Origin of the sequence: Ramlibacter ginsenosidimutans (genome assembly GCF_016654015.1) — a bacterium.
Lineage (GTDB): Bacteria > Pseudomonadota > Gammaproteobacteria > Burkholderiales > Burkholderiaceae_C > Ramlibacter > Ramlibacter ginsenosidimutans.
This window is the reverse complement of record NZ_JAEPWM010000018.1, coordinates 1-52490: the sequence shown is the minus strand read 5'-3', so window position 1 is coordinate 52490 and position 52490 is coordinate 1. Positions and strand designations below refer to the sequence as shown.

Genomic DNA, 52490 nt, shown 5'->3' with positions numbered 1-52490 from the left:
AGGAGCGGGTGCCGCTAGATCTACGGCACAGGTTCCAAGCCCAAAGGCTGGCGACGGCGTGCACCCGCTCCGCCCGGGTTGCCCCGAACTCTTAGAGTCTAGGAAAGAAACATACAAGGCTGGCGGTGAGCGCAGCGAACCCCAGCAAACGACGTCAATCCGCCGTGATGTGCTGTTCCCTGATCGTCTTGCCCCAGAACGCCGTCTCGCGCGTCACCATCTCGCCCAGTTGCGCAGGCGGCAGGTAGCGGATCTCGATGCCCGCCGCATCGGCGCGCGCCTTGGCTTCGGGGGTGGCCAGCGCCTTCTGGATGCCGGCCGTGAGCTTCTGCACGACATCGGGCGGCGTGCCGGCCGGCGCGAAGATCGCGACCCACGATTCCAGCTCGAAGCCCTTGAGGCCCGCTTCCGCCGTCGTCGGCACGTTGGGAAGGCCGGGATGGCGCGTCTTGCCCGTGACCGCGAAGGCCTTGAGCTTGCCGGTCTGCACGTGCTGCATCACCGACGGCGGCGTGCTCATGAACACCTGCACGTTGCCGCCCAGCACGTCCTTGATCGCATCGCCGGACCCCTTGTACGGGATGTGGACCATGCTGGTGCCGGTCTGCGCCTTGAACATCTCGGTGCCGATGTGCGAGACCGAGCCGTTGCCCTGCGAGGCGTAACTGAGCTTGCCGGGGTTCTTCTTCAGGTAGGCGATGAACTCCTGCAGGTTGTTCGCCGGCACGGAGGGATGCGCCGTGATCACGTTGGTGGCCACCGTCACCAGTGCCACCGGCGTGAAGTCCTTCTGCGCCCACGGCAGCTTGGACATCAGCCAGGGGTTGCCCACGTGGTATGCGGAGTACGAGGTCAGCAGCGTGTAGCCGTCCGGCTGCGCGCGCGCGACCAGCCCGTAGGCGACGTTGCCGCTGCCGCCCCCGCGGTTGTCGACCACGATCGTCTGCCCGAGCACCTTGGCGAGCGTGTCGCCGACGATGCGCGCCGATGTGTCCACCAGCCCGCCGGGCGGATTCGGCACGATCAGCGTGATCGGCTTGCTCGGATAGTTGCCCTGCGCCAGCGCGAGGCCGGAGCACAGGAAGGCGGCAGCGACGGTGGCGCGGCGCAGGAAGGGGCGGCGTTGCATGGGATGTCTCCTCGGGGTTGGCCGCTCAGTCGGCCTTGATCTGCGCGACCTTGATGACGCGGTCCCAGGTCGCGCGCTCGTTGGCAGCGAGCGTCGCGAGTTCGGCCGGCGTCATGGCGATGGCTTTCGCGCCCTGCTCCTCGGCACGGCGCTTGAAGTCCGCGGTCTCCACGACCTGGCGGATGGAGGCCGACAGCTTGTTCTGCACGTCGGCGGTCAGCGCGTTGGGTCCGTACACCGCGAACCACGACGACGCGACGAGGGGCACGCCCAGCTCGGTGGCCGTCGGCACGTCGGGCAGCACGGCCAGGCGCGTCTTTCCGGTGACCATCAGCGCCTTGAGCTTGCCGGCCTTGATGTGCGCCAGCAGCGGCGGCGGCGTGGTGATGGTGAGGTCCACGTTGCCCGCGAGCAGGTCGGTCAGCGCCGGCCCCGTGCCACGGTACGGGATGTGCGTCATGTGGGTCTTGGTGAGCTCCTTGAGCAGCTCGGTGGTCACGTGCTGCAGCGCGCCGTTGCCGCTGGAGGCATAGTTCACCTTGCCCGGGTTCGCCTTCACGTACGCGAGGAACTCCTTGAAGTTGTTCGCGGGGAAGCCGGGACGCACGACGAGCACCTGCGGCGCGTCGATCAGGTGGCCGACGGGCTTGAGGTCCCGGCCCGGATCGAAGCCGGCCACGGGCTGCAGCAGCGGCGTGATGCACTGGTAGCCGGAGTACTGCACCAGCAGCGTCGTGCCGTCGGCGGGCCCGCGCGCCACCAATTGGCCGGCGATGTTGCCGTTGCCGCCGGCGCGGTTGTCGACGACGACGGACACACCGAGCAGCTTGCTCAGGGGCTCCGCCAGCATGCGCGCGGAGATGTCGGTCGTGCCGCCCGGCGCGGAGCCGACGATCAGGTTGATGGTCTTGCCTTGGGCGAACACCGGCAGCGCGCAGGAAGCGGCGGCAGCGGCGACGAAGGTTCTGCGGGAAAGGGTCATGTCGTTGTAAGGAGAATCAGGAGAAAGCGAGGGCCGCGCGCAGTTCGGTCACGGCGGCGGGAACGGGGTGCAGTTGCATGCTGGGGCCGGCCTTGGCGACCTGTCCCGGCACTTCGTGGCCGACGATGCCGGGCAGCGCGCGCGCGATGGCCAGCAGCTTGCCCAGGTCTACGCCCGTGTCGTAGCCCATGGCCTGCAGCATGTGGATCGCGTCCTCGCTGCAGATGTTGCCGCTGGCGCCCGGTGCGTAAGGACAGCCGCCCAGGCCGCCGAGCGAGCCGTCGAACCGGACGATGCCCTGTTGCACGGCGGCGAGCACGTTGGCGAGGCCCATGCCGCGCGTGTTGTGGAAGTGCAGCGTGAGCTGCAGGCCAGCGAAGCGGTCCTGCAGTGCGTCGCACATGCGCGCAACCTGCGCGGGATGCGCCATGCCGGTCGTGTCGCAGATGGTCAGTCCGCGCACGCCGAGGTCGGCGAAGCGCTGCGCCCAGGCGAGCACCTCGGCCTGCGGCACGTCGCCTTCCATGGGGCAGCCGAAGGCGGTGGACAGTGAGACGTTGATCGGCGTGCGGCCGGCGACGAAGCGAATCACCTCGGCCAGCGCGGCGAAGCTCTTCTCGCGCGGCATGCGCAGGTTGGCGAGGTTGTGCGTCTCCGACGTCGACATGACGAGGTTCAGCTCGTCGGCACGCGACTCCATCGCGCGCTCGGCGCCGCGCAGGTTCGGCACGAGCACCGTGTACTCGACGCCGGGCACGCGCTTGATGCGGCCCATCACCTCCTCGGCGTCGCGCAGCATCGGAATCGCCTTGGGCGAGGTGAAGGACGTGACCTCGATCTTGGCGTAGCCGCATGCGCTAAGCGCATCGACCAGCGCCACCTTGGCGTCGGTCGCGATGAACTCGGGTTCGATCTGGAAGCCGTCGCGCGTGACGACTTCGTTGAAGAAGATGCGCTTCATGCCTTCGCCTGGATCACGCCGCGCTCTTTCAGGGCGGCGATCTGTTGTTCGGAGAGTCCCACTTCGCGCAGCACCGCATCGGTGTCCTGCCCGAGCGCGGGTGCGTTGCGGTGCTGGCCGCCGGGCGTGCGCGAGAGCTTGGGCACGATGCCAGGCACCGTGAGCATCTCGCCGTCTTCCAGGCGCATCTGCTGCAACATGCCGCGCGCGGCATAGTGCGGATCGGCCGCGATGTCGGCCACGGTGTAGATGCGGCCGGCGGGGACGCCGACGCGAGCTAGCACTTCCAGCACCTCCGTGACCGTGCGCGCCTTCGTCCAGGCGCCGATCGCCGCGTCGATCTCGTCGACCCGCACGACGCGGCCCGCGTTGTTCGCGAGCGCGGGATCGTTGCCCAGGTCCTCGCGGCCGATCGCTGCCATCAGGCGCTTGTAGATGCTGTCGCCGTTGCCCGCGATCAGCGCATAGCCGCCGTCGCTGCACAGGTACGCATTGCTCGGCGCGATGCCGGGCAGCGCACTGCCGCCCGGGCCGCGCACGGCGCCGAAGGCGCTGTACTCGGGCAGCAGGCTTTCCATGCAGTTGAACACCGCCTCGTACAGCGCGACGTCGATCACCTGGCCCTTCCCGGAGCGCTGGCGCTCGTGCAGCGCCATGAGGATGCCGATCACGCCATGCAGCGCCGCCAGCGTATCGCCGATGCTCACGCCCACGCGCACGGGCACACGGCCCGGCTCGGCCGTGAGGTGACGCAGCCCGCCCATCGCCTCGCCGACCACGCCGAAGCCGGGACGGTCGCGGTAGGGGCCGGTCTGGCCGTAGCCGCTGATGCGCAGCACGACCAGGCGCGGATTCGCCTCGACCAGCTTCTGCGGGTCCAGCCCCCAGCCTTCCAGCGCGCCTGGGCGGAAGTTCTCGATCAGCACGTCGGCCTCGGCCGCGAGCTTGCGCACGATTTCCTGCGCCTCCGCCTTCCGCAGGTCCAGCGCCACCGAGCGCTTGTTGCGCGACTGCACCTGCCACCACACGGAGGTGCCGTTCTTCAGCAGCCGCCAGTTGCGCAGCGGGTCGCCCGCGCCGGGCGGCTCGATCTTCACCACGTCGGCGCCGAAGTCCGCCAGCGTCTTGGCGGCGAACGGGCCGGCGATGAGCTGGCCCATCTCGATGACCTTGAGGCCCGCGAGCGGGCCGGTGCCTTGACTTGTCTCCATGGGCGCGCAGTGTGCGCGCGGGGCCCGCGGGCGTCTATTGTTCTTTGCGGCCGCGAGCTTTCGCGTTTTGCGAAGGCTCGGCGAGGAAGTCCGCCAGCGCAGCCACGGCGGGATCCTGCGCGCCGGCCCGGGTGGCCAGCAGCAGCCGCCGCTGCGCCCAGGGGTCGGCGAGCGCGCGCCAGCGCAGCTTCATCGCCCCGACCATGGGCAGCGCCGCCGTCTTGGGCAGCAGCGCGATGCCGAGGCCCGAGGCGACCAGATGGCAGACCGCATCGAAGCTGCGCACCTGCATGCGCAGCTTGAGCGGCTTGCCCGCGGCGTGCGCGGCCTCGTGCTGCTTCTGCAGCAAGGCAGCGCCGTCGCTCAGGCTGATCCAGTCCTCTTCCAGCGCCGCGGCGAAAGGCACCGCGCCGCGGCCGACGAGCGCATGCCGCGCCGGCAGGACCAGCACCAGCTCGTCGTGGCGGAAGACGCGCCAGTCCAGCCCCTGCGTCTCCACGCCTTCCACGAACACGCCGAGGTCGGCACTGCCCTCGCGCAGGGCGGCGACCACGTTGGAGGAAACCTGCTCCTCGAGCTCGACCCGCACGCCCTGCTGCAGCTTCGCGTAGCGCGCGAGCAGCGGCGGCAGGAACTCGTTGATGGCCGCCGTGCTGGCGCACAGGCGCACGTGCTTCACCACGCCCGAGCGCAGGTCCGCCAGCTCGCTGCCCAACTGCTCCAGGTTCTGGAGCAATCCCAGCGCGTGGCGCGCGAACACGCGGCCGGCCGCGGTGGGCAGCACGCCGCGGCCGTGGCGCTCGAACAGCGGTTCGCCCACGGCGTCTTCCAGCTCCCGGATGCGGCGGCTGGCGGCGGCGAGCGCGAGGTGCGCCTCGCGCGCCGCGGCGCTGAGGCTGCCCTGCTGCACGCAGTCCACGACCAGCCGGATCGACACCAGGTCGAAGCGGGCGAGGTTGTAGCGGGGCGCGCCTGGGCTCATGGGAGGATGGTAAGGCCGGGTCCCGAGGTCGCTGTCCCGGGTGGCAAAGTTTGGGGACGACTGACGGCTGCGCGCGCGGGCGCGAACGGCGGCCGATTCATGTCAACATCGCTGCAAAGCAAGAACAATGTCCGACACCTCCCAGCCCGTCGCCCTCCTCGTGGAGGACGACGAATCGATCGCCTTCCTGCTGCGCTTCCTGCTGGAGCGCCTGGGCTGCCGCGTGCTCGCTGCCAGGGACGGCGTCGAGGCGATGCAGGCCATCGAGTCCGGCGAGGTCGCCAAGCTGGTGCTGCTCGACATGATGTTGCCCGTCCACGACGGGCTCACGCTGCTGGCGCGCCTGCGCTCCCTGCCCCAATGGGACGGCGTCCCCGTGGTGATGCTCACGGCCAAGGGCGAGCAGGGCTTCGTCGACAAGGCTTTCGCCGCCGGCGCGACCGCCTTCGTGCAGAAGCCGTTCAATCCGACCGAGTTGATGGAGCGGCTCAAGCCGCTGCTGCGCACGGCCTAGCGGCAGGCCGGCCGTTCGTGCAATGCAGCAGGTCGTCCAGTTGCAGTTCGATCGCGCGGCAGGCCTCGCCGAGCGCGGGCAGGCCGAAGGTGCCGGCCGAACCGGCGAGCCGGTGCAGCACGCCATGCAGCCCGCGCAGGGCATCGTCGCTGGCCGGGTCCGCACGCCAAGCCCCAACGCGCTCGTGCGCCTACGCCAGCCGCGTGGGCAGCTGCTCGGCGAATTGGGCGCGGAACCGGACCAGGACCTGCTGGATGTCGGCGGGGGCAGCCGGGGACGACGTCATGGGGGGGAATGCTGCTACATCCCACCGCGCCGGCGCGTGCGTCGGCACGCGACCAGGCAAGGCGCTCAGCGCCGCGGGGGTCAGTCCTCGCCGATGTGCAGCCAGTCCTCCTCGGACATGGCCTGCATGAACGCCAACACGTTTTCCAGCAGGCCGGCACCTTCGGCCCACTCGATCTGCTCGCGAAAGCACAGTCGCTTGCTGAGCGGCGGCGTCACGTCCCAGGCGGGGCCCGTGGGCGGCACCGGCGGCTGCAAGGTGCCGCGCGACGTCTTGCGTGCGGGCAGCATGCGGGTGAACGCGTCCCAGCGCTCCGGGCGCGGGCACACGCGGTTGTTGCGGCGCGCCACCAGCATCGCGGCTTCGAGCGTGAAGAGCGGCTGCGACTCGGCCGCCTTGCGCGCGGGCGGCGCGAGGGGCGCCGCACCGGACGGCTGCGTCGCGGCCCATCCGGGTTCGTCGTGACGCATGCCCGGGGGCAGCGTCATCGGTGCGGTGTCGGCGAAGCGGCGCTCGTGCTGCTGCGAGACCTCGTTCCACAGGGCCCAGGCGGAGTCGCCGTCGCCATGGATCGCCTCGGGCGCCGGAATGGAGTCACCGGCCTCCCAGGGACGATCGAGGCTACTCGCGTCGCGTGCGGGTTTCTTGGGTGCGGGAAAGGCCATGGCGTCGCGGAATTTACTCCCACTCCTTGCAGGCTCGCAAGCATGCGTCAGCCAACTTAAGCAGGCTTGCTGACGCGGGTCAAGCAAGCTTCGCCACGGGCCGGCTCGCCCCCGACGAAGGGCCCTCTGCACCGTGACATAAGCCCGGAACGCGCCCACTACACTGCGCCGATGCCCGTGTCCCCTGCCCGCACCCCCCAGTCGCTCACCGGCCTGCTGCCCTTGCTGCGACCCTACCGCGGGCGCATGGCGCTGGCGGTGCTGTTCCTGCTCGGGGCAGCCGCGGCCACGCTGTTCTTCCCGATCGCGCTGCGCACGCTGATCGACCGTGGCATGGCCGCCGGCCCCGGCGAACGCCTGGTGGCCCTGCGCGAGCACTTCCTGCTGCTGTTCGCCGTCGCGGTGGCGCTCGGCCTGTTCTCCGCCTGCCGCTTCTACCTCGTGAGCTGGCTGGGCGAGCGCGTCACGGCGGACCTGCGCAATGCGGTTTATGCGCACGTGCTGGAACAGAGCCCCGCCTTCTTCGAGGCCACGCAGACCGGCGAGGTGCTCTCGCGGCTCACCACCGACACGACGCTGGTGCAGACCGTGGTCGGCTCGTCGTTCTCGCTGGGGCTGCGCAACCTGGTGATGGGACTCGGCGCGCTGGGCATGCTGGTCGTCACGCATCCCTACGTCATGACGCAGGTGCTGCTGGTGGTGGTGCTGGTCATCCTGCCCGCGATGCTGTTCGGCCGGCGCGTGCGCCGTCTCTCGCGCGCGAGCCAGGACCGCGTGGCCGATTCCAGCGCCATCGCGGCCGAAGTGCTCAACGCGATCCCAGTGGTGCAAAGCTATGCGGCCGAACAGCGCGAAGCCACGCGCTTCGAGCGCGCGACGGAGAGCGCCTTCCGCACCGGTGTGCGGCGCACGCGCGCCCGCGCCGCGCTGGTCGCGTTCGTCATCATCGCCAACGCGGGACTCATGCTGTGGGGGCTGTACGAAGGAACGCAGGCGGTGCTGCGTGGCACGCTCACCGCGGGCCAGCTCGGGCAGGCGGCACTGTACGTCGGCATCTTCGCGGGCGCGGTCGCCGTGCTGGGCGAGGTGTACGGCGACCTGCTGCGCGCCGCCGGCGCCACCGAGCGGCTGATGGAGCTCCTGTCCGCGCGCTCCCCCGTCACGTCGCCGGCCGAGCCGATCGCACCGCCCGCCCCGCTGGCCGGCAGCAGCGTGCGCTTCGAATCCGTGCGCTTCCACTATCCCTCGCGTCCCCTCACGGCGGCGCTCGACGACTTCAGCCTGGCGATTGCCCCCGGCGAAACGGTGGCGCTGGTCGGTCCCAGCGGCGCGGGCAAGACCACGGTGTTCCAGCTGATGCTGCGCTTCTACGACCCGCAGCAGGGCCGCATCGTGATCGACGGCGCGCCGGTGCAGTCGCTGCAGCTGCAGGCGCTGCGCGGCCGCATCGGGCTGGTGCCGCAGGAGCCCGTCATCTTCTCGGCGTCGGCGCTGGAGAACATCCGCTACGGCCGCCCGGATGCCAGCGAGGAGGAGGTCCATGCGGCCGCGCGGGGCGCCTTCGCGGATGCCTTCATCCGGGCGCTGCCGGAGGGCTACGGCACCTTCCTCGGCGAGCGCGGCGTGCGCCTGTCCGGTGGCCAGCGCCAGCGCATCGCCATCGCCCGCGCGATGCTGAAGAACCCGCCGCTGCTGCTGCTGGACGAAGCCACCAGCGCACTCGACGCCGAGAGCGAGCGCATGGTGCAGGCCGCGCTGGAATCAGCGATGCGCGATCGCACGACCCTGGTCATCGCCCACCGCCTCGCGACCGTGCAGAAGGCCGACCGCATCGTGGTCCTGGACCACGGCAAGATCGTGGAAGTGGGGCGGCACGAGGAGCTGATGTCGGCGGGCGGGGTTTATGCGCGGCTGGCGGGGTTGCAGTTCATGTCGTGAATTGCGGGAAGGCGGGAAGGCGGACAACCGGACGCAGAGGTCGCAAAGGTTACGCAGAGGACGCAAAAGGGAAACCCTTAAGGTTTTCTTTGGGGCTTGAGCAGCGTGGCCGAAGAACGCCTGAAGCTTCCTTTCTGGACGTGGCCGTCGTTGGCCAAGGCAGACCTTCAATGTCTTCCTTTTGCGTCCTCTGCGTAACTTCTGCGGCCTCTGCGTCCGGTTGTCCGCTCCCGGTTTCCGCTCCCGCCTTCCCGCTACTGCAGCGGCCCCTTCATCCCCTTCGGGATCGGCAGCGGCAGCACATTGATGCCCTCTTCCAGCAGCGCGCGGGTTTCCTCCTTCGAGGCCTGGCCGCGGATGCCGCGTTCTTCGGATTCGCCGTAGTGGATCTTGCGGGCTTCTTCGGCGAAGTTCTCGCCGACGTCCTCGGTGTGCGTCATCACCTGCTTCACCAGCTGCATCCAGGCGGCCTGCAGCTCCGGCGTCGGCGACGACATGACCTCCTGCTTGCCTTGCGGCGCTGCCGCCGGCGCAGCGGGCTCGCTGGCACCGAGGTTCAGGCGCGGGGCGCTGGGCAGCTTGGTCACACCCGTGTCGCCGCACAAGGGACATTCCACCAGCCCGCGCGCGAGCTGGTCCTGGAAGTCGTCTTCGGAGCCGAACCAGCCCTCGAAGCCGTGGGCGTGGCTGCACTGGAGGTTGAGGACCTTCATGGTTGCGAAGATGGAGCCTGCCAGTCGAGTTTCCAAGAGCCGGACAGCACATTCTGGATCCAGAGGCCCGCGGCGATCGACTTCGAATCCACGATCGTGCCGTCGCGGCACCACCCCAGGTACTCCTCCGGGGTGGCCGTGATGACCTCCAGGAACTCACCCTGGTCGAGTTGCGCGCCCCGGTGCTCGAGTCCGCGCGCGAACCAGATGTGGATGACCTCGTCGGCATAGGCGACCGTGGGGTACATGCTGAAAGCATAGGCCCATTCGCGCGCCACGTAACCCGTCTCTTCCAGCAGCTCGCGCTGGCCGCACACCAAGGCGCCCTCGCCCGCGTCCAGCTTGCCGGCGGGGATCTCGATCATGACCCGACCGGTGGCATGCCGGTACTGGCGCTCCAGCACGATGCGGCCATCGTCCAGCAGCGGCACGACCGCCACCGCGCCCGGGTGCAGCACGAATTCGCGCGTCGCCGAGCCGCCATCGGGCAGGCGCACGGTCTCGCGCACCACGTGCAGGAAGTGGCCCTTGAGCAGCTCCTCGCGCCCGATCGTGTGCTCGGTCAGGTGGCTGTCGTCTTTCTGCTGGGCCATGCTGGACTTCCTAGTGCCTGCGTTGATAGAGGTAGCGCCACACGAAGCCCGGGAAGGCGAACGTGAGGAACAGCGCGCCGGTGACGGCGTAGAACTCCCAGCCCTGCGGCGCGATCTGGCCGGCATGCTGCTCCAGCAGCAGGCCGATGCCGCCGACCACGAAGTACAGCAGCACCAGCTCGCCGAAGCGCACCGCGAGGGTCTTGCCGCCGGCGAGCGGCACGATGCCCAGCACCCGGTCGGTGAGGAAGGGCAGGTTCGCCGCGCTAAAGGCCAGCGCCAGCACGAGCCAGATGGAGGCCGTCTGCGTCACGGGCCGAACGCAGTGAGGGCCTTGGGGGCCAACATCAGGTGGTGAGCATGCGCAGGATGGCCTGCGCGCACAGCGTCATGAGGCCGCCGGGCAGGATGCCCAGCAGCAGCACCAGTGCACCGTTGATGGTGAGCACCACGCGCACGTCCGCCGGCGCCACCACGGTGGTGGCGGTGATCGGCTCGTCGAAGTACATCACCTTCACCACGCGGATGTAGTAGAAGGCGGCGACCAGCGACATCATCACGGCGAAGATCGCCACGCCGATGTAGACGGGCTTGCCCGAAACGATCAGCGCCTGCAGCACGGCCAGCTTGGCGTAGAAGCCCACCATCGGCGGGATGCCCGCCAGCGAGAACAGGCAGATCGACATGATCGCGGCGTACAGCGGGCTGCGCTGGTTGAGGCCGGCGAGGTCGGCGATCTCCTCGCTCTCGAAGCCTTCGCGGGCCAGCAGCAGGACGACCCCGAAGCTCGCCAGCGCCGTGATCACGTAGGTCACGATGTAGAACATCGAGGAGCTGTACGCGTTGCGCGCGAACACGGGGTCGCCGCTCACCACGCCCGCGATCAGGCCCAGCAGCACGAAGCCCATCTGGCCGATGGTCGAATAGGCCAGCATGCGCTTCAGGTTGTTCTGCGCGATGGCCGCGAGGTTGCCGATGAACAGCGAGCTCACCGCCAGCACCAGCAGCATCTGTTGCCAGTCGATGGCCAGCGGCAGCAGTCCTTCCACCAGCAGGCGCACGGCGATGCCGAAGGCGGCCAGCTCCGGGGCGGAACCGATGATGATGGTGATCGCCGTCGGCGCGCCCTGGTAGACGTCCGGGATCCACATGTGGAAGGGTGCGGCCCCCAGCTTGAACGCGAGCCCGGCGACGATGAACACCAGCCCGAACACGAGCACGCTGTGCTTCACCTGGCCGGAGGCGATGATCTTGAACACCGTGCCCACGTCGAGGGAGCCGGTCGCGCCGTAGATCATGGACAGGCCGTAGAGCAGGAAGCCCGAAGCCATCGCGCCCAGCACGAAGTACTTCATCGCTGCTTCGGTGGAAACCGTGTGGTCCCGGCGCAGCGCGACCAGCGCGTAGCTGGAGAGCGTGAGCAGTTCCAGGCCCAGGTACAGCACCAGGAAGTTGTTGCCCGACACCATCACGAAGATGCCCAGCAGCGCGAACATGGCCAGCGTGAACAGCTCGCCGCCGCGCAGCATGTCGCGGTCGCCCGCATAAGGCCGGCCGTACACCAGGCAGACCATCATGGCGATGGACGAGAAGCACTTCAGCCAGTTGCCCATGGCGTCGCTCACCACCATGCGGCCGAAGCCGTAGGCGGTCTCGCCGCTGGCGGCCAGGTCGCCGGTGAACCATGCGATGACGGCGAGCGTCAGCATGGTAAGCGCGTACGTGAGGGTGCGCAGCCGGCTCTTCACGCCCAGGTCGACCAGGGCGACGATGCACGCCATCACGAGGAGCAGGATCTCCGGTGCGACGACGGCGAAACTCGAGTTGTCCATCATTGTTCGTTTCTCCCGGCCGTCACAGCTTGGACACCGCGACCTGCTTCAGGAAGTTGGCCACGGAGACGTTCATCACGTCCGTGAACGGCTTGGGGTACACGCCCATCCACAGCACCGCGACCGCCAGCACGCCCAGCATGAGGAACTCGCGGGCGTTGATGTCGGTGAGCGCGCGGACGTTGTCGTTGCCCACCGGGCCCAGGTACACGCGCTTGACCATCCACAGGGTGTACGACGCGCCGAGGATCAGGGCGGTGGCGGCCAACAGGCCCAGGGTGAAGTGGTACTTCACGGCGCCGAGGATCACCAGCCATTCGCCGACGAAACCCGCGGTCGCAGGCAGGCCGCAATTGGCCATCGCGAACAGGATGGCGAACGCCGCGAAGGTGGGCATCGTGTTCACGACACCGCCGTAGTCGGCGATCTGGCGCGAGTGCACGCGGTCGTACAGCACGCCGATGCACAGGAACATGGCGCCCGAGACGAAGCCGTGCGCGATCATCTGCACCAGGCCCCCGGAGACGCCCAGGTCGTTGAAGATGAAGAAGCCCAGGGTCACGAAGCCCATGTGCGCGACCGACGAATAGGCCACCAGCTTCTTCATGTCCTGCTGCACCATCGCCACCAGGCCGACGTAGATCACCGCGATCAGCGACAGCGCGATGATCAGCCACGCCCATTCGCGCGCTGCATCGGGCGCGATCGGGATGGAGAAGCGCAGGAAGCCGTAGGCGCCCAGCTTCAGCATGATGGCCGCCAGCACCGCGGAGCCGCCCGTGGGCGCCTCGACGTGCACGTCGGGCAGCCAGGTGTGCACCGGCCACATCGGCACCTTCACCGCGAAGGCCGCGAAGAAGCCGAAGAACAGCAGCGTCTGCGCCAGCGACGACAGCGGCAGCTTGTGCCAGGTGAGGATGTCGAAGCTGCCGCCGGACTTGGTGTACAGGTACACCAGCGCGATCAACATCAGCAGCGAGCCGAGCAGCGTGTACAGGAAGAACTTGAAGGCCGCGTAGATGCGGTTCGGTCCGCCCCAGATGCCGATGATCAGGTACATCGGGATCAGCGTCGCCTCGAAGAACGTGTAGAACAGCACGCCATCCAGCGCGCAGAACACGCCGATCATGAGGCCCGACAGGATCAGGAACGCGCCCATGTACTGGTTCACGCGCTCGGTGATCACCTCCCAAGCGGAGATCACCACGATCAGCGTGATGAAGGCCGTGAGCAGCACGAACCAGAACGAGATGCCGTCCAGGCCCAGGTGGTAGTTGACGTTGAAGCGCTCGAACCAGGGCACGTTCTCGACGAACTGCATGTTCGCCGTGGTCGTGTCGAACCGGCTCCACAGCGGCAGCGTCACGAGGAAGCTCAGTGAAGCGCCGATCAGTGCGACCCAGCGCACGGTGCGCGCCTGGTCGTCGCGGCCCAGGACCAGCAGGATGACGCCGAACAGGATCGGCAGCCAGATGGCCAGAGAGAGGAGTCCCATCTTCATTGTTCTTGTTCCCCTACCTCTTCATCCAGTCGCTGATCATCGGCCAGCTCACGAAATACGACATCAGCACCACGATGCCGAGCAGCATGGCGAAGGCGTAGTGGTAGATGTAGCCCGATTGCACCCAGCGGATCAGCCCGGCGAAGCGGCCGACCAGGCGCGCGCTGCCGTTGACGAACACGCCTTCGATGAGGCCCTGGTCGCCGCCCTTCCACAGGCCGACGCCCAGCAGGCGCGCGCCGCGCGCGATGACGTGCTCGTTGAACCAGTCCATGTAGTACTTGTTGTCCAGCAGCGTGTAGACCGGCTGGAAGCGCTTCTGGATGGCTGCGGGCAGCGCCGTGTTCTTCATGTACAGGTACCAGGCCGCGACCACGCCGGCGATGGCGAGCCACAGCACCGGGGACGTGATGGAGTGCAGCGCGAGCTGCAGCGGGCCCTGGAACTCCTTGGCCATTTCCTCCAGAGCCGGATGCTTCTCGGCGTCGATGAAGATGGAGTCCTTGAAGAAGTCGCCGTACAGCATCGGGCCGATCGTCAGGTAGCCGATCACGACCGAGGGAATCGCCAGCAGCACCAGCGGCGCCGTCACCACCCATGGCGTCTCGTGCGGCTCGTGCGCGCCATGTCCGTGGTCGTCGTGGTGCACGTCGTGGCCCTGCACGTCCGGCTCCTCGTCGGAGTAGTGGTGGTGCGCTTCCGGGTTCTGGTCGAAGCGCTCCTTGCCGTGGAACACCAGGAAGTACAGGCGGAAGGAATAGAAGGCCGTGACGAACACGCCCGCCAGCACCGCGAAGTACGCGAAGCCCGCGCCCGGCAGCTTCGACAGGTGCACGGCCTCGATGATCGAGTCCTTGGAGTAGAAGCCCGCGAACAGCGGCGTGCCGATCAGAGCCAGCGACCCGAGCAGGAAGGTGATCCAGGTGATGGGCATGTACTTGCGCACGTTGCCCATCCAGCGGATGTCCTGGTTGTGGTGCATGCCGATGATCACCGAGCCGGCGGCGAGGAACAGCAGCGCCTTGAAGAAGGCGTGCGTCATCAGGTGGAACACCGCCACGTTGTACGCGGAGGCGCCCAGGGCGACCGTCATGTACCCGAGCTGCGAGAGCGTGGAGTACGCGACGACGCGCTTGATGTCGTTCTGGATGATGCCCAGGAAGCCCATGAAGAGCGCCGTGATGCCGCCGATCACGAGGATGAACGAGAGCGCCGCGTCGGACAGCTCGAACAGCGGCGACATGCGAGCCACCATGAAGATGCCGGCCGTCACCATGGTCGCCGCGTGGATCAGCGCGGAGATCGGCGTCGGGCCTTCCATCGAGTCGGGCAGCCACACGTGCAGCGGGAACTGCGCGCTCTTGCCCATCGCGCCGACGAACAGGCAGATGCAGATCACGCTGATCAGCATCCAGTCGGTGCCGTAGCCGAAGGCCAGCTTCGCGATTTCCGGCGCCTTGGCGAACACCTCGGCGTAGTTCATCGAATTGCCGTAGTCGGCGATCAGGCCGATGCCGAGGATGAAGCCGAAGTCACCCACGCGGTTGACCAGGAAGGCCTTGAGGTTCGCGAAGATCGCCGTGGGCCTGGTGAACCAGAAGCCGATCAGCAGGTAGGACACGAGGCCCACCGCCTCCCAGCCGAAGAACAGCTGCAGGAAGTTGTTGCTCATCACCAGCATCAGCATGGAGAAGGTGAAGAGCGAGATGTAGGCGAAGAAGCGGTCGTAGCCCGGGTCTTCCTCCATGTAGCCGATGGTGTAGATGTGCACCATCAGCGACACGAAGGTCACGACGCACATCATCATCGCCGTGAGCCCGTCGACCAGGAAGCCGACCTCCATCTTCAGGTTGCCCACCACCAGCCAGTTGTAGATGGTCTCGTTGAAGCGCGCGCCGTCGATGGCGACGCTCTTGAGCGTCAGCGCCGACAGCACGAAGGCGATGAAGACGCCCAGGATGGTGACGGTGTGCGACAGGCGCCGGCCGATCAGGTTGCCGCCGAGCGAGGTGCCGAAGATGCCCGCGATCACCGCGCCCGCGAGGGGCGCGAGCGGGACGGCGAGCAGCGTAGCTGCGTTGAGGGTTGTAGCCATCGTTTTTCTTCCTAGAGCGCGGACCGCCGCCGGGCCGCCCCAAGGCGGGCCCGGCCCCCTCGGGGGGCAGCGACGAAGGCGAAGCCGGCGAGCGTGGGGGTCAACATTCCTTCAGCCCTTCAGCGCGTTCAGTTCTTCGACGTTGATGTTGTTCTTGTTGCGGAACAGCAGCACCAGGATCGCCAGGCCGATCGCGGACTCGGCCGCGGCGACCGTCAGGATGAAGAAGACGAACACCTGGCCGTGCATGTCGCCCAGGTAGTAGGAGAACGCCACGAAGTTCATGTTGACCGCCAGCAGCATCAGCTCGATGGCCATCAGCAGCACGATCAGGTTGCGGCGGTTCAGGAAGATCCCGATCACCGACAGCGCGAACAGGATCGCGCCCAAAGTGAGAAAGTGTCCGAGAGTAAGGGTCATGCCTTGTTCTCCCCGGAGGCGGCAGCCGCCGCGGTGGCGGGATCGGGTGCGAGCGTCGGGCGCGACGGCGGCACCTTCACGATCTGCAGGCGGTCGCGGGCGCGCACGCGCACCTGCTCGGACGCGTCGATGTGCTTGGTGTCCTTGCGCGTGCGCAGCGTCAGCGCGATGGCGGCGACGATGGCCACGACCAGGATCACGGCGGCGATCTCCAGCGGATAGATGTACTCGGAATACAGCAGCCGGCCCAGCTCCTTGGTGTTGGAGAACTGCAGGCCGGCCTGCGCCGCGGTCGCCACGCCGGGGAAGGCACGCGGCTCCTCGGCGGGACGGAAGCCGCCCATCAGCACCGCGGCCATTTCCAGCGCGATCAGCGCGCCCACGCTGGCCGCGAGCGGGAAGTGCTTCCAGAAGCCGGCGCGCAGGTTGGCGACGTCGATGTCCAGCATCATCACCACGAACAGGAACAGCACCATCACCGCGCCGACGTACACCAGCACCAGCGAGATGGCCAGGAATTCCGCCTTCAGCAGCATCCAGATGCCGGCGGCCTGGAAGAAGGTGAGCACGAGGAACAGCGCCGCATACACGGGGTTGCGCGCCGTGATGACGCGGAACGCCGCGAACAGCAGCACGAGCGAGAAGAGGTAGAAGAGACCGGTCCGGACGTCCATGGAGTTTCTTTCGTGCCCGGAATCAGCGGTACTTCGCGTCGGCCGCGCGATTGGCCGCGATCTCGGCTTCGTAGCGGTCGCCGACGGCCAGCAGCATGTCCTTGGTGAAGTACAGGTCGCCGCGCTTTTCGCCGTGGTATTCCAGGATGTGCGTCTCGACGATCGAGTCCACCGGGCAGCTCTCCTCGCAGAAGCCGCAGAAGATGCACTTGGTCAGGTCGATGTCGTAGCGCGTGGTGCGGCGCGTGCCGTCGTCGCGCTGCTCGCTCTCGATGGTGATGGCGAGCGCGGGACACACGGCCTCGCACAGCTTGCAGGCGATGCAGCGCTCCTCGCCGTTCTCGTAGCGGCGCAGCGCGTGCAGGCCGCGGAAGCGCGGCGACAGCGGTGTCTTCTCTTCCGGGAACTGCACGGTGATCTTGCGGGCGAAGAAGTACTTGCCCGTGATGCGCAGGCCCTTGAACAGCTCCACCAGCATGAAGCTGCGGAGGAAGTCGCCCAGGGAGAAGGCGGACTTGTGCGGTGCCAGGGTAGCGGTGGCCATGGCTGTGCTCTTACTTGAAAATGTTGTACGGGGTCTGCATCCAGGCGCCGATGACGACCAGCCACACGAGCGTGACCGGGATGAAGATCTTCCAGCCCAGGCGCATGATCTGGTCGTAGCGGTAGCGCGGGAAGGTCGAGCGGATCCACAGGAACATCGTGACCATCACGAAGGTCTTGAGGCCCAGCCAGATCCAGCCGGGGATCCAGTTGAGGATGGGCGCGTCGATGGGAGGCAGCCAGCCGCCCAGGAACATGACGACCGCGAGGATCGACACGAGCCACATGTTGGCGTACTCCGCCAGGAAGAACATGGCGAAGGACATGCCCGAGTACTCGATCATGTGGCCGGCCACGATCTCCGACTCGCCTTCCACCACGTCGAACGGGTGGCGGTTCGTCTCGGCGAGGCCCGAGATGAAGTAGACGAAGAAGATCGGCAGCAGCGGCAGCCAGTTCCAGGACAGGAAGTTGATGTTGCGCGAGGCGAAGTAGCCGCGGTCCTGCTGCAGCACGATGTCGGTCAGGTTCAGCGAGCCCGACACCATCAGCACCACCACCAGGCAGAAGCCCATGGCGATCTCGTAGCTCACCATCTGCGCGGACGCGCGCAGCGCGCCCAGGAAGGCGTACTTGGAGTTGGACGCCCAGCCCGCGATGATCACGCCGTAGACCTCCAGCGAGGTGATCGCCATCAGGAACAGCAGGCCCGCGTTGATGTTGGACAGCGCCACTTCGGGACCGAAGGGGATCACCGCCCACGCCGCCAGGGCCGGCATGATCGTCATGATCGGGCCCAGGTAGAACAGGCCCTTGTTGGCGACCGTCGGGAGGATGATCTCCTTGGTCAGCAGCTTGAGCGCGTCCGCGATCGGCGTGAGCAGGCCGAACGGGCCGACGCGGTTGGGACCGGGGCGGATCTGCGTGAAGCCGATCGCCTTGCGCTCCCACAGCGTGAGGTAGGCGACCGCGCCCATCAGCGGCAGCACCACGCAGACGATCTTGATCAGGTTCCACACGACGGGCCAGCCCGCGCCGGTCCACCAGGGCGCGGCGATCAGGCCGTTCCCGAAGCCGTAGAGCGTGTCGATCATGCCGCCACCTCCTGCGCCAGCCGGCGCGCGACGATCGCGTCGGCGGTGAGCTGCAGCGACTCGGCGCGGCGCACGATGCCATCGAGCTGGTAGATCGAGGCCGTCACCGGGCGCGCATCGGAGCCGCCCGCTTGCGCGGACCTGCTGGTCTTGTTGGACAGCAGGTTGCCTTGCACCAGCGACTGGTCCACGTCGGTGGCGCCGCGCGCATCGGCCAGCACATCGGCCGAGGTTTCGTACTCGAAGCCGGGCACGCCCAGCATGTTGCCCAGCACGCGCAGCACCTTCCAGCCCGGACGCGTGTCGGCCAGCGGCTTCACGACGGCGTGGAAGCTTTGCACGCGGCCTTCGGCGTTCACGAAGGTGCCGGGCGTCTCGGTCCAGGGGGCGATGGGCAGCAGCACGTCGCTGATGTCCAGGTTCGCCTTGAAGGGACTGAGCGTCACGACCATGCCACCGCCCTGCCCCAGCTTGCGCGCGGCGGCGCCGGCGGCGGAGTCGAACTCCGGCTCCGTGTTGAACAGGAACAGCGCCTTCAGGCCGCCCGCCAGCATCTGGCCGGCATTCAGCCCGCCTGCGCCCGGCATGGCTTTCACCAGCTGCGCACCCACGGTGTTGGCGGCTTCGGTGAGGTAGCCCACGGTGGCGCCGGTCTGCTCGGCGATCCAGCCGGCGAGCGACAGCAGTGAGCTCGCGGCCGGATGGTGCGCGGCGGCGTTGCCCAGCAGGATCGCCTTGCGTTCGCCGGAGAGCAGCACGGCGGCGAGGGCCTTGGCCTCGTCGCTGGCGTTCCCCTGCAGGGGTGCCTGGCTGCCCTTCTCCTTCGCGATCGCGGCGGCCACGTCGGCGAGCGCCTGGACCCAGCGGCCGGCGGGGACGACGGACTTGCCGGCGATGGTCATCGCCCAGTCGTCGTCACGGTCGTGGAGCACGGACACGCGCGCACCGGTGCGCACGGCCGCCCGCAGGCGCAGCGCGAACAGCGGATGGTCCTTGCGCAGGTTGGAGCCGATCACCAGCGCGCCCTGCAGCGTCGACAGCGATGCGATGCTCGTGCCCAGCCAGCGGACGCCCTCGGGGGGCGCGAATTCGGCATGGCGCAGGCGGTGGTCGATGTTCTCGCTGCCCAGCGCGCGCACCAGCTTCTGCGCGAGGAACAGTTCCTCCACCGTGCTGTGCGGGCTCACCAGCGCGCCGATGCTCTTCGCACCGTGGTCACGCTGGATGTCCTTCACGCCGCGGGCGACGTATTCGAGTGCGGTCTGCCAGTCCACCGGCTTCCACTCGCCGCCCTGCTTGAGCATGGGCGTGGTGAGGCGGTCGCTCGAGTTGAGCGCTTCGTAGGAGAAGCGGTCGCGGTCCGCCAGCCAGCACTCGTTGACGTCGTTGTTCTCGTACGGGAGGACGCGCAGCACCTTGTTGTTCTTGACCTGGACGATCAGGTTCGCGCCGGTGGAGTCGTGCGGGCTGATCGACTTGCGGCGCGACAGCTCCCAGGGGCGCGCGCTGTAGCGGAACGGCTTGCTGGTGAGCGCGCCGACCGGGCACAGGTCGATCATGTTGCCGGAGACTTCGGAGTCCACCGTGTCGTTCAGCACCGTGGTGATCTCGCTGTGTTCGCCGCGGTGGATCATGCCCAGCTCCATCACGCCGGCGATTTCCTGGCCGAAGCGCACGCAGCGGGTGCAGTGGATGCAGCGGCTCATCTCCTCCATGGAGATCAGCGGGCCCACGTCCTTGTGCATCACGACGCGCTTTTCTTCCTCGTAGCGCGAAGAGCCGGGGCCGTAGCCGACGGCGAGGTCCTGCAGCTGGCACTCGCCGCCCTGGTCGCAGATCGGGCAGTCCAGCGGGTGGTTGATCAGCAGGAACTCCATCACGGACTGCTGCGCCTTGACCGCCTTCTCGCTCTTGGTGCGGACGATCATCCCGTTGGTCACGGGCGTGGCGCAGGCCGGCATGGGCTTGGGCGCCTTCTCCACGTCCACCAGGCACATGCGGCAGTTGGCGGCAATGGAGAGCTTCTTGTGATAGCAGAAGTGCGGGATGTAGGTGCCGGCCTTTTCGGCGGCATGCATCACCATGCTGCCTTCGGCAACCTCCACCTTCTGTCCGTCGAGAGTAATTTCGATCATGTGACTACGCGCTCCGCGCGTCCGTTCTCACCCTCTCCCCCTGGGAGAGGGCCGGGGTGAGGGCACGGCTTGCGCTCGTTCTTGTCATGTTCAGCCTCGGGCCCCAGCGGGCACGGGAACCTGGCCGTCCGAAGTCGGCAGCAGCGGCCGCGTGATCTTGGCCTCGAACTCGTGGCGGAAGTGCTTGATCATCGCGCGCACCGGCATCGCGGCGGCATCGCCCAGCGCGCAGATGGTGCGGCCCTGGATGTTGTCGGCGACGGAGTTCAGCAGGTCCAGGTCGTTGGGCTTGCCGTAGCCGTTCTGGATGCGGTCGATCACGCGCCACATCCAGCCCGTGCCTTCGCGGCAGGGCGTGCACTGGCCGCAGGACTCGTGCATGTAGAAGTACGACAGGCGCAGCAGGCTTTCCACCATGTCGCGCGTCTCGTCCATCACGATCACGGCGCCCGAGCCCAGCATCGAGCCGGCCTTGGCGATGGAGTCGTAGTCCATCGTGCAGTTCATCATGACGTCGGCCGGCAGCACCGGCGCGGACGATCCACCGGGGATCACGGCCTTCAGCTTGCGGCCACCCTTGACGCCGCCACACAGCTCCAGCAGCTTGCCAAAGGGCGTGCCCAGCGGGATCTCGTAGTTGCCGGGCAGTTCGACGTCGCCGGAGACCGAGAAGATCTTGGTGCCGCCGTTGTTCGGCTTGCCGATCTCCAGGAAGGCCTGGCCGCCGTTGCGGATGATCCAGGGCACCGCCGCGAAGGTCTCGGTGTTGTTGATCGTGGTGGGCTTGCCGTACAGGCCGAAGCTCGCCGGGAACGGCGGCTTGAAGCGCGGCTGGCCCTTCTTGCCTTCGAGCGATTCGAGCAGCGCGGTCTCTTCGCCGCAGATGTAGGCGCCGAAACCGTGGAACGCGTGCAGCTGGAACGAGAAGTTCGAGCCGAGGATGTTGTTGCCCAGGTAGCCGGCGGCGCGGGCTTCCTCCAGCGCTTCCTCGAAGCGCTCGTACACCTGGAAGATCTCGCCGTGGATGTAGTTGTAGCCCACGGTGATGCCCATCGCGTAGGCCGCGATGATCATCCCCTCGATGACGATGTGCGGGTTGTACGCGAGGATGTCGCGGTCCTTGCAGGTGCCCGGCTCGCCCTCGTCGGAGTTGCACACCAGGTACTTCTGGCCCGGGAACTGGCGGGGCATGAAGCTCCACTTCAGGCCCGTGGGAAAGCCGGCGCCGCCGCGGCCGCGCAGCGCGCTTTCCTTCACCGTGGCGATCACCTGGTCCTGCGTCAGGCCTTCGGAGAGGATCTTGCGCAGCGCCTTGTAGCCGTCGCGCGCCTCGTAGTCCTTCAGGCGCCAGTTGGTGCCGTCGAGGCCCGTGTAGATCTGCGGGTTGATGTGGCGGTCGTGGAAGCAGGTCTGCACGCCCGTCGCCTGGAACTGCGCGAGCACTTGGGATGCATTCATTCCCGTGCTCCCTTCAGTCCCTCGATCAGCTGGTCGAGCTTGTCCTTGCTCATGAAGCTGCACATCGTACGGTCGTTGACCAGCATCACCGGCGAGTCGGCGCAGGCGCCCAGGCACTCGCTTTGCTGCAGGGTGAACAGGCCGTCGGGCGTGGTCTCGCCCATGGCGATGCCCAGCTTCTTTGCCAGGTAGTCGAGCGCCTTCTGGCCGTCGCGCAGCTGGCAAGGCAGGTTGGTGCAGACGTTCAGCTTGAACTTGCCCAGCTTGCGCTGGTTGTACATGTTGTAGAAGGTCGTGACCTCGTGCACCGCGATCTGCGGCATGCCCAGGTGTTCCGCGATGTCCTGCTCGGCCTCCTGGCTCACGAAGCCCTGTTCCTGCTGCACGATGGCCAGGCAGGCCATCACGGCGGACTGCTTCTGGTCCGGCGGGTACTTGGCGACTTCGCGGTCGAAGAGTTGCTTGATCTGCTCTGAAATCATCTGTCGATTTCCCCGAAGACGATGTCCATCGTGCCGATGATCGCGACGGCGTCGGCGATCATGTGGCCGCGGGACATTTCGTCCATCGCGGCCAGGTGCGGGAAGCCCGGCGGACGGATCTTGATGCGGTACGGCTTGTTGGCGCCGTCGCTGACGATGTAGATGCCGAACTCGCCCTTGGGGTGCTCCACCGCGGCGTAGCTCTCGCCTTCGGGCACGCGCATGCCTTCGGAGAAGAGCTTGAAGTGGTGGATCAGCTCCTCCATGTTGGCCTTCATGCTCTCGCGGTCCGGCGGCGCGACCTTGTGGTTGTCGGTGATCACCGGGCCGGGGTTCTCGCGCAGCCAGGCGACGCACTGCTGGATGATCCGGTTGGCTTCGCGCATTTCCTGCACGCGCACCAGGTAGCGGTCGTAGCAGTCGCCGGTGCGGCCCACCGGGATGTCGAAGTCCATGCGATCGTAGACCTCGTACGGCTGCGTCTTGCGCAGGTCCCAGGCGATGCCGGAGCCGCGCAGCATGGGGCCGGTGAAGCCGAGGTTGAGCGCGCGCTCGGGCGTGACCACGCCGATGCCCACGGTGCGCTGCTTCCAGATGCGGTTCTCGGTCAGCAGCGTCTCGTACTCGTCGACGTAGCCGGGGAAGCGCTGGGTGAAGCGCTCGATGAAATCGAGCAGCGAGCCGCTGCGCTCCTCGTTCATGCGATCGATCTCGCGCTGGTTGCGCACCTTGCTCGCGCGGTACTGCGGCATCGCATCCGGCAGGTCGCGGTAGACGCCGCCCGGCCGGAAGTAGGCCGCGTGCATGCGCGCGCCGGAGACCGCTTCGTACATGTCGAAGATGTCTTCCCGCTCGCGGAAGCAGTAGATCAGCATGTTCATCGCGCCGCAGTCCAGCCCGTGCGCGCCGAGCCACAGCAGGTGGTTCAGCAGGCGCGTGAGCTCGGAGAACATGACGCGGATGTACTGCGCGCGGATCGGCACCTCGATGCCCAGGAGCTTCTCCACCGACAGGCAGTAGGCGTGCTCGTTGCACATCATCGACACGTAGTCCAGGCGGTCCATGTAGGGCAGCGTCTGGATGTAGGTGCGCGTCTCGGCGAGCTTCTCGGTCGCGCGATGCAGCAGCCCGATGTGCGGATCGGCCCGCTGGATCACCTCGCCATCGAGCTCCAGCACCAGCCGCAACACACCGTGCGCCGCGGGGTGCTGGGGGCCGAAGTTGAGGGTGTAGTTCTTGATTTCAGCCATGGTCTAAACAGCCGGGAAAACCCAACAACCGGACGCAGAGGACGCAGAGATGACGCAGAGGACGCAGAAAAAACCTTCAAAGGTTTTCATTGACTCTTTTGCGCCTTCTGCGAAACCTTTGCGTCCTCTGCGTCCGGATGTTGGGTTGAAATTCACTGCAACCCCCCGTACTTTTCCTCGCGGATGATCCGAGGCGTGATCTCGCGCGGCTCGATCGTCACGGGCTGGTAGATCACGCGCCTCTTCTCGGCGTCGTAGATCATCTCGACCTCGCCCGAGACGGGGAAGTCCTTGCGGAACGGATGGCCGATGAAGCCGTAGTCCGTGAGGATGCGGCGCAGGTCCATGTGGCCCGTGAACACGATGCCGTACAGGTCGAAGGCCTCGCGCTCGAACCAGTTCGCCGAGCTCCAGAGGTCGACCAGCGAGTCCACTTCCGGCAGCTCGTCGTCGGGTGCGAACACGCGCAGGCGCACGCGCTGGTTCAGGGTCACCGAGAGGAAGTGCGAGGTCACCGCGTAGCGCGGACCGTCCCACTCGCCCATCTTGTATTCGGAGTAGTCCACGCCGCACAGGTCCAGCAGCTGCTCGAAGCTGCAGGTCGGGTCGTCACGCAGGATGCGCGCCACTTCCAGGTAGTTGGCCGCGGACACGATCACCGTGACTTCGCCCAGCTTGAGGTCCACGCGCTTCGCTTTGTCGCCGAGCGCAGCAACGATCGCGTCGCGCGTGGCTTCGGGGGCGGGCGAGGCCGCCGCGAGATTGGATGGCATGCGTTCAGGCCCTCGCGATGGTCTGCGTGCGGCGGATTTTCTGCTGCAGCTGGATGATGCCGTACAGCAGCGCCTCGGCCGTCGGCGGGCAGCCCGGCACGTACACGTCCACCGGCACGATGCGGTCGCAGCCGCGCACGACGGAGTAGCTGTAGTGATAGTAGCCGCCGCCGTTGGCGCACGTGCCCATGGACAGCACCCAGCGCGGCTCGGCCATCTGGTCGTACACGCGGCGCAGCGCCGGGGCCATCTTGTTGCACAGCGTGCCGGCCACGATCATCAGGTCGGACTGGCGCGGGCTGGGGCGGAACAGCATGCCGAAGCGGTCGATGTCGTAGCGCGCGGCGCCCGCGTGCATCATCTCCACGGCGCAGCATGCCAGGCCGAACGTCATGGGCCACAGCGAGCCGGTCTTGGCCCAGTTGATGACCGTGTCGACGGTCGTGGTCACGACACCTTTTTCAAGAATGCCTTGGTTTGCCATCTCGGAACTTTCTTTGGAGCGGGCGCCCGGGGATCACTCCCAGTCGAGCGCACCCTTCTTCCACTCGTAGACGAAGCCGACGACCAGGATGGCGAGGAAAACCATCATGGACCAGAAGCCCACCGCGCCGATCTCCTTGAGGGACACGGCCCACGGGAAGAGGAAGGCGATTTCCAGGTCGAACAGGATGAACAGGATCGCGACGAGGTAGTAGCGCACGTCGAACTTCATGCGTGCGTCCTCGAAGGCCTCGAAGCCGCACTCGTACGGCGCGTTCTTGGCGGGGTCGGGGCGGGCGACGCCCATGCCCTTGGAGATGGCCCAGCCGAGGACCTGCGGAGCGATGCCGACTCCCGTGCCGACGAGGATGAACAGGAGGACAGGGAGGTACTGGTCGAGGTTCATCGTGGCAGCGGTGTTCTGCGGTGCCCGCCGGTGCGCTGGCCCGGCAGGCTCATTGTGTTTGGTGCCGACGGCGAGACTCGAACTCGCACAGCTTTCGCCACTACCCCCTCAAGATAGCGTGTCTACCAATTTCACCACGTCGGCAATCGGGAACGTGCCCGGACAGGCTCGTGAGGGTGGCGCTTCTGGGAAGCGCTTGCCTATCCGGACAACCACCGAGTGTACTCCGAAACGAAGGCCCCACTGCCGTGCAAGGCGCCCCGCTCGCGAGCAGTCAGATCACTTTCAGATCACTTGGTCGGGATCTGCGCGGCACCGGATGCCGGAGCACCGGGCGCGGTGGTCGCGGGCGTCGTGGCCGGCCCTTGCGGTGCGGGCACCGTGCTTGCGCCGGACGGGATCTGGTTGGCGGGATTCGGGGCCGTGGACGACGCCGGTGCAGCGGGCGCGCCGGGGGCGACGCGCTCGAACACGCTGCCCGAGCCGGACGGACGCACGCTGTGGCTGAAGTACGCCAGGCCCAGCGTGCAGGCGAAGAACACGGCCGCGAGCACGGCGGTGGAGCGCGACAGGAAGTTCGCGCTGCCGCTGGCGCCGAACAGGCTGCCGGAGGCGCCGCTGCCGAAGGCCGCGCCCATGTCCGCGCCCTTGCCATGCTGCAGCAGGATGAGGCCGATCATGGCGAGCGCCGTGGCGATCTGCAGCACGAGCACGAGGGTCAACAGGAAATTCATTCAGTCACTCCGTTTTGTTCTGGTCCGCGGCGCGTCAACGGCTGCCGGCGGCGATGATCTGCAGGAAGTCGGCCGCCTTCAGCGAGGCACCGCCGACCAGTCCGCCGTCGATGTCCTGCTGCGCCAGCAGGCTCGCGGCGTTGGCGGCGTTCATGCTGCCGCCGTACAGGATGTGCACGCGCTCGGCGTGCGCGGTGGCAGCGGCGAGCTGCTTGCGCAGGAGCGCATGCACCTGCTGCGCCTGCTCCGGCGTCGCCGTCCGGCCCGTGCCGATGGCCCACACGGGCTCGTACGCGACGACGATCTCGCTGATGCAGTGGCCGTTCACGTGGATGACGGCGGCCAACTGGCGCTTCACCACTTCTTCGGTGTGCCCCGCCTCGCGTTCGGCCAGCGTCTCGCCCACGCACACGATCGGCGTGATGCCGTGCGCGAGCGCCGTCTTGGCCTTCTCGGCGACCAGCGTGTCGCTCTCGCCGTGGTACTGGCGGCGCTCCGAATGGCCGACGATGGCATAGCGCACGCCGAACTCGCGCAGCATGGCAGCCGAAACCTCGCCGGTGTAGGCGCCGCTTTCGTGCTGCGAGACGTCCTGCGCACCGAGCTCCAGGGCGGAGCCGGACTTCAGCATCTGCACCTGCGCCAGGTAGGGCGCCGGCACGCAGACGGCGATCTCGCAGGCGGCGCCCTTCGTCCCGGCGACCAGCGCGCGCACGAGCGCGTCGTTGGCTTCCAGGTTGCCGTTCATCTTCCAGTTGCCGGCAATCAGCTTCTTCTTCTGGGTCATTGGCTCACCACACCAGGACGATCTTGCCCACGTGCTGGTTGGATTCCATGAGGGCGTGCGCCTGCGCGGCATCGGCCGCAGCGAAGGTCTTGAAGATCACGGGCTGGATCTTCTTCGCCTCGATCAGCGGCCAGATGTTCTTCTTCAGCGAGGCCGCGATGGCCTCCTTGAAGGCGACCGGACGCGGACGCAGCGTCGAGCCCGTGATGGTGATGCGACGGCGCAGCACCAGCCCGGAGTTGAACTCGCTCTTGGTCCCGCCTTGCACCGCGATGATCACGATGCGGCCGTCCTCGTTGACGCACTTCACTTCGCGGTCCACGTAGCTGCCGGCGACCATGTCGAGGATCACGTCCACGCCCTTGCCGTCGGTGAGCTTCTTGGCCTCTTCGGCGAAGTCCTGCGTCTTGTAGTTGATCGCCGCATCGGCGCCCAGCTTCACGCAGGCCTGGCACTTCTCGTCGGAGCCGGCCGTGGCCAGCACCTTGGATGCGCCCATCGCCTTGGCCATCTGGATGGCCGTGACGCCGATGCCGCTGGTGCCGCCCTGGACCAGGAAGGTCTCGCCCTTCTGCAGGCGGCCCCGGTCGAACACGTTGCTCCACACGGTGAAGAAGGTCTCGGGCAGCGAAGCCGCCTCGATGTCGCTCAGGCCCTTCGGCACCGGCAGGCACTGGCCCACCGGCGCGACGCACAGTTCGGCATAGCCGCCGCCGGCGACCAGTGCGCATACGCGGTCACCCCGCTTGAACCCGGCGGCCGCCATCGCGCCAGCGTCGCCGCCCAGGATGGTGCCCGCCACTTCCAGGCCGGGAATGTCGGAGGCGCCCGGAGGCACCGGGTAGTTGCCGGTGCGCTGGAGCACGTCGGGCCGGTTCACGCCGCTCGCCGCGACGCGGATCAGCACCTCGCCCGCCCCCGGGACCGGGTCCGGACGCTCACCGACGCGCAGGACTTCCGGCGCGCCGTACTGCGTGATCTCGATGGCTTTCATGATGACTCGCTCTCGCTAGTGACTTCGTTGCTGCGCAACTTCGATGACGAACGACCTGCGGGATGCAGTCATTCGCCAGCCCGCTGCGCAGCGCGGAAGCCAGCCGTCATTGCTGCGGCTCGTTGCCGCCGTTGCCGAAGTTGCCGCCGGTGTCCTGCACGACGGGCGTGGGCTCGCGCTGCTCGCGCGGCTCCCGCGGAGCACGGTCGCCACGCTCACCGCCGCGATCGCCCCGGTCGCCACGATCACCACCGCGGTCGCCGCGGTATTCACCGCGCGGGGGACGGTCGCCGCGCGGCTCGCGCTCGGGCATGCCTTCCGGACGCTCGGTGAGCGCCTTCATGGACAGCTTGACGCGGCCCTTGTCGTCGGTCTCCAGGACCTTGACCTTCACGACCTGGCCTTCGGACAGGTAGTCGCTGACCTTCTCCACGCGCTCGTGGGCGATCTGGCTGATGTGCAGCAGGCCATCCTTGCCGGGCAGCAGGTTGATCAGCGCGCCGAAGTCCAGGATCTTGGTGACCGGGCCTTCGTAGATCTTGCCGACTTCGACTTCGGCCGTGATCTGCTCGATGCGCTTCTTCGCCTCTTCGGCCTTGCCGGAGTCGGTGGACGCGATGGTGATGGTGCCGTCTTCCGCGATGTCGATCTGCGTGCCGGTCTCTTCGGTCAGCGCACGGATCACAGCGCCGCCCTTGCCGATCACGTCGCGGATCTTCTCCGGATTGATCTTCATCGTGTACAGGCGCGGCGCGAAGTTGGACACGTCCGACTTGGCCTCGCCCAGCGCTTCCTGCATCTTGCCCAGGATGTGCATGCGCGCTTCCTTGGCCTGCGCCAGCGCGACCTGCATGATCTCCTTGGTGATGCCCTGGATCTTGATGTCCATCTGCAGGGCCGTCACGCCGTTGACCGTGCCGGCCACCTTGAAGTCCATGTCGCCCAGGTGGTCCTCGTCGCCCAGGATGTCGGTCAGCACCGCGAAGCGGTTGCCTTCCTTGATCAGGCCCATGGCGATGCCGGCCACGTGGGCCTTCATCGGCACGCCGGCGTCCATCAGCGCCAGGCAGCCGCCGCAGACGGAAGCCATCGACGACGAGCCGTTGGACTCGGTGATTTCCGACACCACGCGCATCACGTAGGGGAACTCTTCCTTCGAGGGCAGCAGCGGGATCAGCGCGCGCTTGGCGAGGCGGCCGTGGCCCACTTCGCGGCGCTTGGTGGAGCCCATGCGGCCGGTTTCGCCGGTGGCGAACGGAGGCATGTTGTAGTGGAACAGGAAGCGGTCCTGGTACTCGCCGGCCAGCGCGTCGATGCGCTGCGCGTCCTGCTCGGTGCCCAGCGTGGCGATCACCAGAGCCTGGGTCTCACCGCGCGTGAAGAGGGCCGAGCCGTGCGTGCGGGGCAGCACGCCGGTGCGGATCTCGATGGGGCGCACGGTGCGCGTGTCGCGGCCGTCGATGCGCGGCTCGCCGGACAGGATCTGGCTGCGCACGATGCGCGCTTCGATGTCGAACAGCAGGTTGTCGACCTTGATCGGGTCGAACTCGACGCCCTGCTCCTTGAGCGTGGCGTGCACGGAAGCGGTGGCGTCCCGCAGCGCCTGGGTGCGGGCCTGCTTGCTGCGGATCTGGTAGGCGGCGCGGAACTTCTCTTCGGCGGCGGCCGTGACCTTCGCGATGAAGTCCTCGTCCTTGGCCGGCGGCTGCCAGTCCCACACCGGCTTGCCGGCTTCGCGCACGAGCTCGTGGATCGCGTTGATCGCGACCTTGCCCTGGTCATGGCCGAACACCACGGCGCCCAGCATCACTTCCTCGGACAGCTGCTGCGCTTCCGATTCCACCATCAGCACGGCGGCCTCGGTGCCGGCGACCACCAGGTCCAGGTCGGACATCTTGCGGGCCGTCGGGCCGGGGTTCAGCACGTATTCGCCATTGACGTAGCCCACGCGCGCCGCGCCGATGGGACCGTTGAACGGCAGGCCGGAGATGGACAGCGCGGCGGACACGGCGATCATCGCAGCGATGTCGGCGTCGACCTCGGGGTTCAGCGAGATGGTGTGGATGACCACATGCACCTCGTTGTAGAAGCCTTCGGGGAACAGCGGGCGGATCGGGCGGTCGATCAGGCGCGAGGTCAGCGTCTCGAGTTCCGAGGGCTTGGCTTCGCGCTTGAAGAAGGAGCCGGGGATCTTGCCGGCGGCGTAGGTCTTCTCGATGTAGTCGACCGTCAGGGGGAAGAAGTCCTGGCCCGGCTTGGAGGTCTTGGACCCCACCACGGTGGCCAGCACCACGGTGTCCTCGATGTCGACCAGCACGGCGCCGGAAGCCTGGCGGGCGATCTCGCCCGTTTCCATACGCACCGTGTGGTTGCCCCACTGGAACGACTTGGTGACCTTGTTGAAGATGCTCATGGCGTGTCCTCTTTTCTGTAGTTGGCCGGAGCGCCTGTGCCGAACACGATGCCATTCCCCAGGGGCAAGGGACTAGCGGCTCGGGACTAGGGGTTGCCGGGATGTCTCCCTGGCCCCTGATCCCTAGGCCCTAGCCCCTGGGGAATGACACAGCTCTTGTCCGGTCGCAGCAGCTCCGAAGTGAAAAACGCCTGAGCCAGTTGGAAAACCGTCTCAGGCGTTCATGGTCGCGGGGCTGCGTTACTTGCGCAGGCCCAGCTTGGAGATCAGTGCCGTGTAGCGCTCAGCGTCCTTGTCCTTCAGGTACGCGAGCAGGCTCTTGCGGCGGTTCACCATGCGCAGCAGGCCGCGGCGGCCGTGGTGGTCCTTGGCGTGCGTCTTGAAGTGCGGGGTGAGCTCGTTGATGCGGGCGGTCAGCAGTGCGACTTGCACTTCGGGGCTGCCGGTGTCGTTCGTGCCACGCGCGTTGGCGGCCACGATCTCTGCCTTGTTGAGGGCGGTCATGGAAATTCCTTGGGAGTTGTTGACTTGCGCGGGCCCTGCTGGAACTGCGGACCTGCGTGCGCTCTGCGACTGCAGAACCCGGTGATTATAGCCGAGGGCCCGTCCGCGGCCTCGGAGGGGCTATTGGGGCGGCTTGGCGGCTGCGGGCTGAGGTGCCCCCGAGGTTCGTAGGCCGGGCAACGTAGGCTGGGGTGAGCGACAGCGAACCCCAGCGATCCGGCGACGCGCCAGCAAGCTGGGGTTCGCTCTCGCTCACCGCCAGCCTACGAGGCAGCCCTCGGCCAGCCGACGAAGCAGGAGGTCGGCGCCAACCCTACCGGCTCAGCCAAGTGCCCAACCGGTCCACGCCCTGCCGCAAGCGGCCCAGATCCTTGCTCGCGAAGCACCAGCGCAGCCAGCCCTGCGCCTCGGGCGCGAAGGCGTTGCCGGGCGCCAGGCCGAGGCCCGCTTCGGCGACCAGCCGCTTGGCCAGCGCCAGCGAATCGCCGAAGCCGTCGAGCTTGAAGAACGCGTACATGCCGCCCTTGGCCGGGGTGAGTTCCACGCGCGGGATGGCCTGCAGCAGCGGCACCAGCGTGTCGCGGCAGGTCTTGAGATGCGCCACCACGCGCGGCGTCACTTCGTCCGTGCGCCGGATCGCTTCCACTGCCGCGCGCTGGGTGAACACGCTGGCGCAGGAGGTGTTGTACTCGATCAGCTTGCCCATGGGCTGGGTCATGGCCGGCGGCATGACCAGCCAGCCCAGGCGCCAGCCCGTCATGAGGAAGCTCTTGGAAAAGCTGTGGGCGACGATCAGGCGGTCGTCGGGCCGCGCGACGTCGAGGAAGCTGGGCGCGCAGCCCTTGGGCGTCGGCTCGTAGTACAGGCGTTCGTAGACCTCGTCGGCCAGGATCCAGGTGCCGGTGCGCCGGCAGTGCTCCAGGATCGCCTGCTGCTCGTCGCGCGAGAGCGTCCAGCCGGTGGGGTTGTTGGGGGCGTTCACGATCAGCAGGCGCGTGGCCGGGGTGATCGCGTCGAGCAGTTGCTGCAGGTCCAGCATCCAGGCGCCCTGCTTCGGCGTGAGCGATACGCGCTTGAGCTTCGCACCCATGATCAGCGCCTGCGCCGGCAGGTTGGGCCACACGGGCGTGACCGCCACCACCTCGTCGCCGGCATCCACCACCGCCTGGCACGCGAGCATCAGCGCGTTCACGCCACCGGACGTGACCGCGATGCGTTCCGCCCCCACGCTGCCGTGCAGCCTGGAAGCGTAAGCGGCGATCGCCTCGCGTAGCTCGGGCAGGCCAAGGTTGTGGGCATAGAAGGTCTCGCCGGCCCGCAGCGAGGCGATGGCCGCCTCGCGGATGAACTCGGGCGTCACTTCGTCGCTCTCCCCGAACCAGAACGCCAGCACGTCGCTGCGGCCCATGCCGGCGTTGGCCACTTCACGGATCTTGGATTCTTCGAGGTCGAGGATGGTCTGGCGCATGCCTGGATTGTCGGCGAGTGGCGACGACCCTGCTTGTTGGGCATGAGAACGCAGAGGACGCAAAGGTTACGCAGAGGACGCAGAAGGACATCCGGAAAAATTCAAGGATTTCTCGTCCTGATCTTTTCTCCTTGCCTTCTCTGCGTCCTCTGCGAAACCTCTGCGCACTCTGCGTTCACCTGCTCGATGAAGCCGAACGCTCAGGCCGGCCGCACCATCTTGCAGGTCGTCGGCATTTCCACCTTGGGCGGCGGGAACTGGCGGATGACGCGGAAGCCGTAGCCGGAGCCTTCGACGTCGAAAGGGACGCCGGGCGTGCCCTGGCGCTCCATCAGGCCGACCACCAGGGGTTGCTGGAACTGGTGGTCGGAGGCGCGCATGCGGCCGATCCAGCCGGAGAAGGACACCGAGGCCTGCTCCAGGGCGGTGGCCAGCGGCACGGCGTCCACGGTGCCCGCGCGCTCGATGGATTGGGCCAGCGCCTCGATCATCAGCTGCAGGCGCATGTGCACGTAGTCGTCGGCGGGGTTCGGGTAGCGCCGGCGGAAGGCGCGGTAGAAGTCCGCGCTCTGCTGCGCCGGCACGTTGGGCAGCCACTCCGCCACCGCCAGCACCTTGCCGACGCCCGCATCGCCCATGGCGGCCGGCGCGCCCAGCGCGTTGCCGTAAAAGGTGTAGAAGCGCCCGTCGTAGCCGACCTCGCGCGCGGCCTTCACCAGCAGCGTGAGGTCGTTGCTGAAATTCCCCGTGATCACCGCGTCGGCGCCGCTCGCCTTGATCTTGGCCGCGTAGGGCGCGAAGTCCTTGATGCGCAGCAGCGGGTCCAGCTCCTCGCCCACGATGCGAATGTCGGGCCGCCGCAGTGCGAGCTGGCGCTTCGCCTCGCGCTGCACCGACTGCCCGAAGCTGTAGTCGGGGTTGATCAGGTACACCGACTTCACGGCCGCATCTTCCTTCAGCACCGACATCAGCGCCGCCATGCGCATGTCGGCGTGCGCGTCGAAGCGGAAGTGCCAGAAGCTGCACTTCTCGTTGGTGAGGCTGGGGTCCACCGCCGCGTAATTGAGGAACACCACGCGCCGGTCCGGCTCGCGCTCGTTGTGCCGCTCGATGGCTTCAATCAGCGCCGCGGCCACCGCGGACGAATTGCCTTGCAGGATGATGCGCGCGCCGCCGTCGATGGCGGAGTGCAGCGCCGCGATCGCCTCCTCGATCTGGCCCTTGCTGTCGTAGCGATCGAGCTCCAGCGGCCGGCGGCCCTCGCGGGTGCGCACGCCACCACGCTGGTTGACGCGCTCGACGGCCCACACCAGGTTGCGGTAGACGGCCTCGCCGCCGTTCGCGTTGCCGCCGGAGAGGCCTTCGATCAGCGCCAGCTTGATCGAAGGCACGGCGGCTTGCGCCGAGGCGAAGGCGGGAAGAAATGCCACCGTGGCGAGCGATTTCAAGATCGCGCGACGGGTTTTTTTCATGTGCAGGAATCCCTTGAAATGCGCGGCCTGGTGCGCAGATGGGGACCAGGCGGCAATTGATACGAGAGCCGCGCAGTTTAGGGGAGCGGCAGGTACGTAGTTTGCCGATCTCCACCCGATTACCGACAGGAGTTGACCATCATGTTCTTCGCACCCGCCCTTCGCACCCGCGCCTACGTGCCGGCCGCCCGTTCCTTCGATCGCTCGTTCGAGCGCTTCCTGAACGAATCCTTCTCCACCCCGTTCCACGGCGTGAAGGTGGAACAGAACGAGGAGGCCTGGACCGTGTCCCTCGACCTGCCCGGCGTCACCCGCGAGCAGCTGGCGATCGACGTCGACGGCGCCGTGGTCCGCGTGCAGACCGCCAAGGAAGCCGCGCGCCAGTACAAGGCCGCCTACGAGCTGCCGGCCGAGATCGACGCCGAGGCGACCAGCGCGAAGCTGGAGAACGGCGTGCTGACCCTCACCCTGGGCAAGAAGAAGCCCGTGGTGACGGCCCGCCAGATCGAAGTCAAGTAAGTCCCCCGCCTCCCCGAGTCACTGGACGACCCTCCGCGCTACGCGCTGCGGGATTCGCCCTTGGGGCGGCCCGGCGGGCTCATGCGGGGAAGCAGGTTGAAAGCAGAAGAAGCCGAAGCGCCCGTGCCTCACAGCACGGGCGTTTTCGTTCTGCGCTCCGCCTGCGTGCGGCCGCCCCAGCCCCAGTCGGTGGCCGCCACCTCCTGCACGACCACATAGCTCGCCTCCTCGAGCGGCCCGAGCTGCTGCGCGAGCTCCTCGTAGGCCGCGGCGATGAAGGCCTCCTTTTCCTCGGCGCTGTTCGTGCCCTCCGTGACACGGATCTCCAGCAGCGCCGTGGCCCGGCCCGGATTGCGGCCGCCCACGAACCAGCGTCCTGGCCACAGCTCCTCGATCACGACCGCGGTGACTTCGCGGCGCTTGCCCAGCACCTGCGTGGACAGGTCGGTCAGCCGGCGCGCGAGCACCTGCAGGCGTTCGGCGGCCTGGGGCGGCGTGAGCTTCAGTTGCAAGGTGGGCATGGTTCAGGCCTCCGGCAGCAGTTGCTCGTCGCGCGAGCTCGCGACACGATGCACGAGGCGGCGCAGCGCCCGGCCGATGGCGGCGAAGAAGGCGGTGATCGCCTCGTTGCGCAGCGACTGCGCGCGCAGTTCGGCGACGTCCATGCAGCGGGCGAAATCCTCGGTGTGGCGGTAGTCCATGGCAGCTCCTGTGGGATGCCTGCACTCTAGGAACGCGGGGCCGTTCGCGAAACGCAGCCGCCCGCAAAGTGCTTTTGCGCCGCCAGCAAGGCGGGCCAGTGACCCGTAGGCTGGTGGTGAGCCGCAGGCGAACCCCAGCTTGCTGCGCCACGCTGCATCGCTGGGGTTCGCTGTGCTCACCGCCAGCCTACGAAAGCCGGTCGCGTGGAGTCACGCGTGCCGCTACCATCGCAGCCCATGCGCAACCTGCAGTTCGACGAGATGGCACTCTATGCGCGGGTGGCCGAACTCGGCTCGCTGTCGGCCGTCGCCCGCGAGCGGGACGTGCCGGTCAGCCTGGTGTCACGCACGCTCTCGCGGCTGGAGAAGGCTTGCGGCGCGCGGCTGATGCATCGGTCCACGCACGGCCTCTCGCTGACCGATGAAGGCCGCACCTTCCTCGAATACAGCCGCCGCGCGCTAGTCACCATGGAGGAAATGGAAGGCGCGTTCGCGCAGCGCTCGGGCGAGCCGAGCGGCGTCGTGCGCGTGGCCTCCAGCACGGTGGTCGCGCAATACCAGCTGGTGCCCAGCCTGCCGGGGCTGGCGCAGCGCCATCCGCGACTGCAGGTGGAACTCGAGGTGGGCGACCGGCTGCTGGACATGACGCGCGACGGCATCGACATCGCGATCCGCACGGCCGCGAACCTGCCGGACACCGTCGTCGCGCGGCAGATCGGCACGCTCGGGCGCGCGCTGTACGCAGCGCCTTCGTATGCGCAGGCGCACGGCCTGCCGCGCAAGCCGGACGAACTCGCCGGCCACGCGCTGATCACCAACAGCGCCTCGACGATGCTCAACGACTGGCCGTTCCTGGTCGATGGCGCTCCCTGGGTCTATCCGGCGCAAGGCCGCTGGCGCACGAACGACACCAACATGGCCGCGACCATGGTGCTGCAAGGCCTGGGCATCGCCCGGCTGGCGACGCTGGTCGGCGACCCGCTGGTGGCCGATGGCGCACTGGTCGCGGTGCTGCCGGAGTTCGTCGACCTGCGGCCCGCCCCGGTGTATGCCGTGACCGGCAGCACGCGGCACCGCCTGCCCAAGATCAAAGCCTGCCTGGACTACTGGCAGGCCTGGTTCGCGCGCTAGGGTCCGGCGCGGTGCTTCAGGTCGGCTTGCGCGCGACCAGGCCCAGCAGCGCCGAATGCCCGCGGTGGCCAGTGCCTTCGGCGAGCTCGGCCTCGTATTCGCGGATGTCCAGGATCTCCATGCCGAGGAAGGCCTCGTGCAGGAGCTCCGGCGTGTACATGTGCGAGGCGATCGGCGGGCCGCCCGTGCGGAACTCCAGCTGCCGCGGCGTGTACCCCTGCAGCACGAGGATGCCGCCCGGCTTGAGGCAGCGCACCATGCCCTCGAAGATGCGCGCGCGCAGCATCGGGTCGGCGAACTGGATGAAGATCGCCACCACGCCGTCGTAGAGCCCCTTGGGCCACTGCAGGTGGGCGATGTCGGCGACGGCGAAGTTCACCTTGACGCCGGTGACCCGCGCAAAGTCGCGTGCCTTGCGCACGGCCACCTCGGAGATGTCGAAGGCGTCGACCGTGAGGCCTTGCTGGGCGAGCCAGACGCTGTTGCGTCCCTCGCCGTCGGCGACGCACAGCACGCGCTGGCCCGCCTGCCACACGTTGGCGTGGTCGTGCAGCCAGGTGTTCGGCTCGGTGCCGAAGAGATAACCGGGTTCGGAGAAGCGGCGGTTCCAGGTGCCCGCCGGGTCGTCGAACGCGTGACCGGAATTGCCAGGGACGCTCATGCCTTCATTTAGGCACGCTCTCCGGCCTCCCTGCTTTCGGGGAAACCCTTTCGGGCTCAGCCCTCAGTCAGTTCGCCGAGCGGCCAGCGCGGCCTGACGTCGAAGGCGTAGTCGGCGCGCGCCTGCTGCACGCCGCCCTGCAGCCGCATCGCGGCCGCGAGGGCGATCATGGCCCCGTTGTCGGTGCAGAGGGCCAGTTCGGGATAGTGCACGCGCACGCCGCGCCGGGCGCAGGCGGCGTCGAGCTGCGAGCGCAGGCGGCGGTTCGCCCCCACCCCGCCAGCGACGACGATGCGCCGCAGCCCGCTGCGCTCGAGCGCAGCCAGCGATTTCTTCACCAGGACCTCGACAATCGCCGCTTCGGTCGAAGCCGCGAGGTCGGCCTTGCGCTGCTCCAGCGCGTCCCCCAGCTTGTGCACCTGCGTGAGCACGGCCGTCTTCAGGCCCGCGAAGGAGAAGTCGAGGTCGCCGCTGTGCAGCAGTGGGCGCGGCAGCTTGAAGGCCGCTGGGTCGCCCTGCTCCGCCAGCCTGGACAGGGCCGGACCGCCCGGATAAGCCAGCCCGAGCAGCTTGGCGGACTTGTCGAAGGCCTCGCCCGCCGCGTCGTCGATGGTCTCGCCCAGCAGCGTGTAGCGGCCGACCCCCTCGACCTGCATCAGCTGCGTGTGGCCGCCAGAGACCAGCAGGGCAATGAAGGGAAAGGCCGGCGGGTCCGCGCTGAGGAACGGCGACAGCAAATGCCCTTCCAGGTGATGCACGCCCAGCACGGGCCGGCCGAGCGCCGCGCCCAGTGCGCAGGCGACACCCGCCCCGACCAGCAGTGCGCCCGCGAGGCCCGGGCCACGCGTGTAGGCGACGACATCCACGTCGGCGAGATGGCACCCGGCCTCGTCCAGCACCTGCTGCGCCAGAGGCAGCACGCGCCGGATGTGGTCGCGGCTGGCGAGTTCCGGCACCACGCCGCCATAGGCCTGGTGCATCTCCACCTGGCTGTGCAGCGCGTGCGCGCGCAGCCGCGGGACCTGCGTCCCCGCCGCTTCGACCAGCGCCACGCCGGTCTCGTCGCAGGACGACTCGATGCCCAGAACGATCATGCGTCGAGTGTAGCGGTCGGTCCATTCCCCGGCTCCGGGCGGCAGTTTGAGGCATGCGGCCGATCGGGCAGGAGAACGCAGAGGACGCAATGGTTACGCAGAGGACGCAGAGGAACATCCTTTTATTGGTTTTCTCTGCGTCCTCTGCGAAACCTCTGCGCACTCTGCGTTCCATTGCCCCGCTCAGCCACGGACCTTCGCCTCGGCACGCTCGCGGTTGCGCAGAGGACAGAGAGAACGCAGAGGAACATCCTTTATTGGTTTTCTCTGCGTCCTCTGCGTAACCTTTGCGCACTCTGCGTTCCATTGCTCCGCTCAGCCACGAACCTTCGCCTCGGCACGCCCGCGGTTGCGCAGAGGACAGAGAGAACGCAGAGGAACATCCTTTTATTGGTTTTCTCTGCGTCCTCTGCGTAACCTCTGCGCACTCTGCGTTCCATTGCCCCGCTCAGCCACGGACCCGCCCTCCGGCACGCTTGTTGCTGCACTCACCGCAATGAAGTCCGGATCCCATTTCCTCCTCGCCGCCCGCCAATGCGAGATCGCCGAGCTCGAGGAGCTCGCGCGCACCAGTGAGTTGGTCGGCGCCATCGGCCGTTTCATCCACGCCTTGCAGCGCGAGCGCGGCATCAGTGGCGTGTTCCTGGGTTCGCAAGGTCGCCGCTTCGCCCAGCAGCGCTTGCAGCAGGTCGCCGCCTGCGAGGGCGCGGAGCAGGAGGTGCGCGCCCAGCTCGATTGCCTGGACACCGGCAGCAGCGAGGTGCGCAACGGCTCCCGCCTGTTCGGCCGGGTGGCCGTCGTGCTGCACGGGCTGGCCGGCCTGCCCTCGCTGCGCGAGCGCGTCGCCGCGTTGGCCTTGCCGGCGAGCGAGGCGAGCGCCGCGTTCACCCGCCTGGTCGCCGGGCTGCTGGCCGTCGTCTTCGAGGCCGCGGACACCGCGACCGACCCGCAGGTTTCGCGTGCGCTGGTCGCCCTGTTCAACTTCATGCAGGGCAAGGAGTTCGCCGGCCAGGAGCGCGCCTTCGGAGCCCGCGCCTTCGCCGCCGGCCGGATCGACGAGGCGGCCCGGCAGGAGTGGGAACACCTGATCGAGTCGCAGCAGGCCTGCATGGCCTTGTTCGCGGAGTTCGCCAGCACCGGCGTGCTGGAAACCGATCGCGCCAGCCAGGAGCCGGCCGTGCTGGCGCAGGTGGAAAAGCTGCGCCGCATCGGTTGCACGGCGCGCGACGGCCGCCTCGACCCCGAGTTGAGCGACGCGTGGTACGAGCAGTGCACGCTGCGCATCGACGCGATGCGCAGCGTGGAGGACCGGCTCACCGCGCATTTGCGCAGCGTGTGCGGGGAACGCATTGCCCAGGCCCGCGCGGAGCTGCGGGACCAGCGCGCGCTGCTCGACGCGCTCGCGGCCCAGGCGCAGGACAGCGAACCGGCAAGCGGCCGCTGGGGCCCGCACCTCGAACGCTCGGTGCTCGAACTGGTGCAGCAGCAGTCACTGCGGCTGCAGGCGATGAGCGACGAACTGGAGCAGGTGCGCACCAGCCTCAACGAGCGCAAGGTGATCGAGCGCGCCAAGGGCCTGCTGATGGCCCACCGCAACCTGAGCGAGGACGACGCGTACAAGGCGCTGCGCCAGATGGCCATGAACCAGAACCGGCGCATCGTGGAAGTGGCGGGCGCAGTGCTGTCGTTCGCGGACATGCTGCCCGGCACGCGCTGAAAAGGGGAGCTCCGGCGCACGACAAGGGTGCGCGGCGGCACCAAGCCCGGTCTCGTCGTGCCGCTGCAGCCGCGCCTGCGCTACCGGCGCTCGCCCTTTCCCTCCAGCACTGTGGCCGGTGCAGCGCGCTTTCGGAACGGGCTGGCACGGTGCCTGCTAGCAAGAGGGTATCGGGCGCCAACGGCGGCGCCCGCCCCGAGTTTCCACCTGGACAACGGCGTCCATCACCCGCGCGGGCGCGCGGAGCGATGGGCGCCTTCTTGTTTTCGACCTGCCTTCGGAGCCCATGACGATGCATGCCTCTTCCATCCCGGTGAAGCGCCGGACCGTCCTGACCGCTGCCGCCGCCCTGGGCAGCGCCGCGTTCGGCCTGCCCGCCACGGCGCTCGCGCAGAAGAAGGCGCGGCCGGAAAAGGAGGTGCTGAAGTTCGGCTTCATCAAGCTGACCGACTGCGCTCCGCTGGCGGTCGCGCTGGAGAAGCACTTCTTCGAGGACGAGGGCCTCATCGTCACGCTGGAAGCCCAGGCGAACTGGAAGGTTCTGCTCGATCGCGTGATCGACGGCCAGCTCGATGGCGCGCACATGCTGGCGGGCCAGCCGCTGGGCGCCACCATCGGCATCGGCACGCAGGCCGACATCGTCACCGCGATGTCGATGGACCTCAACGGCAATGCCGTCACCGTGTCCAACGAGGTGTGGAAGGAAATGAAACCCCTGCTGCCGACGAAGGACGGGCAGGTGGTGCACCCGATCAAGGCCGACGCGCTGAAGAAGGTCGTCGACAAGTGGAAGGCCCAGGGCCGCTCGTTCAGGATGGGCATGGTCTTCCCGGTCTCCACGCACAACTACGAGCTGCGCTACTGGCTGGCGGCCGGCGGACTGAACCCGGGTTACTACACGCCGGCGGACGTGACCGGCACGACCAAGGCCGACGTGCTCCTGTCGGTCACGCCGCCGCCGCAGATGCCGGCCACCATGGAAGCGGGCACCATCAACGGCTACTGCGTGGGCGAGCCGTGGAACCAGCAGGCGGTGTTCAAGAACATCGGCGTGCCGGTGGTGATGGACCACGAGATCTGGGCCTACAACCCCGAGAAGGTGTTCGGCGTCACGCGCGGCTTCGCGGACAAGTACCCCAACACGCACGTCGCCATCGTGAAGGCGATGATCCGCGCCTGCATGTGGCTGGACCAGTCGATGGCCAACCGCGTCGAGGCCGTGAAGCTGCTCGCCAGGCCGGCCTATGTGGGCGCCGACGCCGCGGTGATAGCCAACAGCATGACCGGCACCTTCGAGTTCGAGAAGGGCGACAAGCGCCCGGCGCCGGACTTCAACGTCTTCTTCCGCAACTTCGCCACCTTCCCCTTCTACAGCGACGCCATCTGGTACCTCACGCAGATGCGCCGCTGGGGCCAGGTCGCCGACAACAAGCCGGACAGCTGGTACTTCGAGACGGCGAAGAAGGTGTACCTGCCGGACGTGTACCGCGCCGCCGCCGCCGCCCTCGTGGCCGAAGGCAAGGCCAAGGCGACGGACTTCCCCAAGACCGACGGCTTCAAGGACAAGCAGGGCGGATTCATCGACGGCGTCGTGTACGACGCGCGCAAACCCAACGATTACCTCAACAAGTTCCGCATCGGCCTGAAGGCCGCGGACAAGGCCTGAACGGAGCACCCCCATGCAGATGCTGCTGAAACTGGCCGACCCGCGCGACGCGCTGCGCCGCCTCGTCTTCTCGCTGGGCGTGCCGCTGCTGGCGATCGCGCTGTTCCTGGGGCTGTGGTCGATCGTCGCCGCCCGCATCCACACCAGCCTGGGCGTCGTGCCCGGTCCCACGCAGGTCGTGCACGAGGCGCAGTCGCTTTGGGCGGAACACGCCGCCGAAGCGAAGCGCCGCTCCGAGTTCTACGCCCGCCAGGAAGAGCGCATCCAGGAGCGCCTGAAGGAAGAACCGGGCTGGGTGCCCGAGCGCCACGCCTATCCCGCGCGCCCCACCTACCTCACGCAGATAGCCACCAGCCTGCTGACCGTGTTCGCCGGGTTCCTGCTGGCGACGCTCATCGCGGTGCCGCTGGGCATCCTGGCCGGCTCCTCGCGCGTCGTGCAGGCCGCGATCAATCCCATCGTGCAGCTGTTCCGCCCCGTGTCGCCGCTCGCCTGGCTGCCCATCGTGACGCTGGTGGTCAGCGCGCTGTACGCCACCAACGGCGGCGAGCCCTTCGTGCAGAAGTCCTTCCTCATCTCCGCGGTGACGGTGACGCTGTGCTCGCTGTGGCCGACGCTGATCAACACCGCCATCGGCGTGAACTCGGTGGACCGGGACCTGGTGAACGTCGGCCGCGTGCTGCAGCTGCCCCTGGCCACGCGGGTGCGCAGGATCATGCTGCCCTCCGCCCTGCCCTACATCTTCACCGGCATGCGCCTGTCGCTGGGCGTGGGCTGGATGGTGCTGATCGCCGCGGAAATGCTGGCGCAGAACCCCGGCCTCGGCAAGTTCGTCTGGGACGAGTTCCAGAACGGCAGCTCCGCCTCGCTGGGCCGCATCCTGGTCGCGGTCTTCACGATCGGCGGGATCGGCTTCGCGCTGGACCGCCTGATGCAGCTGCTGCAGCAGCTCGTGAGCCACAAGTGAAGGTGGATGCCGACATGCATGCAGTGCTGGCCTCCTCCGTCAAAACAACGGACACCCCGCCCCGGCTTGCCGCCGTCCCTGCGCCCGCCGCACTGGAATTGCGCAGCGTGGGCAAGGGCTTCGGCGCAGGCAAGCGGCGCACCGAGGTGCTCACTAACGTGGACCTGCGCATCGCGCCCGGCGAGTTCGTCGCCGTCGTCGGCTTCTCCGGCACGGGCAAGACCACGCTGGTGAACCTGCTCGCGGGCCTGGCCACGCCGGACCGCGGCGAGGCGCTGCTGCAGGGGCGGCCGATCACCGGCCCCGGCCCGGACCGCGGCATCGTCTTCCAGAGCTACTCGCTGATGCCGTGGCTCACCGTCGGCGAGAACGTCGCGCTGGCGGTCGATCGCGTGCGCGCGGGCGACGACGCGGCGACGCGCGCCGAGCAGGTCAGGCGCTACGTCGCGATGGTGGGCCTCAGCGCCGCCATCGACAAGAGGCCGGCGCAACTCTCGGGCGGCATGCGCCAGCGCGTGAGCGTGGCGCGGGCGCTCGCCACCGATCCCGAGGTGCTGCTGCTCGACGAACCGCTCTCGGCGCTCGACGCGCTCACCCGCGCGCAGTTGCAGGACGAGATCGTCGGCCTGTGGGACCAGCCAGGCAGCGCGCGCAAGACCGTGCTGCTGATCACCAACGACGTGGACGAGGCCTTGATGATGGCCGACCGGGTGATTCCGCTGTGCCTGCCCGGCACGCCCGGCGCCGGATCGACCTTGGGGCACAGCTTCGAGGTGGACCTGCCCCGGCCGCGCGACCGCGCTGCGATGAACCACGACCGGCGCTTTCGCGCGCTGCGCGCGGAGATCACGCAGACGCTGCTGGACATGGCCCACGCGCGCCAGGCGCGCACCGGGGCGGCCGTGATCTCGCTGCCGACGCTGGTGCCGCGCTCCGGCCCGCCGACGCATCGGCCCACGCTCGCGACGCTGCTGAACCTGCGCCATGCGCAACTGGCCGAGCGCATCGAGAGCGAGACCGCCGCTGCCGAGGCGTCGCCCCTGCCGGGGCCAGCGCGCGCAGCCGCGCTGCGCGCCGACGAAGACCGTTTCGTCGACTTCTCGCAGGTGGTCAAGGTCTATCCCACGCCCAAGGGCCCGCAGACCGTCGTCGACGGATTCGACCTGCGCATGCGGCGCGGCGAGTTCGTGTCCCTGATCGGCCATTCGGGCTGCGGCAAGAGCACGGTGCTGTCGATGATCGCGGGCCTGGCCGACGTGACCGACGGCGTGATCGTGCTGGGCGGCCGCGAAGTGAAGGACGCCGGGCCCGACCGCGGCCTGGTGTTCCAGTCGCCCAGCCTCGTGCCTTGGCTCACCGCCTTCGACAACGTGATGCTCGGCGTCGCGAAGGTGTTCCCGCATGCCAGCGCGGCCGAGCGGCGCGACGCCGTGGCCTACCACCTGCAGCGCGTCGGCCTGGCGGACGCCATGCACAAGAAGGCCGGCGAGCTGTCCAACGGCATGAAGCAGCGCGTGGGCATCGCACGCGCCTTCGCATTGCAACCGAGGCTGCTGCTGCTGGACGAGCCCTTCGGCATGCTGGATGCGCTCACCCGCTGGGAGTTGCAGGAAGTGCTGATGGAGGTCTGGGCGCGCAGCCGCGTCACCGCCATCATGGTCACGCACGACGTCGACGAGGCCATCCTGCTGGCCGATCGCGTCGTGATGATGACCAACGGGCCGCGCGCCCGCATCGGCAAGGTCATGGACGTGCCGCTGGAGCGCCCGCGGAGCCGCGAGGCGCTGATCACCCATCCCCGTTACTACGCACTGCGCGAGGAGCTGATCGGCTTCCTGGCGGAGTGCGGTCGCCAGCACTGAGCCTTCGCGTCCCCCATTCATTACCAAGGAGCCCCCATGGCCTACCTCGTCCCCAGTGAGTTCGTGACCAAGATGGTCGACGCCGGTGAATCCAAGATCTTCATGTCCACGCGCGACACGGTGATCCGCGCCTACATGGCAGGCGCCATCCTCGCCTTGTCTGCCGCGTTCGCCGTGACCGTCACCGTGCAGACCGGCAATGCGCTGGCCGGCGCCATCCTGTTCCCGGTGGGCTTCTGCATGCTGTACCTCATGGGCTTCGACCTGCTGACCGGCGTGTTCACGCTGGCGCCGCTGGCCCTGATCGACAAGCGACCCGGCGTCACCGCGGGCGGCGTGGCGCGCAACTGGGCGCTGGTGTTCATCGGCAACTTCGCCGGCGCGCTCACCGTGGCCCTGTTCATGGGCATCATCTTCACCTTCGCCTTCACCACGGAGCCGAATGCGGTCGGCCAGAAAATCGGCAGCATCGGCGAGGCCCGCACGCTCGGCTACGCCGCGCACGGCGCCGCCGGCATGCTGACCCTCTTCATCCGCGGCGTGCTGTGCAACTGGATGGTCTCCACCGGCGTCGTCGGCGCGATGATGTCCACCAACCTGAGCGGCAAGGTGGTGGCCATGTGGATGCCCATCATGGTGTTCTTCTACATGGGCTTCGAGCACTCGGTGGTGAACATGTTCCTGTTCCCCTCGGGCCTGATGCTCGGTGGCAAGTTCTCCATCGCCGACTACTTCATCTGGAACGAGATCCCCACGGTGATCGGCAACCTGGTGGGCGGCCTCACCTTCGTGGGCCTGGCGCTCTACTCGACGCACGTGCGCACCGCACCGAAACGGACCGCGTCGGTGAGCGAAGCGACGCCGGCCGTGTCCCCGCGCTTCGGCTGAAGCGGGCGCTTCCCGTGCAGCGCGACCCCGTCGCCGCGCTCGCCGCCGCGGCGGGTTTGCGCGTCCGCATCGGCCAGCACACGGAAGCCGGCCGCAAGGCGATCAACCAGGACTTCCATGCCGCCTGCATCCCGCAGGCGGCGCCGCTGGCGGCCAAGGGCGTGGTGCTCGCCCTGGCCGACGGCATCGGCAGCAGCCGGGTCAGCCGCGTCGCGAGCGAGGCGGCAGTGCGTGCGGCCGTCGAGGACTACTACTGCACGTCGGACGCCTGGAGCGTGAAGAGGTCCATGCAGGCCGTGCTCGGCGCCATCAACGCGTGGCTGCACGCGCAGACGCAGCGCAGCGCGATGCGGCACGACCAGGACCGCGGCTACGTCTGCGCGCTCGCCGCGCTGGTGCTCAAGGGCCGCACGGCGCACCTGTTCCACGCCGGCGATGTGCGCGTGGTCCGGATGCAAGGCGGCACGCTGGAGCAACTCACGGAGGACCATCGCGTCTGGATCGGCGGCGGCCAGAGCCAGTTGAGCCGCGCGATCGGCTTCCGGCCCGCACTGGAGCTGGACTACCGCACGCTGCCGCTTGCAGCAGGCGACGTGTTCCTGCTGGCCTGCGACGGCGTGCACGAACACCTGCCGGCCACTGCGATGGCCGACATCCTGCAACGCCACGGCGACGATCCCGACGCGGCCGCGCGCGCGCTCGTCGCCCGAGCGCTGGCCGCGGGCAGCGAGGACAACCTCACGGCGCAGGTCGTTCGCGTGGACGCGCTCCCGCCGCCGGACGCGCCCGAAGCCTTGCAGCTGCGCGAGGGCCTCGCTCCCGCCCCGCTGCTTGCGCCGCGCGAGGTGTTCGACGGCTACCGCATCGAGCGCGAGCTGCACGGCAGCAGCCGCAGCCATGTCTATCTCGCCACCGACCTGGAGACCGGTGCGCGGGTGGCGCTGAAGGTGCCCTCGGTGAACCTCGGCGGCGACGCCGCCTACCTGGACCGGCTGATGCTGGAGGAGTGGATCGCCCGCCGCCTGCGCAGCCCTCACGTCCTGCGTGCCCACGAGCGCACGCGTCCCCGCAGCCACCTCTACCTGGCGATGGAATACGTCGATGGCCGCACGCTCGCGCAGTGCTTGCGCGACCACCCCGTGGTCGATATCGAACGGGTGCGCGATATCGTGGAGCAGGTCGCGCGCGGCCTGCAGGCCTTCCACCGCATGGAGATGGTGCACCGCGACCTGCGGCCGGAGAACATCCTCATCGACCGCAGCGGCACCGTGAAGATCATCGACTTCGGCAGCGTGCGGGTGGCCGGGCTGAGCGACGACGGCGGCTCGCAGCCTGAGCAGGTGCTGGGCACCTTGCAGTACACCGCGCCGGAATGCTTCCTCGGCGAGCCTGCGACCGCGCGCTCGGACCTGTTCTCGCTGGGCGTCATCGCCTACCAGATGCTCAGCGGCCGGCTTCCTTATGGTGCACGCGCCGCCAGGCTGCGCACACGGACGGAGCAGGCGCGCCTGGCGTACACGAGCGTGCTGGATGACGCGCGCGCGATCCCGGCCTGGCTGGACGCTGCGCTCGCGAAAGCGGTCCATCCGCTGCCGCACAAGAGGCAGGCCGCGCTGTCCGAATTCGTGCACGACCTGCGCCATCCTCCCGCGGACTGGGTCGCGCGCCGGCGGCCGGCGCTGGCCGAGCGGCATCCGGTGCGCTTCTGGCAGGCGATCTCGCTGGGCCTGGCGCTGCTCGCGCTCGTCGAGCTGGCGCTGCTGCACGCACGCGCTTGAAGCGCACCTCGGCCCGGATTGCGGCTGGCACGTTCCCTGCAAGTGAATCGCCATCGGGTGCAACGCCGCACCCGGGCCGTGCACCGGGTGCCGGCCGCGCGCACAACGCCGTGTGCTGTTTGTCCCCCAACGCCGTTGCGGCCTCCGGGCTGGCCGGCACAGACACGCGGAGTTCCCATGGAGAAGATGAAACTGGTCATGGTCGGCAACGGCATGGCCGGCGTGCGCACGATCGAGGAGCTGCTCAAGATCGCGCCGGGCCTGTATGACGTCGCCGTGTTCGGCGCCGAGCCCCATCCCAACTACAACCGCATCCTGCTGTCGCCCGTGCTGGCCGGCGAGCAGACGCTGGACGAGATCGTCCTCAACTCCTGGGACTGGTACGAGCAGAACGGCATCCGCCTGCACGCCGGCAGGAAGGTGGTCCAGATCGACCGCGTCAAGCGGGTCGTGCGCGCCGAGGACGGCACCGAGGAGCCCTACGACCGGCTGCTGCTCGCGACCGGATCCAACCCCTTCCTGCTGCCGGTGCCGGGCAAGGACCTGCACGGCGTGATCGCCTACCGCGACATCGCCGACACCAACGCGATGATCGAGGCGGCGCAGAAGTTCAGGAAGGCCGTCGTGATCGGCGGCGGCCTGCTCGGACTGGAAGCGGCCAACGGCCTGATGAAGCGCGGCATGGACGTCACCGTGGTGCATGTCATGCCCTGGTTGATGGAGCGCCAGCTCGACGACGTCGCCGGCAAGCTGCTGCAGAAGTCGCTGGAGGAGCGCGGCCTGAAGTTCCTGATCGGCGCCCATACCCAGGAGCTGGTGGGCGGCGAAGACGGCCGCGTGCAGTCCATCCGCTTCAAGGACGGCACCGCTCTGGACACCGACCTGGTCGTGATGGCCGTCGGCATCCGTCCCAACACCGAACTCGCCGAGAAGGCGCGCATCCACTGCAACCGAGGCATCGTGGTCAACGACACGATGCAGACCGTGACCGACGCGCGCATCTACGCGGTGGGCGAGTGCGCAGCGCACCGCGGCATCGCCTACGGGCTGGTCGCGCCGCTGTTCGAGCAGGCCAAGGTGGCGGCGAATCATCTCGCGCAGTTCGGCATCGGCCGCTACACCGGCTCGCTCACCTCCACCAAGCTGAAGGTGACCGGCATCGACCTCTTCTCCGCGGGCGAGTTCATGGGCGGCGACGGGGCCGAGGAGATCGTGATGAGCGATCCCTTCGGCGGCGTCTACAAGAAGCTGGTGATCAAGGACGACAAGCTGGTCGGCGCCTGCCTCTACGGCGACACGGTGGACGGCAGCTACTACTTCAAGCTGCTGCGCGAAGGCCGCAAGGTGGGCGACATCCGCGACAAGCTGATGTTCGGCGAGTCCAACCTGGGCGACGCCGGCCACCAGGGCCAGGACAAGGCCGCCGCGCTGGCGGACGCGGACGAGGTCTGCGGCTGCAACGGCGTCGACAAGGGCACGATCTGCAAGGCCATCAAGGAGAAAGGCCTGTTCACGCTGGACGAGGTGCGCAAGCACACCAAGGCCAGCGCCTCCTGCGGGTCCTGCACGGGCCTGGTGGAACAGATCATCATGTTCACGGCCGGCGGCGACTTCTCCGCCGCGCCGAAGAAGAAGGCGCTGTGCGGCTGCACGGACCACAGCCACCAGGAGGTGCGCGACGCGATCCGCGCCAACAAGCTGGTCACGATCGCCGACACCATGAAGTTCATGGAATGGCGCACGCCCAACGGCTGCTCCACCTGCCGCCCGGCGCTGAACTACTACCTGATCTCGACCTGGCCCAAGGAGGCGAAGGACGATCCGCAATCGCGCTACATCAACGAGCGCAGCCACGCGAACATCCAGAAGGACGGCACCTATTCCGTGATCCCGCGCATGTGGGGCGGCGAGACCACGGCCTCCGAATTGCGCCGCATCGCCGACGTGGTCGACAAGTACCGGATTCCCACCGTGAAGGTCACCGGTGGCCAGCGCATCGATCTGCTGGGCGTCAAGAAGGAAGACCTGCGCAACGTGTGGCAGGACCTGGGCATGCCATCGGGACACGCCTACGCGAAGGCCCTGCGCACCGTGAAGACCTGCGTGGGCAGCGAGTGGTGCCGCTTCGGCACGCAGGACTCCACGCAGATGGGCAAGGACCTCGAACGGGCGCTGTGGCGCATGTACGCGCCGCACAAGGTGAAGCTGGCCGTGTCGGGCTGTCCGCGCAACTGCGCCGAGTCGGGCATCAAGGACGTGGGCGTGATCGGCGTGGACTCCGGGTGGGAGATCTACGTCGGCGGCAACGGCGGCATCAAGACCGAGGCCGGGCAGTTCTTCTGCAAGGTCAAGACGTCCGATGAGGTGCTGGAGTACAGCGGCGCCTTCCTGCAGCTCTATCGCGAGGAAGGCTGGTACCTGGAGCGCACGGTGCACTACATCAACCGCGTCGGCCTGGACTACGTGAAGAAGAAGATCCTCGAGGACCACGCAGGCCGCAAGGCGCTGTGGGAACGCCTGCAGTTCGCGCTGGATGGCGAACCCGACCCGTGGTTCGAGCACGAGAAGGCGGCGGTGGACACCCGCCAGTTCGAGAAGCTGAGCACCGAGGAGCAGCCCGCATGAAGAGCCAGGACTGGCAAGTGATCTGCCGGGTGGAAGACATCCCGGTGCTGGGCGCACGTCGCGTGGCGCGCGAACGCGGCATGGACGTGGCGGTGTTCCGCAACGACCAGGACCAGGTGTTCGCGCTGCTCGATCGCTGCCCGCACAAGGGCGGACCGCTCTCGCAAGGCATCGTGTTCGGCACCAGCGTGGCCTGTCCCTTGCACAACTGGAGCATCGGCCTGGACGACGGCTGCGCGAAGGCGCCCGACGAAGGCTGCACCCAGCGCTTTTCGTGCCGCGTGGAGTCGGGCGAGGTGCTGCTGGACCCGGTGGAACTGGCGACGCTCGCGATCGACGCGCAGCCGACTAAGGCAGGACCTTGCCGGTGAAGGAAACGAAATCGACCTGCCCCTATTGCGGGGTGGGTTGTGGCGTCATCATCCAGTCCGAGGGCGACCAGATCACCGGCGTGCGCGGCGACCCGGAGCATCCGGCCAACTTCGGGCGGCTGTGCACCAAGGGGTCCACGCTGCATCTCACGGCCTCGGCGGCGGTGACGCGGCGGGCGCGCCTGCTGCAACCGATGCTGCGGGCGCAGCGCGGCGACAAGCCGGTGCACACGGACTGGGACACGGCGCTGGACCTCGCCGCCGATCGCTTCCATGCCATCGTGCAGGAGCACGGGCCGGACGCGGTGGGCTTCTACCTCTCGGGCCAGCTGCTCACGGAGGACTACTACGTCTTCAACAAGCTGGCCAAGGGCCTGCTCGGCACCAACAACGTCGACACCAACTCGCGGCTTTGCATGAGCAGCGCCGTCGCCGGCTACAAGATGACACTGGGCGCGGACGCGCCGCCCAACTGCTACGACGACGTGAACCATGCCGACTGCATCTTCATCGTCGGCAGCAACACCGCGTTCGCGCATCCGGTCCTGTTCCGCCGCATCGAGGAAGCCAGGGCTGCGCGGCCGCAGATGAAGATCATCTTCTGCGACCCCCGCCGCACCGACACGGCCGAACTCGCGGACCTGTATCTCCCGGTGCAGCCCGGCACCGACGTGATGCTGTTCCACGGCCTGCTGCACATCATGCTGTGGGAAGGCTGGACGCGGCCCGACTACATCGCGGCGCACACGACGGGATTCGATGCACTGAAAGCCGTGGTTCGCGAATGCACGCCGGAGCGCGTCGCGCAGACCTGCGGCATCGCGAAGGAAGACCTGTTCACCGCGGCGCGCTGGTTCGCCACCTCGCCCGCGACGCTGAGCCTCTATTGCCAGGGCCTGAACCAGTCCGCCAACGGCACCGCGAAGAGCGCGGCGCTGATCAACCTGCACCTCGCCTGCGGCCAGATCGGCAAGCCCGGCGCCGGCCCGTTCTCGCTGACGGGCCAGCCCAATGCAATGGGGGGACGCGAAGTGGGCGGACTGGCCAACCTGCTCTCGGCGCATCGCGATCTCGCGAACCCGCAGCACCGCGCCGAGGTTGCCGCCTTGTGGGGCGTGCCTTCCGTGCCGAAGCAGCCCGGCAAGACGGCGGTGGAGATGTTCCAGGCCGCCGCCGACGGCGAGATCCGGGCCTTGTGGATAGCGTGCACCAACCCTGCGCAGTCCATGCCGGACCAGGCGACGGTGCGGCGCGCGCTGCAGCGCGCCGAGTTCGTCGTGGTGCAGGAAGCGTTTGCGACCACCGCCACCTGCGAGTACGCCGACCTGCTGCTGCCGGCGACGACCTGGGGGGAAAAGGAAGGCACGGTGACCAACAGCGAGCGGCGCATCAGCCGAGTGCGGGCAGCGGTGCCAGCGCCGGGGAGTGCACGGCACGACTGGTCGACCGCGGTCGGGTTCGCGCGCCGCATGCAAGTGCGCCTCGTGCGACACGAACGCCTCTTCGACTACTCCACACCCGAACAGATCTGGCTGGAGCATCGGGAATCCACGCGCGGCCGCGACCTCGACATCACAGGCCTCAGCTACGCGCAACTCGAAGCCGCCCCGCAGCAATGGCCCTTCCCCGAAGGCGCCACCGCCGGCCGCGCACGCCTCTACGAAGACGGCAGCTTCCCCACGGCGGACGGCAAGGCGCGCTTCGCTCCCGTGCAGTACGTGCCGGTCGCCGAGCCGCGCGAATCGCGCTATCCCTTCTCGCTGACCACGGGCCGGCTGCGCGACCAGTGGCACGGCATGAGCCGCACGGGCACGCTGGGCCGGCTGTTCGGCCACGTGCCGGAGCCCGCGGTGCAACTGCATCCGCAAGACATGGAGCGCCGCCAGTTGCAGGACGGCGACCTCGTGCACGTCACGTCCAGGCGTGGCTCGATCGTGCTGCCAGCGCAGGCGAGCACCGAACTGGGACTGAACCAGGCTTTCATCGCGATGCACTGGGGACCCGAGTACCTGAGCGGCGTGTCGAGCACCGGCGAGCCTCTCGCCGGCGTCAATGCGCTCACGACCTCGGCGTACTGCCCCAGCTCGAAGCAGCCGGAGCTGAAACACGCTGCCGTGAAGATCCTCAAGGCGGAACTGCCGTGGACCTTGCTCGCCGCCGCCTGGCTACCAGGCGACCAGGCCCTGCAGTCCCGCGAGGAGCTCAAGGCCTTCATGGGCCTGTTCCCCTTCGCCTCTTGCGTTCCCTTCTCCAACGACGCGCCGCTGCAGCAGGCGGCGACCCGCGAACGCAGCGGCGTGCTGTTCCGCGCCGCCGCCTACGAAGCGCCGCCCGACGAAGTCCTGCAGCGACTCGAACGCCTCCTCGGTCTCGCAGGCGCCGACACATTGCGCTACGCCGACCGCCGCCGGGGACAGAGGCGCAGCGTGCGCGTGCAGCGCGCAGGCGCCGACCAACTGATCCAGGGCATGCTGCTCGCCGGCGATACGCGCGCGGAAAGCTGGCTCAAGGCCTTGCTGCTGCAGGAACTGCCCGCGCAGGCGTACGGGCGCCTGCTGCTCTCGCCCGGCGCCAAGGCGCCAGTCGCGGTGCAGAAGAAGGGCAAGCAGGTGTGCACTTGTTTCGGCGTCGACGCGCCCGCGATCGAGGCACGGCTCGCCCAATGCACGGGTGGGCCGGAAGAACGGCTGGCGTCGCTGCAGGCCAGCCTGCGCTGCGGGACGAATTGCGGCTCGTGCGTGCCGGAGTTGAAACGGATGGTGCGGGCGGGTGCGGGCTTCGCGGAGGCGGCGTAGCTGGGGTTCGCGGAGCTCACCGCCAGCCTACGAAGGAGCGGGATCGTCGTAGATACTGTGTTCTCCGTCAAGCGGAGTGGAGTGCCGGATTGAATGGAATTCCGGATTTCAACACTCCGTAGGCGATCGCCACCAGCTTGCGCATCAGAGCTCCGAGAACGAGCTTCTTTGGCTTGCCCGCAGCGAGCAGCCGAGTGGCGAATGCCTTGCCCCAAGGCGTGCG

48 protein-coding genes, 1 tRNA gene and 1 pseudogene are annotated in these 52490 nt (G+C 68.0%); 13 read left to right on the top strand and 37 right to left on the bottom strand.

The window, feature by feature from the left end:
• Nucleotides 1-154 precede the first annotated feature (154 nt).
• From JJB11_RS24965 to JJB11_RS24945, 5 genes are read right to left on the bottom strand one after another with little or no spacing between them, the layout of a single operon-like run.
• Nucleotides 155-1129, bottom strand: a complete 975-nt coding sequence (locus JJB11_RS24965) for a Bug family tripartite tricarboxylate transporter substrate binding protein (protein ID WP_201177910.1) — start codon at nucleotides 1127-1129, stop codon at nucleotides 155-157.
• A 25-nt stretch (nucleotides 1130-1154) separates the two neighbouring features.
• On the bottom strand, nucleotides 1155-2111 hold the full coding sequence (locus JJB11_RS24960; RefSeq protein WP_201177908.1) for a Bug family tripartite tricarboxylate transporter substrate binding protein: 957 nt from the start codon (nucleotides 2109-2111) through the stop codon (nucleotides 1155-1157).
• A gap of 16 nt (nucleotides 2112-2127) precedes the next feature.
• Entirely contained in the window at nucleotides 2128-3072 is a 945-nt protein-coding gene (locus tag JJB11_RS24955; protein WP_201177907.1) for a hydroxymethylglutaryl-CoA lyase, read from the bottom strand.
• The gene (locus tag JJB11_RS24950; RefSeq protein ID WP_201177906.1) at nucleotides 3069-4283 is read right to left on the bottom strand and encodes a CaiB/BaiF CoA transferase family protein; all 1215 of its coding nucleotides are present in this window, start codon (nucleotides 4281-4283) and stop codon (nucleotides 3069-3071) included. The genes JJB11_RS24955 and JJB11_RS24950 overlap by 4 nt, the downstream gene beginning before the upstream one ends.
• Before the next feature lie 34 nt (nucleotides 4284-4317).
• Nucleotides 4318-5265, bottom strand: a complete 948-nt coding sequence (locus tag JJB11_RS24945) for a LysR family transcriptional regulator (RefSeq protein ID WP_201177902.1) — start codon at nucleotides 5263-5265, stop codon at nucleotides 4318-4320.
• A 127-nt stretch (nucleotides 5266-5392) separates the two neighbouring features.
• Between JJB11_RS24945 and JJB11_RS24940 the strand changes: the two genes are divergently transcribed.
• On the top strand, nucleotides 5393-5779 hold the full coding sequence (locus JJB11_RS24940) for a response regulator transcription factor (protein WP_201177901.1): 387 nt from the start codon (nucleotides 5393-5395) through the stop codon (nucleotides 5777-5779).
• Here the strand turns inward: JJB11_RS24940 and JJB11_RS26700 are convergent.
• A complete protein-coding gene (locus tag JJB11_RS26700; protein ID WP_377372032.1) occupies nucleotides 5754-5918 on the bottom strand; it encodes an Hpt domain-containing protein in 165 nt (54 codons plus the stop codon). The genes JJB11_RS24940 and JJB11_RS26700 overlap by 26 nt on opposite strands.
• A gap of 227 nt (nucleotides 5919-6145) precedes the next feature.
• Nucleotides 6146-6730, bottom strand: coding sequence for a hypothetical protein (locus tag JJB11_RS24930; RefSeq protein ID WP_201177898.1), 585 nt, complete (start codon nucleotides 6728-6730; stop codon nucleotides 6146-6148).
• A 171-nt stretch (nucleotides 6731-6901) separates the two neighbouring features.
• Between JJB11_RS24930 and JJB11_RS24925 the strand changes: the two genes are divergently transcribed.
• A complete protein-coding gene (locus JJB11_RS24925) occupies nucleotides 6902-8668 on the top strand; it encodes an ABC transporter transmembrane domain-containing protein (protein ID WP_201177896.1) in 1767 nt (588 codons plus the stop codon).
• A gap of 254 nt (nucleotides 8669-8922) precedes the next feature.
• On the opposite strand, the gene JJB11_RS24920 is transcribed toward JJB11_RS24925, so the two are convergent.
• The 25 genes from JJB11_RS24920 to JJB11_RS24800 all read right to left on the bottom strand — a co-directional run bounded on the left by JJB11_RS24920 (nucleotide 8923) and on the right by JJB11_RS24800 (nucleotide 33492).
• Nucleotides 8923-9381: a DUF1178 family protein gene (locus tag JJB11_RS24920; RefSeq protein WP_201177895.1), complete on the bottom strand. Its 459-nt coding sequence runs from the start codon at nucleotides 9379-9381 to the stop codon at nucleotides 8923-8925.
• Nucleotides 9378-9974: an NUDIX domain-containing protein gene (locus JJB11_RS24915; RefSeq protein ID WP_201177893.1), complete on the bottom strand. Its 597-nt coding sequence runs from the start codon at nucleotides 9972-9974 to the stop codon at nucleotides 9378-9380. The genes JJB11_RS24920 and JJB11_RS24915 overlap by 4 nt, the downstream gene beginning before the upstream one ends.
• Before the next feature lie 10 nt (nucleotides 9975-9984).
• Nucleotides 9985-10287 (bottom strand): DUF2818 family protein, encoded by a 303-nt coding sequence (locus JJB11_RS24910; RefSeq protein WP_201177892.1) that lies wholly within the window; start codon nucleotides 10285-10287, stop codon nucleotides 9985-9987.
• Nucleotides 10288-10321: 34 nt separating this feature from the next.
• Entirely contained in the window at nucleotides 10322-11809 is a 1488-nt protein-coding gene (gene nuoN / locus JJB11_RS24905; protein ID WP_201177890.1) for an NADH-quinone oxidoreductase subunit NuoN, read from the bottom strand.
• 19 nt (nucleotides 11810-11828) lie between these two features.
• Nucleotides 11829-13301 carry an NADH-quinone oxidoreductase subunit M gene (locus JJB11_RS24900; protein ID WP_201177889.1) on the bottom strand — a complete coding sequence of 491 codons (1473 nt, stop codon included), beginning with the start codon at nucleotides 13299-13301 and terminating at the stop codon, nucleotides 11829-11831.
• Between the two features lie 19 nt (nucleotides 13302-13320).
• A complete protein-coding gene (gene nuoL, locus JJB11_RS24895; RefSeq protein ID WP_201177886.1) occupies nucleotides 13321-15402 on the bottom strand; it encodes an NADH-quinone oxidoreductase subunit L in 2082 nt (693 codons plus the stop codon).
• Nucleotides 15403-15513: 111 nt separating this feature from the next.
• The gene (nuoK, locus tag JJB11_RS24890) at nucleotides 15514-15822 is read right to left on the bottom strand and encodes an NADH-quinone oxidoreductase subunit NuoK (RefSeq protein WP_201177883.1); all 309 of its coding nucleotides are present in this window, start codon (nucleotides 15820-15822) and stop codon (nucleotides 15514-15516) included.
• Nucleotides 15819-16496 (bottom strand): NADH-quinone oxidoreductase subunit J, encoded by a 678-nt coding sequence (locus tag JJB11_RS24885; RefSeq protein ID WP_201177881.1) that lies wholly within the window; start codon nucleotides 16494-16496, stop codon nucleotides 15819-15821. The genes nuoK and JJB11_RS24885 overlap by 4 nt, the downstream gene beginning before the upstream one ends.
• Before the next feature lie 22 nt (nucleotides 16497-16518).
• Nucleotides 16519-17040, bottom strand: coding sequence for an NADH-quinone oxidoreductase subunit NuoI (gene nuoI / locus JJB11_RS24880; protein ID WP_201177880.1), 522 nt, complete (start codon nucleotides 17038-17040; stop codon nucleotides 16519-16521).
• Between the two features lie 10 nt (nucleotides 17041-17050).
• Nucleotides 17051-18133, bottom strand: a complete 1083-nt coding sequence (gene nuoH, locus JJB11_RS24875; RefSeq protein ID WP_201177878.1) for an NADH-quinone oxidoreductase subunit NuoH — start codon at nucleotides 18131-18133, stop codon at nucleotides 17051-17053.
• Nucleotides 18130-20268: an NADH-quinone oxidoreductase subunit NuoG gene (nuoG, locus tag JJB11_RS24870; protein ID WP_201177876.1), complete on the bottom strand. Its 2139-nt coding sequence runs from the start codon at nucleotides 20266-20268 to the stop codon at nucleotides 18130-18132. The genes nuoH and nuoG overlap by 4 nt, the downstream gene beginning before the upstream one ends.
• Before the next feature lie 90 nt (nucleotides 20269-20358).
• A complete protein-coding gene (gene nuoF / locus JJB11_RS24865) occupies nucleotides 20359-21726 on the bottom strand; it encodes an NADH-quinone oxidoreductase subunit NuoF (protein WP_201177874.1) in 1368 nt (455 codons plus the stop codon).
• Nucleotides 21723-22208, bottom strand: coding sequence for an NADH-quinone oxidoreductase subunit NuoE (gene nuoE / locus JJB11_RS24860; protein WP_201177872.1), 486 nt, complete (start codon nucleotides 22206-22208; stop codon nucleotides 21723-21725). The genes nuoF and nuoE overlap by 4 nt, the downstream gene beginning before the upstream one ends.
• On the bottom strand, nucleotides 22205-23458 hold the full coding sequence (locus JJB11_RS24855) for an NADH-quinone oxidoreductase subunit D (protein WP_201177870.1): 1254 nt from the start codon (nucleotides 23456-23458) through the stop codon (nucleotides 22205-22207). Before JJB11_RS24855 ends, nuoE begins: the two co-directional genes overlap by 4 nt.
• 152 nt (nucleotides 23459-23610) lie before the next feature.
• Nucleotides 23611-24231 carry an NADH-quinone oxidoreductase subunit C gene (locus tag JJB11_RS24850; protein WP_201177868.1) on the bottom strand — a complete coding sequence of 207 codons (621 nt, stop codon included), beginning with the start codon at nucleotides 24229-24231 and terminating at the stop codon, nucleotides 23611-23613.
• A 4-nt stretch (nucleotides 24232-24235) separates the two neighbouring features.
• Entirely contained in the window at nucleotides 24236-24715 is a 480-nt protein-coding gene (locus JJB11_RS24845) for a NuoB/complex I 20 kDa subunit family protein (protein ID WP_201177866.1), read from the bottom strand.
• Between the two features lie 33 nt (nucleotides 24716-24748).
• A complete protein-coding gene (locus tag JJB11_RS24840) occupies nucleotides 24749-25120 on the bottom strand; it encodes an NADH-quinone oxidoreductase subunit A (protein ID WP_201177864.1) in 372 nt (123 codons plus the stop codon).
• Nucleotides 25121-25179: 59 nt separating this feature from the next.
• Nucleotides 25180-25264: transfer RNA gene (locus JJB11_RS24835), tRNA-Leu, on the bottom strand.
• A 146-nt stretch (nucleotides 25265-25410) separates the two neighbouring features.
• Nucleotides 25411-25854, bottom strand: coding sequence for a preprotein translocase subunit SecG (secG, locus tag JJB11_RS24830; RefSeq protein WP_201177861.1), 444 nt, complete (start codon nucleotides 25852-25854; stop codon nucleotides 25411-25413).
• Between the two features lie 34 nt (nucleotides 25855-25888).
• Nucleotides 25889-26641 (bottom strand): triose-phosphate isomerase, encoded by a 753-nt coding sequence (gene tpiA, locus JJB11_RS24825; RefSeq protein WP_201177859.1) that lies wholly within the window; start codon nucleotides 26639-26641, stop codon nucleotides 25889-25891.
• Nucleotides 26642-26645: 4 nt separating this feature from the next.
• Nucleotides 26646-27635 (bottom strand): NAD(P)H-quinone oxidoreductase, encoded by a 990-nt coding sequence (locus JJB11_RS24820; RefSeq protein ID WP_201177857.1) that lies wholly within the window; start codon nucleotides 27633-27635, stop codon nucleotides 26646-26648.
• Between the two features lie 106 nt (nucleotides 27636-27741).
• Nucleotides 27742-30048, bottom strand: coding sequence for a polyribonucleotide nucleotidyltransferase (gene pnp, locus JJB11_RS24815; protein WP_201177855.1), 2307 nt, complete (start codon nucleotides 30046-30048; stop codon nucleotides 27742-27744).
• A gap of 240 nt (nucleotides 30049-30288) precedes the next feature.
• Nucleotides 30289-30552: a 30S ribosomal protein S15 gene (gene rpsO / locus JJB11_RS24810; protein ID WP_201177853.1), complete on the bottom strand. Its 264-nt coding sequence runs from the start codon at nucleotides 30550-30552 to the stop codon at nucleotides 30289-30291.
• A 313-nt stretch (nucleotides 30553-30865) separates the two neighbouring features.
• Complete coding sequence (locus JJB11_RS24805) at nucleotides 30866-32020, bottom strand: pyridoxal phosphate-dependent aminotransferase (RefSeq protein WP_201177851.1); 1155 nt, start codon at nucleotides 32018-32020, stop codon at nucleotides 30866-30868.
• Nucleotides 32021-32220: 200 nt separating this feature from the next.
• A complete protein-coding gene (locus JJB11_RS24800; RefSeq protein ID WP_201177849.1) occupies nucleotides 32221-33492 on the bottom strand; it encodes a branched-chain amino acid ABC transporter substrate-binding protein in 1272 nt (423 codons plus the stop codon).
• Nucleotides 33493-33633: 141 nt separating this feature from the next.
• On the opposite strand from JJB11_RS24800, the gene JJB11_RS24795 reads away from it, so the two are divergent.
• A complete protein-coding gene (locus JJB11_RS24795) occupies nucleotides 33634-34011 on the top strand; it encodes an Hsp20/alpha crystallin family protein (protein WP_201177847.1) in 378 nt (125 codons plus the stop codon).
• A gap of 128 nt (nucleotides 34012-34139) precedes the next feature.
• Here the strand turns inward: JJB11_RS24795 and JJB11_RS24790 are convergent, their stop codons facing one another.
• Entirely contained in the window at nucleotides 34140-34532 is a 393-nt protein-coding gene (locus JJB11_RS24790; protein ID WP_201177845.1) for a tautomerase family protein, read from the bottom strand.
• Between the two features lie 3 nt (nucleotides 34533-34535).
• Nucleotides 34536-34712, bottom strand: coding sequence for an RSP_7527 family protein (locus JJB11_RS24785; RefSeq protein ID WP_201177842.1), 177 nt, complete (start codon nucleotides 34710-34712; stop codon nucleotides 34536-34538).
• Between the two features lie 237 nt (nucleotides 34713-34949).
• Here JJB11_RS24785 and JJB11_RS24780 point away from each other — a divergent pair, with 237 nt between their 5' ends.
• Nucleotides 34950-35843 carry a LysR family transcriptional regulator gene (locus JJB11_RS24780; protein ID WP_201177840.1) on the top strand — a complete coding sequence of 298 codons (894 nt, stop codon included), beginning with the start codon at nucleotides 34950-34952 and terminating at the stop codon, nucleotides 35841-35843.
• A gap of 16 nt (nucleotides 35844-35859) precedes the next feature.
• Here the strand turns inward: JJB11_RS24780 and JJB11_RS24775 are convergent, their stop codons facing one another.
• Together JJB11_RS24775 and tsaD are read right to left on the bottom strand one after the other, a co-directional pair.
• A complete protein-coding gene (locus tag JJB11_RS24775; RefSeq protein ID WP_201177838.1) occupies nucleotides 35860-36504 on the bottom strand; it encodes a class I SAM-dependent methyltransferase in 645 nt (214 codons plus the stop codon).
• A gap of 56 nt (nucleotides 36505-36560) precedes the next feature.
• Entirely contained in the window at nucleotides 36561-37598 is a 1038-nt protein-coding gene (gene tsaD, locus JJB11_RS24770; RefSeq protein ID WP_201177836.1) for a tRNA (adenosine(37)-N6)-threonylcarbamoyltransferase complex transferase subunit TsaD, read from the bottom strand.
• A gap of 496 nt (nucleotides 37599-38094) precedes the next feature.
• On the opposite strand from tsaD, the gene JJB11_RS24765 reads away from it, so the two are divergent.
• From JJB11_RS24765 to JJB11_RS24725, 9 genes are all read left to right on the top strand, one after another.
• On the top strand, nucleotides 38095-39315 hold the full coding sequence (locus tag JJB11_RS24765; protein WP_201177834.1) for a nitrate regulatory protein: 1221 nt from the start codon (nucleotides 38095-38097) through the stop codon (nucleotides 39313-39315).
• 292 nt (nucleotides 39316-39607) lie between these two features.
• Complete coding sequence (locus tag JJB11_RS24760) at nucleotides 39608-40981, top strand: CmpA/NrtA family ABC transporter substrate-binding protein (protein WP_201177832.1); 1374 nt, start codon at nucleotides 39608-39610, stop codon at nucleotides 40979-40981.
• Nucleotides 40982-40994: 13 nt separating this feature from the next.
• Nucleotides 40995-41948 (top strand): ABC transporter permease, encoded by a 954-nt coding sequence (locus JJB11_RS24755; protein WP_201177830.1) that lies wholly within the window; start codon nucleotides 40995-40997, stop codon nucleotides 41946-41948.
• Between the two features lie 14 nt (nucleotides 41949-41962).
• Entirely contained in the window at nucleotides 41963-43810 is a 1848-nt protein-coding gene (locus tag JJB11_RS26480) for an ABC transporter ATP-binding protein (protein ID WP_201177828.1), read from the top strand.
• A 36-nt stretch (nucleotides 43811-43846) separates the two neighbouring features.
• A complete protein-coding gene (locus JJB11_RS24745; RefSeq protein ID WP_201177826.1) occupies nucleotides 43847-44698 on the top strand; it encodes a formate/nitrite transporter family protein in 852 nt (283 codons plus the stop codon).
• A gap of 14 nt (nucleotides 44699-44712) precedes the next feature.
• Entirely contained in the window at nucleotides 44713-46476 is a 1764-nt protein-coding gene (locus JJB11_RS24740) for a protein kinase domain-containing protein (RefSeq protein WP_201177824.1), read from the top strand.
• Between the two features lie 177 nt (nucleotides 46477-46653).
• Nucleotides 46654-49101, top strand: coding sequence for a nitrite reductase large subunit NirB (nirB, locus tag JJB11_RS24735; RefSeq protein ID WP_201177823.1), 2448 nt, complete (start codon nucleotides 46654-46656; stop codon nucleotides 49099-49101).
• Entirely contained in the window at nucleotides 49098-49472 is a 375-nt protein-coding gene (gene nirD / locus JJB11_RS24730) for a nitrite reductase small subunit NirD (protein WP_201177822.1), read from the top strand. Before nirB ends, nirD begins: the two co-directional genes overlap by 4 nt.
• Nucleotides 49469-52267 carry a molybdopterin-dependent oxidoreductase gene (locus JJB11_RS24725; protein WP_201177821.1) on the top strand — a complete coding sequence of 933 codons (2799 nt, stop codon included), beginning with the start codon at nucleotides 49469-49471 and terminating at the stop codon, nucleotides 52265-52267. Before nirD ends, JJB11_RS24725 begins: the two co-directional genes overlap by 4 nt.
• A 67-nt stretch (nucleotides 52268-52334) precedes the next feature.
• On the opposite strand, the pseudogene JJB11_RS26270 reads toward JJB11_RS24725, so the two are convergent.
• A pseudogene (locus tag JJB11_RS26270) lies at nucleotides 52335-52490 on the bottom strand (IS110 family transposase); the annotation flags it as partial.

What these genes read in the sequence shown, in the direction of transcription:
- JJB11_RS24965 (WP_201177910.1), bottom strand. Translation starts at nt 1,129, where the DNA reads ATGCAACGCCGCCCCTTCCTGCGCCGCGCCACCGTCGCTGCCGCCTTC.
- JJB11_RS24960 (WP_201177908.1), bottom strand. Translation starts at nt 2,111, where the DNA reads ATGACCCTTTCCCGCAGAACCTTCGTCGCCGCTGCCGCCGCTTCCTGC.
- JJB11_RS24955 (WP_201177907.1), bottom strand. Translation starts at nt 3,072, where the DNA reads ATGAAGCGCATCTTCTTCAACGAAGTCGTCACGCGCGACGGCTTCCAG.
- JJB11_RS24950 (WP_201177906.1), bottom strand. Translation starts at nt 4,283, where the DNA reads ATGGAGACAAGTCAAGGCACCGGCCCGCTCGCGGGCCTCAAGGTCATC.
- JJB11_RS24945 (WP_201177902.1), bottom strand. Translation starts at nt 5,265, where the DNA reads ATGAGCCCAGGCGCGCCCCGCTACAACCTCGCCCGCTTCGACCTGGTG.
- JJB11_RS24940 (WP_201177901.1), top strand. Translation starts at nt 5,393, where the DNA reads ATGTCCGACACCTCCCAGCCCGTCGCCCTCCTCGTGGAGGACGACGAA.
- JJB11_RS24930 (WP_201177898.1), bottom strand. Translation starts at nt 6,730, where the DNA reads ATGGCCTTTCCCGCACCCAAGAAACCCGCACGCGACGCGAGTAGCCTC.
- JJB11_RS24925 (WP_201177896.1), top strand. Translation starts at nt 6,902, where the DNA reads ATGCCCGTGTCCCCTGCCCGCACCCCCCAGTCGCTCACCGGCCTGCTG.
- JJB11_RS24920 (WP_201177895.1), bottom strand. Translation starts at nt 9,381, where the DNA reads ATGAAGGTCCTCAACCTCCAGTGCAGCCACGCCCACGGCTTCGAGGGC.
- JJB11_RS24915 (WP_201177893.1), bottom strand. Translation starts at nt 9,974, where the DNA reads ATGGCCCAGCAGAAAGACGACAGCCACCTGACCGAGCACACGATCGGG.
- nuoN (WP_201177890.1), bottom strand. Translation starts at nt 11,809, where the DNA reads ATGATGGACAACTCGAGTTTCGCCGTCGTCGCACCGGAGATCCTGCTC.
- JJB11_RS24900 (WP_201177889.1), bottom strand. Translation starts at nt 13,301, where the DNA reads ATGGGACTCCTCTCTCTGGCCATCTGGCTGCCGATCCTGTTCGGCGTC.
- nuoL (WP_201177886.1), bottom strand. Translation starts at nt 15,402, where the DNA reads ATGGCTACAACCCTCAACGCAGCTACGCTGCTCGCCGTCCCGCTCGCG.
- nuoK (WP_201177883.1), bottom strand. Translation starts at nt 15,822, where the DNA reads ATGACCCTTACTCTCGGACACTTTCTCACTTTGGGCGCGATCCTGTTC.
- JJB11_RS24885 (WP_201177881.1), bottom strand. Translation starts at nt 16,496, where the DNA reads ATGGACGTCCGGACCGGTCTCTTCTACCTCTTCTCGCTCGTGCTGCTG.
- nuoI (WP_201177880.1), bottom strand. Translation starts at nt 17,040, where the DNA reads ATGGCCACCGCTACCCTGGCACCGCACAAGTCCGCCTTCTCCCTGGGC.
- nuoH (WP_201177878.1), bottom strand. Translation starts at nt 18,133, where the DNA reads ATGATCGACACGCTCTACGGCTTCGGGAACGGCCTGATCGCCGCGCCC.
- nuoG (WP_201177876.1), bottom strand. Translation starts at nt 20,268, where the DNA reads ATGATCGAAATTACTCTCGACGGACAGAAGGTGGAGGTTGCCGAAGGC.
- nuoF (WP_201177874.1), bottom strand. Translation starts at nt 21,726, where the DNA reads ATGAATGCATCCCAAGTGCTCGCGCAGTTCCAGGCGACGGGCGTGCAG.
- nuoE (WP_201177872.1), bottom strand. Translation starts at nt 22,208, where the DNA reads ATGATTTCAGAGCAGATCAAGCAACTCTTCGACCGCGAAGTCGCCAAG.
- JJB11_RS24855 (WP_201177870.1), bottom strand. Translation starts at nt 23,458, where the DNA reads ATGGCTGAAATCAAGAACTACACCCTCAACTTCGGCCCCCAGCACCCC.
- JJB11_RS24850 (WP_201177868.1), bottom strand. Translation starts at nt 24,231, where the DNA reads ATGCCATCCAATCTCGCGGCGGCCTCGCCCGCCCCCGAAGCCACGCGC.
- JJB11_RS24845 (WP_201177866.1), bottom strand. Translation starts at nt 24,715, where the DNA reads ATGGCAAACCAAGGCATTCTTGAAAAAGGTGTCGTGACCACGACCGTC.
- JJB11_RS24840 (WP_201177864.1), bottom strand. Translation starts at nt 25,120, where the DNA reads ATGAACCTCGACCAGTACCTCCCTGTCCTCCTGTTCATCCTCGTCGGC.
- secG (WP_201177861.1), bottom strand. Translation starts at nt 25,854, where the DNA reads ATGAATTTCCTGTTGACCCTCGTGCTCGTGCTGCAGATCGCCACGGCG.
- tpiA (WP_201177859.1), bottom strand. Translation starts at nt 26,641, where the DNA reads ATGACCCAGAAGAAGAAGCTGATTGCCGGCAACTGGAAGATGAACGGC.
- JJB11_RS24820 (WP_201177857.1), bottom strand. Translation starts at nt 27,635, where the DNA reads ATGAAAGCCATCGAGATCACGCAGTACGGCGCGCCGGAAGTCCTGCGC.
- pnp (WP_201177855.1), bottom strand. Translation starts at nt 30,048, where the DNA reads ATGAGCATCTTCAACAAGGTCACCAAGTCGTTCCAGTGGGGCAACCAC.
- rpsO (WP_201177853.1), bottom strand. Translation starts at nt 30,552, where the DNA reads ATGACCGCCCTCAACAAGGCAGAGATCGTGGCCGCCAACGCGCGTGGC.
- JJB11_RS24805 (WP_201177851.1), bottom strand. Translation starts at nt 32,020, where the DNA reads ATGCGCCAGACCATCCTCGACCTCGAAGAATCCAAGATCCGTGAAGTG.
- JJB11_RS24800 (WP_201177849.1), bottom strand. Translation starts at nt 33,492, where the DNA reads ATGAAAAAAACCCGTCGCGCGATCTTGAAATCGCTCGCCACGGTGGCA.
- JJB11_RS24795 (WP_201177847.1), top strand. Translation starts at nt 33,634, where the DNA reads ATGTTCTTCGCACCCGCCCTTCGCACCCGCGCCTACGTGCCGGCCGCC.
- JJB11_RS24790 (WP_201177845.1), bottom strand. Translation starts at nt 34,532, where the DNA reads ATGCCCACCTTGCAACTGAAGCTCACGCCGCCCCAGGCCGCCGAACGC.
- JJB11_RS24785 (WP_201177842.1), bottom strand. Translation starts at nt 34,712, where the DNA reads ATGGACTACCGCCACACCGAGGATTTCGCCCGCTGCATGGACGTCGCC.
- JJB11_RS24780 (WP_201177840.1), top strand. Translation starts at nt 34,950, where the DNA reads ATGCGCAACCTGCAGTTCGACGAGATGGCACTCTATGCGCGGGTGGCC.
- JJB11_RS24775 (WP_201177838.1), bottom strand. Translation starts at nt 36,504, where the DNA reads ATGAGCGTCCCTGGCAATTCCGGTCACGCGTTCGACGACCCGGCGGGC.
- tsaD (WP_201177836.1), bottom strand. Translation starts at nt 37,598, where the DNA reads ATGATCGTTCTGGGCATCGAGTCGTCCTGCGACGAGACCGGCGTGGCG.
- JJB11_RS24765 (WP_201177834.1), top strand. Translation starts at nt 38,095, where the DNA reads ATGAAGTCCGGATCCCATTTCCTCCTCGCCGCCCGCCAATGCGAGATC.
- JJB11_RS24760 (WP_201177832.1), top strand. Translation starts at nt 39,608, where the DNA reads ATGCATGCCTCTTCCATCCCGGTGAAGCGCCGGACCGTCCTGACCGCT.
- JJB11_RS24755 (WP_201177830.1), top strand. Translation starts at nt 40,995, where the DNA reads ATGCAGATGCTGCTGAAACTGGCCGACCCGCGCGACGCGCTGCGCCGC.
- JJB11_RS26480 (WP_201177828.1), top strand. Translation starts at nt 41,963, where the DNA reads ATGCATGCAGTGCTGGCCTCCTCCGTCAAAACAACGGACACCCCGCCC.
- JJB11_RS24745 (WP_201177826.1), top strand. Translation starts at nt 43,847, where the DNA reads ATGGCCTACCTCGTCCCCAGTGAGTTCGTGACCAAGATGGTCGACGCC.
- nirB (WP_201177823.1), top strand. Translation starts at nt 46,654, where the DNA reads ATGGAGAAGATGAAACTGGTCATGGTCGGCAACGGCATGGCCGGCGTG.
- nirD (WP_201177822.1), top strand. Translation starts at nt 49,098, where the DNA reads ATGAAGAGCCAGGACTGGCAAGTGATCTGCCGGGTGGAAGACATCCCG.